General features: G+C 60.9%; 44 protein-coding genes and 1 tRNA gene. 19 read left to right on the forward strand and 26 right to left on the reverse strand.

Annotated features, from left to right (window positions below; all coding sequences use genetic code 11):
* Positions 1-355 precede the first annotated feature (355 nt).
* Genes QZ268_RS11375 through QZ268_RS11395 form a run of 5 tightly spaced genes read right to left on the reverse strand, consistent with a single transcriptional unit; the run spans position 356 to position 6,212 of the window.
* Positions 356-1,642 (reverse strand): amidohydrolase family protein, encoded by a 1,287-nt coding sequence (locus tag QZ268_RS11375; RefSeq protein ID WP_295452572.1) that lies wholly within the window; start codon positions 1,640-1,642, stop codon positions 356-358.
* The gene (locus QZ268_RS11380; protein ID WP_295452474.1) at positions 1,642-2,586 is read right to left on the reverse strand and encodes an ABC transporter permease; all 945 of its coding nucleotides are present in this window, start codon (positions 2,584-2,586) and stop codon (positions 1,642-1,644) included. Before QZ268_RS11380 ends, QZ268_RS11375 begins: the two co-directional genes overlap by 1 nt.
* 1 nt (position 2,587) lies before the next feature.
* On the reverse strand, positions 2,588-3,637 hold the full coding sequence (locus QZ268_RS11385) for an ABC transporter permease (RefSeq protein ID WP_295452477.1): 1,050 nt from the start codon (positions 3,635-3,637) through the stop codon (positions 2,588-2,590).
* Positions 3,627-5,171 carry an ABC transporter ATP-binding protein gene (locus QZ268_RS11390; RefSeq protein ID WP_295452479.1) on the reverse strand — a complete coding sequence of 515 codons (1,545 nt, stop codon included), beginning with the start codon at positions 5,169-5,171 and terminating at the stop codon, positions 3,627-3,629. The genes QZ268_RS11385 and QZ268_RS11390 overlap by 11 nt, the downstream gene beginning before the upstream one ends.
* Positions 5,172-5,186: 15 nt before the next feature.
* Positions 5,187-6,212 carry a BMP family protein gene (locus QZ268_RS11395; RefSeq protein WP_295452482.1) on the reverse strand — a complete coding sequence of 342 codons (1,026 nt, stop codon included), beginning with the start codon at positions 6,210-6,212 and terminating at the stop codon, positions 5,187-5,189.
* Positions 6,213-6,721: 509 nt separating this feature from the next.
* Between QZ268_RS11395 and QZ268_RS11400 the strand changes: the two genes are divergently transcribed.
* Together QZ268_RS11400 and QZ268_RS11405 are read left to right on the forward strand one after the other, a co-directional pair.
* Positions 6,722-8,008 carry an HlyD family efflux transporter periplasmic adaptor subunit gene (locus QZ268_RS11400; protein ID WP_295452484.1) on the forward strand — a complete coding sequence of 429 codons (1,287 nt, stop codon included), beginning with the start codon at positions 6,722-6,724 and terminating at the stop codon, positions 8,006-8,008.
* 1 nt (position 8,009) lies between these two features.
* The gene (locus QZ268_RS11405; RefSeq protein ID WP_295452486.1) at positions 8,010-11,114 is read left to right on the forward strand and encodes an efflux RND transporter permease subunit; all 3,105 of its coding nucleotides are present in this window, start codon (positions 8,010-8,012) and stop codon (positions 11,112-11,114) included.
* A gap of 62 nt (positions 11,115-11,176) precedes the next feature.
* Here the strand turns inward: QZ268_RS11405 and QZ268_RS11410 are convergent, their stop codons facing one another.
* The 3 genes from QZ268_RS11410 to QZ268_RS11420 all read right to left on the reverse strand — a co-directional run bounded on the left by QZ268_RS11410 (position 11,177) and on the right by QZ268_RS11420 (position 14,565).
* Positions 11,177-11,644 (reverse strand): nuclear transport factor 2 family protein, encoded by a 468-nt coding sequence (locus QZ268_RS11410; RefSeq protein ID WP_295452488.1) that lies wholly within the window; start codon positions 11,642-11,644, stop codon positions 11,177-11,179.
* A 41-nt stretch (positions 11,645-11,685) separates the two neighbouring features.
* Positions 11,686-13,818 carry a pyridoxamine 5'-phosphate oxidase family protein gene (locus QZ268_RS11415; protein WP_295452491.1) on the reverse strand — a complete coding sequence of 711 codons (2,133 nt, stop codon included), beginning with the start codon at positions 13,816-13,818 and terminating at the stop codon, positions 11,686-11,688.
* 120 nt (positions 13,819-13,938) lie between these two features.
* The gene (locus QZ268_RS11420) at positions 13,939-14,565 is read right to left on the reverse strand and encodes a glutathione S-transferase (protein ID WP_295452493.1); all 627 of its coding nucleotides are present in this window, start codon (positions 14,563-14,565) and stop codon (positions 13,939-13,941) included.
* 192 nt (positions 14,566-14,757) lie between these two features.
* Here QZ268_RS11420 and QZ268_RS11425 point away from each other — a divergent pair, with 192 nt between their 5' ends.
* The gene (locus tag QZ268_RS11425; protein ID WP_295452495.1) at positions 14,758-15,666 is read left to right on the forward strand and encodes a LysR family transcriptional regulator; all 909 of its coding nucleotides are present in this window, start codon (positions 14,758-14,760) and stop codon (positions 15,664-15,666) included.
* Positions 15,667-15,683: 17 nt separating this feature from the next.
* Here the strand turns inward: QZ268_RS11425 and nagA are convergent, their stop codons facing one another.
* The 6 genes from nagA to paaZ form a co-directional block, all read right to left on the reverse strand.
* Positions 15,684-16,847, reverse strand: a complete 1,164-nt coding sequence (nagA, locus tag QZ268_RS11430) for an N-acetylglucosamine-6-phosphate deacetylase (RefSeq protein WP_295452497.1) — start codon at positions 16,845-16,847, stop codon at positions 15,684-15,686.
* Positions 16,844-17,752 carry a BadF/BadG/BcrA/BcrD ATPase family protein gene (locus QZ268_RS11435; protein WP_295452499.1) on the reverse strand — a complete coding sequence of 303 codons (909 nt, stop codon included), beginning with the start codon at positions 17,750-17,752 and terminating at the stop codon, positions 16,844-16,846. Before QZ268_RS11435 ends, nagA begins: the two co-directional genes overlap by 4 nt.
* 161 nt (positions 17,753-17,913) lie before the next feature.
* Positions 17,914-17,990: transfer RNA gene (locus QZ268_RS11440), tRNA-Met, on the reverse strand.
* Between the two features lie 124 nt (positions 17,991-18,114).
* Positions 18,115-19,080 carry an alpha/beta hydrolase gene (locus tag QZ268_RS11445; RefSeq protein ID WP_295452501.1) on the reverse strand — a complete coding sequence of 322 codons (966 nt, stop codon included), beginning with the start codon at positions 19,078-19,080 and terminating at the stop codon, positions 18,115-18,117.
* Positions 19,081-19,125: 45 nt separating this feature from the next.
* Positions 19,126-19,929 carry a PaaX family transcriptional regulator C-terminal domain-containing protein gene (locus QZ268_RS11450; protein WP_295452503.1) on the reverse strand — a complete coding sequence of 268 codons (804 nt, stop codon included), beginning with the start codon at positions 19,927-19,929 and terminating at the stop codon, positions 19,126-19,128.
* Between the two features lie 70 nt (positions 19,930-19,999).
* Positions 20,000-22,030 (reverse strand): phenylacetic acid degradation bifunctional protein PaaZ, encoded by a 2,031-nt coding sequence (gene paaZ / locus QZ268_RS11455; RefSeq protein ID WP_295452505.1) that lies wholly within the window; start codon positions 22,028-22,030, stop codon positions 20,000-20,002.
* A gap of 186 nt (positions 22,031-22,216) precedes the next feature.
* Here paaZ and paaG point away from each other — a divergent pair, with 186 nt between their 5' ends.
* The 4 genes from paaG to QZ268_RS11475 are packed head-to-tail and all read left to right on the forward strand — an operon-like array spanning position 22,217 to position 25,384.
* Positions 22,217-23,002: a 2-(1,2-epoxy-1,2-dihydrophenyl)acetyl-CoA isomerase PaaG gene (paaG, locus tag QZ268_RS11460; RefSeq protein ID WP_295452507.1), complete on the forward strand. Its 786-nt coding sequence runs from the start codon at positions 22,217-22,219 to the stop codon at positions 23,000-23,002.
* A 14-nt stretch (positions 23,003-23,016) separates the two neighbouring features.
* Positions 23,017-23,442, forward strand: a complete 426-nt coding sequence (paaI, locus tag QZ268_RS11465; protein WP_295452575.1) for a hydroxyphenylacetyl-CoA thioesterase PaaI — start codon at positions 23,017-23,019, stop codon at positions 23,440-23,442.
* A gap of 14 nt (positions 23,443-23,456) precedes the next feature.
* The gene (gene paaK, locus QZ268_RS11470; RefSeq protein ID WP_295452509.1) at positions 23,457-24,767 is read left to right on the forward strand and encodes a phenylacetate--CoA ligase PaaK; all 1,311 of its coding nucleotides are present in this window, start codon (positions 23,457-23,459) and stop codon (positions 24,765-24,767) included.
* 20 nt (positions 24,768-24,787) lie between these two features.
* Positions 24,788-25,384, forward strand: coding sequence for a TetR/AcrR family transcriptional regulator (locus QZ268_RS11475; RefSeq protein ID WP_295452511.1), 597 nt, complete (start codon positions 24,788-24,790; stop codon positions 25,382-25,384).
* A gap of 84 nt (positions 25,385-25,468) precedes the next feature.
* Here QZ268_RS11475 and QZ268_RS11480 read toward each other — a convergent pair whose 3' ends face one another.
* Together QZ268_RS11480 and trpS are read right to left on the reverse strand one after the other, a co-directional pair.
* On the reverse strand, positions 25,469-25,885 hold the full coding sequence (locus QZ268_RS11480) for a VOC family protein (RefSeq protein ID WP_295452513.1): 417 nt from the start codon (positions 25,883-25,885) through the stop codon (positions 25,469-25,471).
* Between the two features lie 264 nt (positions 25,886-26,149).
* The gene (gene trpS / locus QZ268_RS11485; protein ID WP_295452515.1) at positions 26,150-27,178 is read right to left on the reverse strand and encodes a tryptophan--tRNA ligase; all 1,029 of its coding nucleotides are present in this window, start codon (positions 27,176-27,178) and stop codon (positions 26,150-26,152) included.
* A gap of 173 nt (positions 27,179-27,351) precedes the next feature.
* Between trpS and QZ268_RS11490 the strand changes: the two genes are divergently transcribed.
* A complete protein-coding gene (locus QZ268_RS11490; RefSeq protein WP_295452517.1) occupies positions 27,352-28,038 on the forward strand; it encodes a rhomboid family intramembrane serine protease in 687 nt (228 codons plus the stop codon).
* 145 nt (positions 28,039-28,183) lie between these two features.
* On the opposite strand, the gene murJ is transcribed toward QZ268_RS11490, so the two are convergent.
* The 3 genes from murJ to QZ268_RS11505 are packed head-to-tail and all read right to left on the reverse strand — an operon-like array spanning position 28,184 to position 33,736.
* The gene (gene murJ / locus QZ268_RS11495; protein WP_295452519.1) at positions 28,184-29,773 is read right to left on the reverse strand and encodes a murein biosynthesis integral membrane protein MurJ; all 1,590 of its coding nucleotides are present in this window, start codon (positions 29,771-29,773) and stop codon (positions 28,184-28,186) included.
* Positions 29,770-32,604, reverse strand: coding sequence for a [protein-PII] uridylyltransferase (locus QZ268_RS11500; protein ID WP_295452521.1), 2,835 nt, complete (start codon positions 32,602-32,604; stop codon positions 29,770-29,772). Before QZ268_RS11500 ends, murJ begins: the two co-directional genes overlap by 4 nt.
* Positions 32,564-33,736, reverse strand: a complete 1,173-nt coding sequence (locus QZ268_RS11505) for a penicillin-binding protein activator (protein ID WP_295452524.1) — start codon at positions 33,734-33,736, stop codon at positions 32,564-32,566. Before QZ268_RS11505 ends, QZ268_RS11500 begins: the two co-directional genes overlap by 41 nt.
* A gap of 86 nt (positions 33,737-33,822) precedes the next feature.
* On the opposite strand from QZ268_RS11505, the gene rsmI reads away from it, so the two are divergent.
* The 4 genes from rsmI (at position 33,823) to QZ268_RS11525 (ending at position 36,996) form a co-directional block, all read left to right on the forward strand.
* Positions 33,823-34,680, forward strand: a complete 858-nt coding sequence (gene rsmI, locus QZ268_RS11510) for a 16S rRNA (cytidine(1402)-2'-O)-methyltransferase (protein WP_295452526.1) — start codon at positions 33,823-33,825, stop codon at positions 34,678-34,680.
* 1 nt (position 34,681) lies between these two features.
* Positions 34,682-35,056, forward strand: a complete 375-nt coding sequence (locus QZ268_RS11515) for a YraN family protein (protein WP_295452529.1) — start codon at positions 34,682-34,684, stop codon at positions 35,054-35,056.
* Positions 35,057-35,140: 84 nt separating this feature from the next.
* On the forward strand, positions 35,141-36,076 hold the full coding sequence (gene gshB / locus QZ268_RS11520; protein ID WP_295452531.1) for a glutathione synthase: 936 nt from the start codon (positions 35,141-35,143) through the stop codon (positions 36,074-36,076).
* A complete protein-coding gene (locus QZ268_RS11525; protein WP_295452534.1) occupies positions 36,076-36,996 on the forward strand; it encodes an alpha/beta hydrolase in 921 nt (306 codons plus the stop codon). The genes gshB and QZ268_RS11525 overlap by 1 nt, the downstream gene beginning before the upstream one ends.
* Here QZ268_RS11525 and QZ268_RS11530 read toward each other — a convergent pair.
* From QZ268_RS11530 to cobU, 4 genes are all read right to left on the reverse strand, one after another.
* A complete protein-coding gene (locus QZ268_RS11530) occupies positions 36,985-38,493 on the reverse strand; it encodes a YifB family Mg chelatase-like AAA ATPase (protein ID WP_295452536.1) in 1,509 nt (502 codons plus the stop codon). The genes QZ268_RS11525 and QZ268_RS11530 overlap by 12 nt on opposite strands.
* 187 nt (positions 38,494-38,680) lie before the next feature.
* A complete protein-coding gene (locus QZ268_RS11535) occupies positions 38,681-39,364 on the reverse strand; it encodes a glutathione S-transferase (RefSeq protein ID WP_295452539.1) in 684 nt (227 codons plus the stop codon).
* Positions 39,365-39,447: 83 nt separating this feature from the next.
* Positions 39,448-40,029, reverse strand: coding sequence for a histidine phosphatase family protein (locus tag QZ268_RS11540; protein ID WP_295452541.1), 582 nt, complete (start codon positions 40,027-40,029; stop codon positions 39,448-39,450).
* Positions 40,026-40,544, reverse strand: a complete 519-nt coding sequence (cobU, locus tag QZ268_RS11545) for a bifunctional adenosylcobinamide kinase/adenosylcobinamide-phosphate guanylyltransferase (RefSeq protein WP_295452544.1) — start codon at positions 40,542-40,544, stop codon at positions 40,026-40,028. The genes QZ268_RS11540 and cobU overlap by 4 nt, the downstream gene beginning before the upstream one ends.
* Before the next feature lie 286 nt (positions 40,545-40,830).
* On the opposite strand from cobU, the gene QZ268_RS11550 reads away from it, so the two are divergent.
* From QZ268_RS11550 to QZ268_RS11580, 7 genes are all read left to right on the forward strand, one after another.
* Positions 40,831-41,709 (forward strand): RNA polymerase factor sigma-32, encoded by an 879-nt coding sequence (locus QZ268_RS11550; protein ID WP_295452547.1) that lies wholly within the window; start codon positions 40,831-40,833, stop codon positions 41,707-41,709.
* 137 nt (positions 41,710-41,846) lie between these two features.
* Positions 41,847-42,737: a ChaN family lipoprotein gene (locus QZ268_RS11555; RefSeq protein WP_295452549.1), complete on the forward strand. Its 891-nt coding sequence runs from the start codon at positions 41,847-41,849 to the stop codon at positions 42,735-42,737.
* 124 nt (positions 42,738-42,861) lie between these two features.
* Positions 42,862-44,076, forward strand: a complete 1,215-nt coding sequence (gene coaBC, locus QZ268_RS11560) for a bifunctional phosphopantothenoylcysteine decarboxylase/phosphopantothenate--cysteine ligase CoaBC (RefSeq protein WP_295452552.1) — start codon at positions 42,862-42,864, stop codon at positions 44,074-44,076.
* An 84-nt stretch (positions 44,077-44,160) separates the two neighbouring features.
* Positions 44,161-44,616 carry a dUTP diphosphatase gene (gene dut, locus QZ268_RS11565; RefSeq protein ID WP_295452554.1) on the forward strand — a complete coding sequence of 152 codons (456 nt, stop codon included), beginning with the start codon at positions 44,161-44,163 and terminating at the stop codon, positions 44,614-44,616.
* Positions 44,616-45,659 carry a HesA/MoeB/ThiF family protein gene (locus QZ268_RS11570; protein ID WP_295452556.1) on the forward strand — a complete coding sequence of 348 codons (1,044 nt, stop codon included), beginning with the start codon at positions 44,616-44,618 and terminating at the stop codon, positions 45,657-45,659. Before dut ends, QZ268_RS11570 begins: the two co-directional genes overlap by 1 nt.
* 19 nt (positions 45,660-45,678) lie before the next feature.
* Positions 45,679-46,029, forward strand: coding sequence for a hypothetical protein (locus QZ268_RS11575; RefSeq protein ID WP_295452558.1), 351 nt, complete (start codon positions 45,679-45,681; stop codon positions 46,027-46,029).
* Positions 46,030-46,151: 122 nt separating this feature from the next.
* A complete protein-coding gene (locus QZ268_RS11580) occupies positions 46,152-48,167 on the forward strand; it encodes a M3 family metallopeptidase (RefSeq protein ID WP_295452561.1) in 2,016 nt (671 codons plus the stop codon).
* A gap of 136 nt (positions 48,168-48,303) precedes the next feature.
* On the opposite strand, the gene QZ268_RS11585 is transcribed toward QZ268_RS11580, so the two are convergent.
* From QZ268_RS11585 to rodA, 3 genes are all read right to left on the reverse strand, one after another.
* Positions 48,304-49,230, reverse strand: coding sequence for a glyoxylate/hydroxypyruvate reductase A (locus QZ268_RS11585; RefSeq protein WP_295452563.1), 927 nt, complete (start codon positions 49,228-49,230; stop codon positions 48,304-48,306).
* Positions 49,227-49,637 carry a VOC family protein gene (locus QZ268_RS11590; RefSeq protein ID WP_295452566.1) on the reverse strand — a complete coding sequence of 137 codons (411 nt, stop codon included), beginning with the start codon at positions 49,635-49,637 and terminating at the stop codon, positions 49,227-49,229. Before QZ268_RS11590 ends, QZ268_RS11585 begins: the two co-directional genes overlap by 4 nt.
* A 152-nt stretch (positions 49,638-49,789) precedes the next feature.
* Positions 49,790-50,695: rod shape-determining protein RodA (rodA, locus tag QZ268_RS11595; protein WP_295452568.1), on the reverse strand; the 906-nt coding region annotated here is incomplete at its 5' end.

The raw sequence follows: 50,695 nt of genomic DNA on the forward strand, positions 1-50,695 counted from the left end.
CCACCGCCTCAACGAAACGCCGCGCAAGTGCCTTGGCTACCGGACGCCCGCTGAGGTCTTTGAAAGCAACCTGATGGAAATTCAGAACCGGTTGGAGTAAAACGAGATATCAAGAACTGCACTTCACCGTGAGTTCACACCCAGATGCCGGGGGGCGGAAGAATACAGGGTTTGGCATTCTTTGAGATCCGCAAAAGCGGGCGCCGCCAAACAGAAATATGCGCACAGGCAAACAAACAGTTTTTTCATTTGATGGCTCGCTTGAAATTTTTTCTCCTAGACAATCAAGGATTGATTTTTGCGATTGGCTTGTAAAGTAAAAAGCTTTGAAGAGGCCAAGACCGAAGGGCGCGGTTTAAGCTGGGCTGACTACGCCATGACGCCGTCTGATCTTGTCGGGACGGCCGGGTAAAGACAGCTCTGCATCGCCACGGGGAGAGCGGGCGATTACCTTGCCCTTTGCCACCACGGCCAGACGGGCAGGGCGCAAACGGACGGCCTCGGTGGGATTGGCCGCGTCCAGCACCACCAAAGAGGCCTGCGCGCCAGGCTTGAGCCCGTAGTCCTGGGCACCAACGATCTGGGCGTTGGTTTCGGTCACCATGGTGAAACAGCGTGCCATTTCATCCGGGTGGGTCATCTGCGCCACATGCAGCCCCATAAAGGCAACATCCAGCATGTCGCCGGTGCCCAGAGAGTACCAGGGATCGCGCACGCAGTCCTGCCCCCAGCCAACCGGGATGCCAAGCGCCTGCATTTCCTTCACTCGTGTCAATCCACGCCGTTTGGGGTAGCTGTCATGGCGGCCCTGCAACACGATGTTGATCAGCGGGTTGGGGATGGCCGAGATCCCGGCCTCGGCGATCAGTGGCAGCAGTTTGGAGACATAGTAATTGTCCATCGAATGCATCGAGGTCAGATGCGATCCGGCAACCCGTCCCTGCAGCCCCAGGCGCTGGGCCTCATAGGCGAGGGTCTCGATATGGCGCGAATGCGGATCGTCGCTCTCGTCGCAGTGCAAATCCACCATCAGGCCACGGTCTGTCGCGATCTCGCAGAGATCGCGCACCGAAGCGGCACCGTCGGCCATGGTGCGCTCAAAATGCGGAATGCCACCAACAACCTCGACACCCATATCCAGCGCCCGCAGCAGGTTCTCGCGCCCTGTCGGGCTGCGATACAGCCCATCCTGGGGGAAGGCGACAAGTTGCAGGTCGATGTAATCTTTGACCTTTTCGCGCACCTCCAGCATGGCGGTGACGGTGTTGAGGTGATCCGGTGTGGTGTCCACATGGCTGCGGATGGTTAACAGGCCGAGGCTGGCAGCCCAGTCACAATAGGTCAGGGCGCGGTCGACCATCTCGTCAACCGATGTCTGATCGCGCAGCTCTCCCCACAGCGAGATGCCTTCCAGCAGGGTGCCAGAGGCATTCACCCGCGGCAGCCCGTAAGACAGTGTGGCATCCAGATGGAAATGTGGATCGACAAAAGGCGGCGCCACCAGATCGCCAGTCGCGTCGATCACCTCATGCGCCTGCGCCTCGATCTTTGGCTCGATTGCGGCAATGCGGGTGCCTGTGATGGCAATATCGCGCTGGGTGCCGTCGGGCAGGGTGCCACCCTTGATCAGCAGGTCAAGCATCATCTCTCTCCCTTGTTGAACGGCACCATCAGCGCCGCTGGGATCTCGGCGCGGCGGGACATCACCACCAGGGCCAGAATGGATAGGAAATAGGGCAACATCAGAAAGACCTGATAGGGCACCACGGCACCAATGCCGGTCTGTTGCAGGCGGATTTGCAGGGCGTCAAAGGCGGCAAACAGAATGGCGCCCATTACCGCTTTGCCAGGTTTCCAGGCGCCAAAGACCACCAGCGCAATGCAGATCCAGCCGCGGCCATTCACCATGTCGAAAAAGAAGCTGTCAAAGGCCGAGAGCGTCAAAAACGCCCCCCCCACAGCCATGAAGCCAGAGCCAACAATCACCGCTCCCATGCGGATTGCAGTGACGGACAGGCCCTGTGCTGCCACCGCCGAGGGGTTCTCTCCGGCAGCCCGCACTGCCAGTCCCAGGGGGGTGCGGTACAGCACCAGCGCCGTCAGCGCCGCAAGGATAAATCCGGCATAGGTCAGCGGCGTTTGCGAAAACAGCGCAGGCCCCACCAGCGGCAGGTCTGACAGCAGCGGGATTTCGTAGGGTTGAAAGGCGGTGATCTTGGGCGGCGAGGATACCTCGGGCAGCACCACACGGTAGGTGTAAAAGGTGAGCGAGGTGGCCAGCAGTGTCAGGCCAATGCCCACCACATGTTGCGAGAGGCCAAAGGGCACGCTGAGGATGGAATGCACCAGTCCCAGCATCATGCCCGTAAGCATCGCCACTGCCACGCCGCCCCACAGCGGCAGCCCCGCCCAGACCGCAATCCAGCCGGCAAAGGCGCCGGCCACCATGATGCCCTCAATACCAAGGTTCAGCACCCCGGCGCGCTCACAGATCAGCTCGCCCAGGGTGGCAAAGATCAGCGGCGAGGCAATGCGGATGGCAGCGGCCCAGAAACTGGCGGAAAGCAGAATATCGAACAGATCCATATCAGTCCCTCCGCACACGGAATTTGGTCAGCAGGATTGCCAGCACCATGAACAACAGCGCCGAGGCCAGCATGATATCGGCAATATAGCTGGGTACGCCGACGGCGCGGCTCATACTGTCGGCGCCGACGAAAATGGCCGCGACAAACAGCGCCGCAACCACCACACCCAGGGGATGCAGCAGCGCCAACATGGCAACCACGATGCCGGTGTAGCCAAAGCCGGGCGACAGATCGAGCGTCAGCGCGCCTTTGAGCCCGGAGACCTCGGAGAAGCCGGCAAGCCCGGCGAGGCCGCCAGACAGCAGTGCGGTTTTTAGGATGACGCGGGTGACGGGAATGCCGGCAAAGCCTGCGGCCTCGGCGTTTTGGCCCACCGCGCGCATCTCGTAACCCAGTGTGGTGCGGGTGTTGATCACCCAGACCAGCAAGGCGGCGGCCAGCGCCAGGGCAAAGCCCCAGTGCAGCCGCAAGCCGTCGACGATACGCGGCAGCCGGGCCTCTGATGTCAGGCGCGCGGATTTGGGCCAGCCCATGCCCATGGGATCCTTCAGCGGACCCTCAAGCAGGTAGGAGACAAACAGCAGGAAGATGAAGTTGAACAACAGGGTTGTCACCACCTCATCGACACCCAGTCGGGTTTTCAGCAAGGCAGGCCCCAGCAACAACAAGGCGCCAGCCAGCATGGCGGCCAGGGCGCAGAGCGGCAGCATCAGATAGCTGGGCAAACCCAGCGCGCCGGTGCCTAAGATTACGGTCAGCACCGCCCCGGCATAAAGCTGCGCCTCGGCACCGATGTTCCACAGTTTGGCGCGAAAGGCGACGGCAATGGCCAGCCCGGTAAAGATCAGCGGCGTGGCGCTGTTGAGCGTTTCCAGCAGGGCAAATTTGGAACCAAAGGCGCCGTTCAGGATCAGGCCAAAGACCGCAAAGGGGTTACCCCCGGCAATCAGCGCCAACAGGGCCGCTACCAGAAATGTCGCAGCCATGGCCAGCGCGGGCGGCACAATGCGGCGCACCGGGCTGGGGGAGGCAATAGGTTCAAGCCGCATCGGGGGCCTCCGCATCAAACCCATGGCCAGCCATCCAGGCGCCCAGCTCTTCGGGGCGCATGCTGCCACGGGCAAAGCTCGGGCTGAGCCGCCCTTCAGAAATTACATGGATCACGTCGGAAAGCTGCATGATTTCATCCAGATCCTCGGAGATGAGCAAAACAGCCGCGCCGCGATCGCGGGCCTTGGCCAGTTCGCCGTGCACATAGTTCACCGCACCGATATCCAGGCCGCGAACGGGCTGGTTGGCCAGAATGATCTGGGGGGATTCTTCCAGCACGCGCCCCAGGATCAGCTTTTGCATATTGCCGCCTGACAGCAGGCGAATGCGAATGTCGGGGCCGGGGCAGCGCACATCATAGGTTTTGATCAGATCCTTGGTAAAGGCGCGGGCGGCGGCCCAGTTCATCCAGCCCCGGCGGCTGAACCGGCTGGCATAGGTTTCCAGGATGGCGTTCTCGGTGAGGTCAAAATCGGCGATTGTGCCAGTTTTGTGCCGGTCTTCGGGAATGCGGGCAATGCCTTTGGCGATGGCGCTTCGGGGGGACCAGTTTTTCACCGGCTCCCCCGCCAGCTGCATCTCGCCCCGCGTTGGGCTAATCAAGCCAGAGAGCAGATCAGACAGTGCTGCCTGCCCATTGCCGGAAACACCGGCAAGCCCGGTGATCTGCCCCGCCGCCAGGGTGAGGTTAAGCGATTTCAGCCCCGGTGCTGCGCCGTGATCCGGGGTGCAGACCTGGCGGAGCGCAAGCAAAGGCGCGCCGGGGGGCGCGGTTTCGATACTGGGGGCGGTGACCTCGGCCCCGACCATCAGCGCTGCCAGCTCTTCGCGACTGCTGTCATCGGTGGCGCGTTCTGCCACCAACCTGCCATGGCGCAGCACCACAACACGGTGAGAGATCGCCATGACCTCGTGCAGTTTGTGGCTGATGAAGATCACCGATAGGCCGGTGGAGATTGCCTCGCGCAGGGTGGCAAACAGCGCCTCGGCCTCTTGCGGGGTCAGCACGGCGGTGGGTTCATCCAGGATCAGGATTTTGGCATCCCGGTACAGCGCCTTGAGGATCTCGACCCGCTGGCGTTCGCCCACCGTCAGGCGACCCACCTTGGCCTCTGGGTCGACTTTGAGATGGAATTGCTGCGACAGGGCGCGAATGCGGGATTTTACCTGTCGGGGTTTCAGCGACAGCCCGGACAGATGATCAACGCCCAGAACGATATTTTCCCAGACCGTCAGATTGTCAGCCAGGGTGAAATGCTGATGCACCATGCCAACGCCGGCATCCAATGCCGCGCGCGGCGCACCTGGGGGCAGCGGCTGGCCGAACAGCTCAACCGATCCGGCATCAGCGGTATATTGACCAAATAGAATATTCATCAGCGTGGTCTTGCCCGCGCCGTTTTCGCCAAGCAAAGCAATGACTTCGCCGCGATGCAAATCAAAGCTCACCTCCTCATTGGCCGTGACCGGACCAAAGCGTTTGGTGATGCCTTGAAGGCGCAGGACAACCTGCGCCTCGTTTTCTGTGCTCATGCGATCAGGCCCAGCTCAAGAAGACTTGGGCTCTTCGTCGTTGATGGCAACAGTATAGGAGCCATCCTTGATCGCCGCAGTACGGGTGGCGATGAGATCAAGGGCAGCCTGCGGGATCTTGCCCTCAAAGGTGCCATAGGGCGCCAGGGAACAGCCGCCTTTGGCCATAAAGGAATAGATGCCGTAGTCTTTGGCAGTAAAGCTGCCCGCCTGCACGGCGGCAATGGCCGCATCCAGGGTGGGTTCAAAATGCCAGATCGCCGAGGCCACAACCGTGTCCGGATAGTCAGACTGGGTGTCGATCACATTGCCGATGGCCAAGAGACCTTTTTCCTTGGCTGCATCCGACACGCCAAAGCGTTCAGCATACAGCACATCGGCGCCATTTTCTGCCATGGCAAAGGCGGTTTCCTTGGCCTTGGGAGGATCAAACCAGGAGCCAATAAAGGAGACCTGGAACTTCATCTCCGGGTTCATTTCCTTTGCGCCGGCCATGAACGCATGCATCAGGCGGTTCACTTCCGGGATCGGAAAGCCCCCAACCATGCCGATATTGCCGGATTTCGACATCGCCCCGGCGATGATACCCGACAGGTAGGCGGCATCCTGAATATAGTTATCAAACACCGACAGATTGGGCACGGCGGCGTCTTCTTTGAAAGAAGACCCCATCAGGAAGGCCACATCCGGGTAGTCAGCCATGACTTCACGGGCCTCGGCCTCGACGCCAAAAATCTCACCGATGATCATCGTGTAGCCGCTTTCGGCATATTCACGCATCACCCGGGCGTAGTCGGAGTTGGAGGTGTTTTCGGAATAGCTGTAGCTGATGTCACCGCGATCCTGCGCTGCCAGCGCGGCCACATGGATGCGGCTGACCCATTGCTGTTCAACCGGGACGGTGTAGATGCCGGCCACTTTGATGGGCTCGGCTGCCATCAGTTTTGCAGGGGACAAAGCGGCACCGGCTGTGAGGGCGAGCGCTGCGCTGCTGGCGAGAAAACGACGGCGCGACGGTGCGGCCAAAGTGGATTTGGTCATAAAACTTCCCCTGTGTTGAAAAGGTCGATCCTTTGCAGATCTTGTCCAAAGGGTAAAAATTTCACGGCGCTCTGGCAAGGGTGCATTCGCAGATTAGCTAGCATCTTGGGAAGGTTGGTCAAATTTTGCACATCTCGGAACGGAGTTTGGTGTTTTTGCGTTTAGAAAATGAGTTTCTGGCCGATAGCACTGGTCAAATAGCACTGGACACACGGGCCGGGATCAGCGGGTGGCGCGCACCAAAGTAAAACAGGATTGACAGCCGGGGCGGGTTTTAGCCGAGTTTGGTTTATCGGTAGGATTTGTCACGGGAAACGGCCAAACTGGGAACGACGGAAACATCCCGGTTCTCCGTTTATTTTTTGGTGCCCGTATTGGGGCCAGCCCAGAACCAGCCCAGAACCAGTCCAGCGCCTGTCCAGAGCCTGTCAAAAAGGTAGCCCGTTATGAACCTCCGTCCTCTTCTCGTCGTGCCGCCCCTTGCGGTTGGAATTTTGGGGTTTGCTTGGATGACCGCGCGCCCGGAGCCGCAGGTGAGCGCGCTGCCCGAGGCTGAATTGGCGGTGCGCGTTCAGCCGGTGGTGCGCCGAGAGATCATCGCCAGCGCCGAGGGGTTTGGCCGGGTTGAGGCCGAACACAGCTGGGCAGCCATTTCCGAGGTGCAGGGCCGTGTTCTGGAGGTCTCTGCGGGATTGAACACTGGCAGTATCGTCGAAGAGGGCACCGTACTGGTCGAGATCGACCAAACCGACAATGAACTGTCGCGACAAAAGACTCTGGCCAATATCGCCGCCGTCGATGCCGACCTGGCGGAACTTGCCCGCGAGGAAGACAACGCGCAGCGGCTGCTTTTGGTCGAGCAACGGATCCTCAAGGTGGCTCAGGCTGAACTGGCGCGGGTGACATCTTTGCTGGATCGCGGCGCAGGGACACAAGCCACTGTGGATACAGCAGAAAAATCCTATCTGGCGCAGCAGACCTCGGTGACCAATCTGACCAATACGCTGTCGCTTTTCCCCGCGCGGCGCGATGCGCTGCACGCGACACTGGCGGTGCGTCAGGCCGAATTGGCCGAGGCGGAGCGGGCGCTGGACAAATCTGTCATCACGGCGCCATTCCGGGGGCGTGTGGCCAGCAAAAGTATCGAAGTTGGACAATTCGTCAGGACGGGGGATACGCTTTTGTCCCTGGACAGCACGGCCGCCGCTGAGGTGACAGCAGAGGTCCAGCCCAGCAGTTTTGGCCCTGTAGTCCTTGCTGGGGCTCAGAACGCGTTTCTGCAAAACAGCAGTTTTGATACCAGCCAATTCACCCAAGCCCTTCGCCGTGCGGGGGTGAGTGCTCATGTGGAGCTTTCGACGCCGGAGCAGTTTGCGCCCTGGGAGGCCGAAATTGTGCGCCTGCGGGGTACCATGGATGCAGAGACCGGCACCATGGGCATTGTCGTCAGAGTTGCAGATCCATTGGTGGCGCAACAGGGGCTGCGCCGCCCGCCCCTGCATACCGGCAGTTTTGTCCGTGTGGTTTTCTCCAGCGCGCCGAGGCCAGACAGTATCGTGGTGCCCCGCAGCGCCCTGCATGTGAGTGACAAGGGGACGCCCTTTGTCTACCTGGCCAACACAGAAGAGCGACTGGCCATCCGTGAGGTGGTGCCCGGGCAGGTCATTGGTGGCGAGGTGATCATCCGCTCTGGTTTGACCGGAGGGGAGACCCTGGTGCTGGGCCTGCCCAGCCCGCCTGTTCCGGGCATGAAGCTGGCCTTGGTGCCGGTTTCTGCTGTTGCGGAAGGCCAGTGATATGATCTCTTATTTTGTGCGCCACCCGGTTGCCTCTAATCTGATCATGGCGCTGTTCTGCCTTCTGGGGCTTGGTGTTCTCAGCAGTCTGGAGCGCGAGACCTTCCCCGAGTTCACCGCCTCCACCGTGGCGGCCCGGGTGGTCTATGCCGGCGCCTCGGCGCGGGATGTAGATGAGGAAATCTGCACCCCGCTGGAAGCGGCGCTCACCGGCACCTCTGGAATGACCGAACTCACCTGTCTTTCTGTTGACGGTCTGGCAACTGCCACCGCCGAGCTGGAGGAGGGCGGCGATCTGACGTTGTTTTTCAATGATGTTTTTTCAGCGGTCTCCAGCATCAATGATTTCCCCCTGAATGCTGAAACACCCACGGTGGAAATTCAGGCGCGCAGCGATCTGGTGGCGCTGGTGGCGGTCTCTGGGGTGTCTGGTAAACAGGGGTTGATCGAATATACCGATCAGCTGGCGGACCGTCTGCGCGCTGTGCCCGGTGTCGCCGAGATTTCGGTTTCGGGCATTACCGACCGTGAGCTGCAAGTGGTGTTTGATCAGGGCGCGCTGCACCGGTTTGGCCTGTCACCGCGCAATATCGTTGATGCGATCCAGGCCCGCAGCCTGAGCCAGCCGTTGGGCAGTGCAGATCTGGACGAAAACAGCCTGGTGCTGCGCTACGCCGACACCCGCCGTTCGGTTGCCGATCTCGAAGATCTCATTGTCTTGCAAAACCAGTCGGGCAGTTTTGTCCGGGTCAGCGATCTGGCCGAGGTGCGGATGATGGATGCCGACGAAAACATCGCTTCCTTTATTGATGGCGATCAGGCCGCGATCATTTCGGTGTCCAAAGCCAAGAACACCGACAGTATCCGGGTGTTTGAGGCGGTGGACAAAATCCTTAGCGCCGAGCGGGCGGCCTATCCCGATCCGTTTCAGATCACCGTCACCAACAACATGACAGAGCTGGTTGAGGAACGCCTGAACCTGATTTCGGAGAATATTGCCGTTGGTCTGGTTCTGGTGTTTTTTACCATGTGGCTGTTCTTTTCCCTGAACGAGGCCCTGTGGATTTCCGCGGCACTGCCGGTGTCCTTTCTGGGCACGTTGTTTGTGATGAGCCTGTTGGGCATCACCATCAACATGATCACTCTGGTGGCACTGCTGATGGCGGTTGGGCTGATCATGGACGATTCCATTGTGATTGCGGAAAACATCGACAAATGGCGGACCCGTGTCGGCCCCACCGAGGCCGCCTCCCGTGGGGCGCTGGAGGTTCTGCCTGGGGTGTTGTCGTCGTTTCTGACAACCGCCTGCGTCTTTGGCCCCTTGCTGTTTGTTACCGGCGACATGGGGCAGATCTTGCGGTTCATTCCGCTGGTGCTGCTGATCACCCTGGCAATTTCACTGTTTGAAGGGTTCTTCATTCTGCCGCATCATCTCAGCCATGGGAGACTGGCGCGGACAAGTGTTCACAAGACCCGTTTGGCGGAACGTGGCCTGGACTGGATCAAAGAGCGCTGCGTCTTGCCAATTGCAACCTGGCTGGTGACTTGGCGCTATCTGACCTTGGGGTCGGTCTTTGCTGTCTTGATCCTGTCGATCAGCCTGATTGCCTCCGGTGCGGTCAAGATGATCGGCTTTCCCTCCACCGAAAGCGACACCCTGACGATCCGCTTTTCGCTGACCTCCGGGATCAATCGTGAGCGCTCTGTCGAGACCGTGGAACAATTGCTGGCGGGGCTGCGTCAGGTGGATGCGGAATTTACCCCCCAAACCAAGGGGGGGCTGCCTCTGGTTGAGCGGGTTTTGGTGCGTTATGCGGTCAATAGTGAGGTCTATGACAATGGCTCCAACACCGCCACGATCACCGTGGATCTGCTCACCAGCTCTGAACGCAATGTGAGTGCCGATACGGTGCTGGAGGCCTGGAGATCGGCGGCGGGGCCGATACCGGATCTTGTCCAATCATCGTTTTCTCAGGCTGAAATGGGTCCGGGAGGCTTTGACCTGGATGTGGAACTTACCGGCTATGATCTGGAAGAGCTGGAGGCGGCCTCTGCTGAGCTGCGCAATACCCTGTTGGCGCGTTCTGACGTGGTGGAAGCGTTTCAGGATTTCTATGGTGGCCGACAGGAGGTGCAGCTGGCGCTGAATGAATATGGCTATCTGATTGGGCTGACACCCCAGGCGATGTCGGATCAGCTGCGCAGCGCCTTTCAGGGCACCGAGACGGATAGCTTTCGCTCCAGTCAGTCAGATATGACGGTGCGGGTGAAACTGGATGACACGGTGGCCAATCTGGTCGAGCTGGAACGCTTTCCGATCCTGGTGGGCGATGGCAAGCTGGTGGCGCTGTCAACCGTGGCTGAGATGACCCTGTCGCAGGGCTATCCGACAATCACCCGCAAGAATGGCAAGGCGCTGGCGCGTATTCGCGGCAAGATCGACAACGCCACTGTGACCTCGGCGCAGATCTCGGCGGTGATCACCAACGAGTTGGGCCCGGCGCTGCAAAAGAGCTTTCCCGGTGTTGAGATCGGCATCTCGGGGGCCAGTGCCGAACAGGCCAAGTCGCAATCCTCGATGATGAAACTGCTGTTATTGGGCCTTGTGGGGGTCTTTATGGTTCTGGCTTTCCAGTTCCGGTCCTATTCGCTGCCGGTTGTGGTGATGCTGTCTATTCCCTTTGCGCTGGTTGGCACCATCCTGGGCCATTGGGGGCTGGGGATGGATATCTCAATGCCCAGTTGGATCGGATTTGCCTCGCTTGCCGGGATTGTCGTCAACAATGCGATCCTGTTCCTGACGTTCTTCCAGTCGCACCTTGATGGGGATGACTATGTTGCCGCCTCGCTGGATGCGGTGCGGGCGCGCTTTCGGCCAATTCTGCTGTCGACCTCTACCACCATCGCTGGTCTGGTCCCGATCCTGTTTGAGACCAGTCCGCAGGTGCAGACCCTGGTGCCGGTCGTGGTCTCGGTGGCCTTTGGCCTGTTGGCCTCGATGGTTTTGGTTCTGTTGGTGCTGCCCGCGCTGATTGCGGTCTATTTTGACGTGGTTGATGTGCGCAAATGGGTGGATCAATTCCAGCGCAGTGAGAATGTGTTCTAACCGGCAGGTCCCACCACGCATAGGCAGGCGGCACCCCGCATGGAGGTGCCGCCTTTGATCCGTTACAGTCCCAGATCCGACAGGCCGGGATGATCATCGGGGCGACGCCCCAGCGGCCAGTGAAACTTGCGATCGCTCTCTTTGATGGGCAGGTCATTGATGCAGGCAAAGCGGTTCTGCATCAGGCCGTTTTCGGCGAACTCCCAGTTTTCATTACCGTAAGAGCGATACCAGTTGCCGCTGTCATCATGCCATTCATAGGCATAGCGCACCGCGATGCGGTTTTCGGTAAAGGCCCAAAGCTCCTTGATCAGGCGATAGTCCAACTCGCGGATCCATTTTGCCTCGAGAAAGGCCTGGGCCTCGGCGCGGCTGCTGACAAAGGTGGCGCGGTTGCGCCATTTGGTGTCCGGGGTATAGGCCAGGGCCACCTTGGCCGCATCGCGGCTGTTCCAGCCATCTTCGGCCAGGCGTACTTTTTCAATGGCGCTGTCGCGGGTGAAGGGCGGCAGAGGCGGGCGGGTTTCCATGGTAAGCTTCCTTTTTGTCAAATCAGAAGGGGAGGGGGAGGTTAAAGATCGAGTTCCAAGGCTGCGCTGCCTTTGGCAGGGCGGGCGCAACACAGCAGGGCTTCGCCGGGGGGAATCTCGGCTTGTGGTGGGGAGCGGTAGCTGACGCTGCCTTGGGTAACTTTGGTGGCGCAGCTGCCGCAGGAGCCTGACCGGCAGCTAAAATCGGGCGTCAGCCCCTGGGCCTCTGCCAGCTCCAGCAAAGACCCGTCTTTGGCGTGCCACTGTGTTGCCCCCGCAAGACTGGCAAAGCGCACTTCGGCGGTCTCGGCTTCGTCCTCGGCGCAGGGATCCGCCAGCTGATCCGCTGGCTGGGCGCCGGCCGAGACATCGGGGGCGCGGCGCAGCGCGGCGGGGCCAAAGCTTTCGGCAAAGATCCGGGCATCGCTGACCCCAAGGCGGCGCAGGCTGTCATAGATCCCCTGCATGAAGGGCGGCGGGCCACAGAGGAAGAAATCATAGTCATCCAGCGCCAGCACCTGCCGCAGGGTGTCGTCAGTGATCCGACCGGTGCCGTTATAGTCCAGGCCGGGTTCTTCGCCCTCGGCAGCCGTGCCTAAAAGAGACAGGTAGCGGATCTGCCCCTCTGTCGCTTGCTGCAGGGCGCGGAACTCATCTGCAAAGGCGCGCTGGGCGCTGTCTCGGCTGGCATGTAGCACAGTCAGCGGGCGCAGGTGCCGGGTCCGCAGACCTTCGCGCATTACATGGTTGGCCATTGCGACCATCGGCGTGATGCCAACGCCCCCGGCCAAAAGCACCGCCGGCCGCCTTTCGGCAGGATCAATATAAAAGGCACCACGGGGTGCTTTGATCTCCAGGATGTCGCCGGGCATGATCTGGTCATGCAGTAGGTGCGACATCGCACCCTGTTCTTCGCGTTTGACCGAAATCCGGTAGTGGCGCTCACCAGGGGCAGAGGAGACGGTGTAGCTCCGGCTCAGGATCTGGCCTGCGGCTTGTTCCTGTGTCGGGGTCTTGGATCTGGCGCGCAGTGTCAGAGACTGGCCAGCCTCAAACGGCAACAGCGGCGCGCTATCGGCAGGTTCCAGATAAAAAGACCGAATGACCGAGCTTTCTTGCTGCACCCGAGCGACCCGGACCCGGCGCCAGGCATTGCGACCCTCTTCCTGTCTGGACCGTGCGGCGCGGTCTGCCCAGGTGTCGGCCATCAGCGAATGCGGTGAAAAGGCGCCCAGTTTGGCGCGAAACGGCAGCGCATCCTGCAGCCAAAGCCCATGATCCAGGGTAAAGCGCCAACCACGATCGGCACCGTGAAAGCCGCGTATTTCCGGTGCCTCCTTTGACAGCAGCTCAGTGGTGCCAGTGAGCATCAAAAGGTCGCCGGTGGCAAAATCGGGAAACACCAGCCCGGCCTTGGGGTTCAGCAGGAAATTGCCAAAGGTGTTGAAGTGGTTGTTGCCGGGGAAATCGGGAATGATCAGGCTATTGCCATCAACCTGCACAAACCCCGGCCGCCCGCCACGATGGGAGACATCGACGCCCTCGACGGTGGGGTTGTCACGGGACTCTACCGCGCTGGCGACAAAGAACACATCCGCTGCCTCGATCATCCGACGCGCCTTTGCGCCCAGCTCTGTGAAACGCGGCGAAGCCTGTGCCGGGGAGCTGTCCGCAGCAGGGCGAAGAAAGGTGATGTCGCGGTGTTGGATATACTGCGGGCAATTGCCAAAGGATTGGTCAACTCGCAGCTGGAGCTGGCTTTCCCCTAAGGAGGAGACGCGTCCGTTCATCCTGTTGCGACGGCGGCTGTGCATCTCAATTCCCAGCACGGCCATTGGCGTTTCAGCCTGCAGGGCACGCCGTACCGGATCCGCCTGTGCGGCGTTCAAAGTGATGTTCAGGTGGCGGTTGTCCGGGCTTTGGGCAAACCCGGGGGTGCCTGGAAACAGGCTGGCCCAGGGCCAGCCTTTGGCATCCACAGCGCCCACTACCACAAAGGGCAGTTGGGCAAAAAAGGCCCGGTGTTGCTCTGGCATATAGGGGCGGATCACCTTGCGGCCAAATTGTTCCAGCATGTCGCGGCTGCCGTTGGCGCGTTGCAGCTGCTGTTCGCCGGCATGGAAGGGGGAGGCGGCCTGGGGGTCGTCAATCTGGGCGGGGATGGCGGGGGGCATGGCGGACCTCTTCACGGGATGCAGTTTGAACAAATAGGCGGGGGCTGGGGAGGCGCCATTGATGGCGGTCTGTCCGGGGCGGGCGATCCGCCCCGGTGGTTGGTTTTGAACGCTAAGCGATCAGGCCGCAGCGGAAAGACCAACAGGCGTGACGGGCATTGGCTTAAAGCCTTTCAGGCCTTCAATGTTGCTCAGCAGGCGGCGCACATTGGGGTAGGCGGCCAGCGAAACATCGCCTTCGGGGGCATGGGCCACATAGGAATAGATCGCCACATCCGCGATGGTGGGCGCAGTACCAACCAGAAAGTCCCGCCCGTCCAGGTGGGCTTCCAGTTTGGCCAAAAGGCGCTCGGCGACGGTTTTGCAGAAGTCCGCATCCAGGGGGGCGTTAAAGACATTGATCAGACGCGCGGCTGCGGGGCCAAACGCCACCTCGCCGGCTGCCAGGCTGAGGAATTTCTGCACCTCGGCTTCGGCAACCGCATCGCTGGGCAGATAGGACGGCGCGTATTTGCGCGCTAGATAGACCAGGATAGCGTTGGAATCACTGATCACGGTATCGCCGTCTTCAAGGACTGGAACCTGACCGGCAGGGTTCAGCGCCAGAAAGGCCTCTCCTTTGTGTTCCCCATTAGCCAGATCGACGGTGATGACCTCATGGGCGATACCCGCCAGGCTGGCAAAGAGTTCAACCCGGTGGCCATGACCGGAGAGGGGGAAGCTGTGGATGCGCAGAGTATTGGACATAGGATGTTCCTCATGGGGTTACCGCGTGAGCGGCGGGAGTGGTGAGCGACTGGGTAAGAGCCGCCGTTTCGATGAGGAAGAGATACATTCAGAACGACTGGGTGATAATATGTCATTCTGTAGAGTAAGTATGTACGTATTGGCGATAATGAGATACCTTGTGCGGGCGAAAGAGAAGCCGAGGGTCAGGCGATGGACACATTGGATTGCATGCGGACTTTTGTTGCGGTTGCGGCGCAACATTCCTTTACTGCCGGGGCGCGCCAGATCGGCATCAGCACCAAACTGGCCAGCAAATATGTGGCCCGGCTGGAAGAGCGCCTTGGCGCACAGCTGTTTAACCGCACCACCCGTTCCGTCACCCTGACCGACACCGGTCAGGCCTATCTGGAGCGCTGCCTGCCGGTATTGGATCAGATCGACGAGATGGAAGGGGTCATTCAGGAGCGCCAATCCGAATTGGCCGGTCCCATCCGGCTCACCGCGCCCACGGGGTTTGGCAGCCGCGAGCTGGTGCAGGCGGTGACGCCGTTTCAGCAGAGCCACCCCAAGGTGCAGATCGAAATGCTGCTGTCGGATTATCACGCGCCCATTGTCGAAGAAGGCATTGATCTGGCCATCCGCTTTGGCAGGCTACAGGATTCGACCCTGGTGGCGCGTAAGCTCTGCGACATGCGGCTGGTGGTGGTGGCAGCGCCGGACTATCTGGCACGTCACGGCGAGCCGGGGCACCCCAAGGCCCTGGCGACCCATAACTGCCTGTTGCTGCAATCCGCAGCGCAGCCGGAGCGCTGGCGGTTCAACGTGGCTGGAAAGGTGACCTCTGTCCTGGTGAGCGGCAGCTTTCGGGCCAACTCGCCGCGTGCGGTGGCCCATATGGCGGCGGGTGGCCAGGGCATTGGTCGCTGTCCCTATTACACGGTGAAACCCTTTGTTGAAACGGGCCGGTTGCAGCTGCTGTTTGCAGACCGCGAAGACGCGCCGCTGCCGCTCTATGTGGTCTATCCGCCAAGCCGTCACCTGACAGCGCGTATTCGGGCCTTGATCGAACATCTGGCCAAATGGTTCCAGTCAACCGAACAGAACCTCTGGGGGCCGTGACCGCGCTGTCTGCTTTGCTAGCGGCAGATATCGCAGATGGGCTGTGCTGTACTAAGGTCGCTTTGAATACGGATAAAGTCATGTTCCGCAAGGCCAAGCACCGTGCAGTCCTGAGCCCATTGGCCGATCACCTGTCGCGGCGTGGTTACGGCGGCGGTCAGGGCGTCTTGTAGCGCAATATCGCAGTGGCTGACGAGGATGCGCAGCGCTGTGGTGAGGTCAAGATCTGCGCCCGCCAGGGTGCCATCCGCCAGGGTAAGCCGCCCGTTCTGGCGCAGGATCTGGCGGCCCTCCAGCTGAAACGAGGTCAGGTCACTGCCGGCCGGGGCCATGGCGTCACTGACCAGGTAAATTTTGCCCTCAAGGCTGGCATTGCCCATCTTGGCAGCCCAGGCGGTGCGCAGCGCGGCGGGATGTACATGAATGCCATCGGCAATCAGCCCGGCAAATAGCTGCGGATTGTTGAGCGCCGCGCCGGGCACCCCGGGGGCGCGGTGGCCAAGGGGGCTCATGGCGTTGAACAGATGGGTGACACAGGTGACTCCGGCCTCGGCATAGTCCATCGCCTGTTCATAAGGCGCGTCGGTGTGCCCCAGGGACAGGATGACCCCGGCCTGCCGCAGTGCCTTGATCTGATCCAGGTTGACGCTTTCTGGCGCCAGCGTAACCATAAGGACCGGCAGGGCCTCAGCCGCGGCCAGCAGCATGTCCAGATCCGCCGAGGTCATCGCCCGGATCAAAGCCGCATCATGGGCGCCTTTACGGCTTTGGGCCAGATGTGGGCCCTCCAGATGCAACCCGGCAATGCCGGGCACCCCGGCGCTGATGGCCTGCTGGGTGGCGGCGATGACCTGAGCGGTTTTCTGTGGTGTATCGGTGATCAGCGTTGGCAGGATTTGCACCGCGCCAAGCCGTCGGTGCGCCCTGGCAATGCGGTCCAGCCCGGCGCAGTTGGGCTGTGCATTCAACATGATGCCATCGCCGCCATTGACCTGCAGATCCAGATAACCGGGGCTGAGGATATCGCCAGCAAGGTCCACATAGGTCTCATCCGCTGCGAGGGGGCGGTGCGGCATCAGGCTGACCAGCCGACCAGCTTCAAACCGAGCGCTTATGCCCTGTTGCAGGCTGTGGCCATCAAAGATCGGGCCGCCTCCGTAAACTGTGCTTGGTCGGCTCATTGGGGCGTCCTGACGGTGGTGTCCGCCACACTGTGATCTTTGGCAGCGAACTCCCGTGCCAGCGCCAACGCCCCGGTCAACGGATCACCCTGCGGCGGTTGCAGCGCGTCTTGCATTTCTGGCGGCAGATAGGCCTGGTACTGCGGCGCCAACCCACCCGTGAGGCAGAGCGCATGGCCGGGTGCCCAGCCGATCCGTGGCAGGGTGTCGGCAATATAGCGGGCGCCTTGGTGCATCAGATCAGTGGCCAGGGCATCCCCCTGGTTGGCATGGTAAGTGACATCGCGGGCCAGCACGCCCAATTCCATCGGGCTGGCCTGGGCGGCAAAGGCGACGATTTCGGCAGAGCCCGAAAACCGGGCGAGAAGCTGGGTGGTCAAGGTGGAGGCGGGCGCGAGACCGTCGACCATATCCAAGGTGCGCGCCAGGGCCAGACGCCCCAGCCACTGCGCAGAAGCCTGATCGCCCAGCTGCTGTCCCCAGCCGCCAATGATACGGCGCGCGCCCTTGATTTGGCTGGCCAGAAAGGACCCGGTGCCACAATGGGCAATCGCCCCTTCGCCATCGCCAATCGCCCCACGCAAAGCAGCGGGTCTGTCGTCTGTGATGCGGGTTAGGGTCAAGGGCAGGTGGTGCTGCAGCCGCTGGGCAATGTCAGCACTGACAACCCCGGCCAGCCCAACATAGGCGGGGAGCGCGGCCAGCTGCGCCAGCGTCAGGTCAGTGGCGGCACAAAGGCGCTCCAGCCCCAGATGGATCTGCGCCAGGGCCCCGTCAAAATCGCTGGAAACATTTGCAGGCCCGCTGTCGACCCGGATGACCTCACCGGCGCGCTCCAGTGCGATCCGGCAACGGGTTCCGCCGCCATCTATGGCCAGTATTGCGGTGAGTGGGCTCTGTTTCATACACACAGGTATAGGGGGGGGACCAAATGGGAGCCAGCCCCAGTTTTTGACGCCAGACTGTGGATGCCAGTTGAACAAAGTGGAGTAGCCCTGAGCCAGAACAGCAGGCGCATCACATTGATTTTCGGGGGTGAAACTGTGGGAGGCTTACAGAGGGAAAGTGGTGGCGTGGGGGAGACTTGAACTCCCGACCTATCGATTATGAGTCGATCGCTCTAACCAACTGAGCTACCGCGCCATCTTCTGTGAGGGGCGATTTACGGAATGGCGCCTCTGGGGTCAAGGCGCAAATGCAGAGGAAACCGGCTTTCGGGTATGTTTTTTTGCCCGGGTCGCCAGTTTTCTTGGTTTTCAACCCGTTGTCAGGCGCTGGGCAGGGCCTGCACCGTGGCGCGAATGAAGTCATTACACAGCGCCGGGGCGGTAATTGGCAACATATGCCCAAGGTCTGGGGCGATTTGGCAGCTCAAACCAAAGGTTTCCATTGTTTTGCCCTGGGACTGAGGGCCGAGAATGGCGTCCTCGGCCCCAAAGAGAATCGCCCCCGGTGTGCTGAGCTCTTTTGCGTAGCGGGCGGCCTGGTCCTCAATCGCCAGGTAGAGAAAGGACGCATCCGCTGAGGCGGCGACAAAGCTTTCGGGGCGCAGCCCCAGGGCGCCGCCGGCCTTGATCAGGAAATCATCCGGGCAGGCTTCGGGCGCAAAGATCTGTTGCAGAACCGGTTCTGCGGTACGTTGTGCGGTAGGCACAGCCACAGTCTGGGCCATCAGGTGGCGCATGAGGTTGGAATGCACAATCAGCCCCTTAAAGGCCTCAGCCCCCTGTTTTGAAGGATGGGTCAGCGGTGCCAGCAGGGCCAGACCGCGAATTTTCTCTGGGGCCTGCAGCGCCATTGCCAGCGAGACGGCGCCGCCCAGGGAATGCCCCACCAGAACCGGCTGGTGGACCTGGAGCTTGTCCAGAACGTCCAACAGGGTCTTTGCCTGTTCCGGTAGACGCGCCATCGCATCGCTGGTGCGGGTGGAATAGCCACATCCGGGCCGGTCAACTGCGATGACCCGGTAATCCTGGGCCAGGGCGTCGGCCAGGGCATAGGTGAAATGCTGCAATTGGCCGCTTAACCCATGGATAAGCACCAGGGGCTGGGCATCGCGCGGGCCTATGTCGATATAGTGGATTTTTCCCTGCAGGGTGTTGCAGAACTGGCCGATGGGCGGCACCAATTGCCGGGCCTCGCGCGCGAGTTTGCGGGTTTTGAGATGCGACGCCCCCATCAGGGCCGCTGGGGCAGCGAGGGCGATCAGGGCAAGACTGCTAAGGGCGGACATGGGCATACTCCGGGATAAGGGCGGGGATCACTAGGCAGGGGATCGCTAAGCTGGTGGGCGCTGGTCCAGCGCCTGAAGCTGTGGGCGTGGTAATTTGTCCAGCAGGGCAAAGACCCGGGCGCGGCAGGTTTCTCCGGCCCAGGCGTCGGGGGGGAACCCTGTGGGCAGCACCGGGTGGCGCAGGGCAATTCTGCGCCAGTGGTGCACGATTAGGGTGCGCAGGGTGGCAATCTGCTCTGGTGACAAGTCGGCTGCGGGGGGCGGGATTTTGGCCAGCGCGTCAAGCAGGGACTGGCAGGCTTCGATCAGATCCTGCGGGAACAGCCGGGCCTGCAGCCAGCCGGGCACCGAAAACGCGGAGACCTGTGCCACAAAGAGATCGTCAAGCCCGTCGGGCGCGGGTCCGTAGCCAAGCGCAGTGCGGCGGTTGACCTGGGTGTATTGCGGCAGCAGCAGGGTTTCTTCCAGCGCGTTCTGGCCGCTGCTGTCCTCTGCGATCAGCAGATGCCAGGTCTGTGGCGGTTGCGGGGCGCGGGCGTAGATGCGTGGGGTCACGGCAGCGGATTGATTGCGGCCGAACTCGGTCAGATAATGCACCGAGGCGCGCCCCGAACGGGTGCTTTCGATCCAGCCGTCCTTACGCAGACGGTGCAACGCCACCCGGATTGCTTCGGGTTTGATCCCCATCGGAGTGATGATCTGGGTGAGGGTGGCGCCACTGATCTGATCGCCGGGTTTCTGCGCCAGATCGCCAAACAACGAGACGATGATCGACCAGACCCGCAGGTTTTGCAGGTCGGTAAGCTGGGCGATGCTCGCCTGGTAATTCTGAGAAAGTGTTGCTGTCATGGCAACAAGATAGGCATTCCGGGCCAGTTAGACCAGCCCGGAGCGGTACGGCTTTGGCTGTTTCGGCGCCTTAGAAGGCGTTCATGGTCAGCAGTTCATATTCCGCAACTTTTTCATCGTCTTGATTGGTCAGGGTCACATGCCAGCGGACCTCACCATATTCATCGTTGCGGGGGGTCTTTTTCTTGACGCTGAGGCGAACCTTGATGCTGTCGCCCGCCGAAACCGGCTTCATAAAGCGCAGGTTGTCCAGGCCGGTATTGGCCAGCACAGGTCCTTCATTGGGTTCGACAAACAGACCCGCAGCAAAGGAGAGCAGCAGATAGCCATGGGCGACGCGGCCGGGGAAGAAGGGGTTCCGCTTGGCGGCGGCGTCATCCATATGAGCATAGAAGGTATCGCCGGTGAATTTGGCAAAATGTTCGATATCTTCCAGCGTCACCTGGCGTGACGGGCTGTGGAGGGTCTCGCCAATTGCCAGTTCGCCAAATTTGCGGGTGAAGGGATGCGCAGGAGCTGCCACTTCGCTGCCGCCGGGGACCCATTGTTCGCCAATGGCGGCGAGAATGTCGGGGCTGCCTTGAATGGCGGTGCGCTGCATGTAGTGTTTCACCCCGCGAATACCGCCGAGCTCTTCTCCGCCGCCCGCGCGACCGGGACCACCATGCACCATATGCGGCAGCGGCGAACCATGGCCGGTGCTTTCTTTCATCGAGGCGCGGTTGTTGAAATAGATCCGCCCGTGATAGGCGCCCGATCCCAGGGCAACTTCGCGGGCCACCTCTGGGTCATTGGTGATGCAGGAAGCCACCAGCGAGCCCTCTCCCCGGTTGGCCAGGGTCACGGCATGGTGCAGATCCCGGTAGCCCATGACGGTGGATACCGGGCCAAAGGCTTCGGTGTCATGCACGCGGCTTGCGGCGTCAGGGTTTTCACAGTGAAATAGCATTGGCGGCACAAAGGCACCTTTGTCCGCATCGACACCAGTCACGGTAAAATCATCCGGGTTGCCGTAAACGCGGGTGGCCTCAGTGGCCAGAATCGCCGCCTTTTCCAAAACATCGCGTTTTTGGCTGTTGGAAACCAGCGCGCCCATGCGGGTGCTTTCCAGGCGGGGGTCCCCAATGGTGGTTTTGGCCAGTCGCGCCGACAGGGCCTCAATCACCGCCTCAGACTGCGATTCCGGCGTGATGATGCGGCGCACGGCGGTACATTTCTGCCCCGCCTTGGTGGTCATTTCGCGGCTGACTTCTTTGATGAAGAGATCAAATTCCGGCGTGCCGGGGATGGCATCGGGCCCCAGAATGGAGGCGTTCAGGCTGTCTTGCTCCGCCACAAAGCGGATCGAGTTTTCCAAAATGACCGGGTTTTGACGCAGCTTCAGCGCGGTCTGGGCAGAGCCGGTAAAGCTGACCACATCCTGCATGGTCAGATGGTCGAGCATATCGCCGAGACTACCAGACACCAGCTGCAACGCACCGGCGGGCAGGATGCCACTGTCGAGCATCAGCCGCACCGCCAGTTCTGTGACATAGCAGGTGGCCGTCGCGGGTTTCACGATGGCGGGCACCCCGGCCAGCAGGCTGGGGGCGAGCTTTTCCAACATGCCCCAGACCGGGAAGTTGAAGGCGTTGATATGCACCGCAACACCCTGCAAAGGCGTGCAGATATGCTGGCCCAGGAAGGTGCCGTTGCGCGACAGTTGCTCGACTTCGCCATCCAGGTAGACCTTGGCGTCGGGCATTTCGCGGCGCCCCTTGGAGGCAAAGACAAACATGGTGCCGATGCCGCCATCAATGTCGATCATGTGATCGGACTGGGTGGCGCCAGTTTCAAAGCTCAAGTCATAAAGCGCCTGTTTGTGCTGCCCCAGATGCGTCGCCAGCGCTTTGATCATACGGGCGCGGTCATGGAAAGTCAGCGCGCGCAGGGCCGGGCCACCGGTGTCGCGGGCATAGGCCAGCATGGCCTGCACATCCAGCGCGTCATTGCCGGCCTGCGCCAGCGGCGCGCCGGTTACGGCGCTGGCGATGTTGCGGGCACCGGCGCCGGGGGCGATCCATTCACCGGCGGCAAAACTTGATACGTCTAGAAGGCTCATGCTCTGTCCTTTTCTTTCCTGATGGGGCGCTGTCGGCGCGGGGCCGGACAACGGGCTGAGGCGGGGCCTCGTATTTGCTTTGAATGATATATTGACCGTCCGGTCGGTTTATGCAAGAAATTTGTCAAAGGGATTTCACGGCTCGCTGGTTCTGACTGGCGCAGGAGCTGTATGAGGGAGAGAGAAATGTCCGAGTCTATTCTGGTTGCGGATCATGGCGCTTGGGTGGAGATCACCCTGAACAGGCCCGATCGGCTCAACAGTTTCAACGATGAGATGCACTATGCCCTGCGCACCGCAATCGAGGCCGCACGTGATGGTGGCGCGCGGGCGATTCTGCTGACGGGCGCCGGACGCGGATTTTGCGCCGGGCAGGATCTGGGGGATCGCGACCCCAGCAAGATGGATGGCCCGCCGGATCTGGGCAACACGGTGCGGACCTTTTACGCGCCGCTGGTGCGACTGATCCGGTCGCTGCACTTTCCGGTTATCTGCGCCGTCAATGGTGTCGCTGCCGGAGCGGGCGCCAATATCGCGCTGGCCTGTGACATGGTCTTTGCGGCTGAAAGCGCCAAGTTCATTCAGTCTTTCTCCAAGGTGGGGCTGATCCCTGACACCGGCGGCAGCTGGCATCTGCCGCGCCTGCTGGGAGAGGCCCGCGCCAAGGGCCTGGCCTTTACCGCCCAGCCCTTGTTCGCCAAACAGGCCGAAGACTGGGGGCTGATCTGGAAGGCGCTGCCGGACGGCGATCTGATGGAAACGGCGCGTGCCATGGCCGCGCAGCTGGGCAATGGCCCAACCCTGGGACTGGGGCTTAGCAAGCACTGCATTCAGGATGCCGCCGTTGCCACATTGGACGCGCATCTGGAGCAAGAGGCCGACGCGATGAAGACCTGCGGCGAAAGCGCAGATTATGCCGAGGGCGTTTCTTCCTTCCTGGAAAAACGTGCGCCGAAGTTTCAGGGGAAGTGACCATGACCGCCACCATGACCCCGAAAGAACGGGCTGAGAAATCGGCGGCCTCCATGTGGGCCAGCGACAATGCCTCAAAATGGGCGGGGATGGAAATCACCGCAATTGATGAGGGCAGCGCCACCCTGGAGCTGACGGTGGAACCGCATCATTGCAACGGCCATGGCATTTGCCATGGCGGCGTGACCTTCATGCTGGCCGACAGCGCCTTCGCCTTTGCCTGCAACAGCCGCAACCAATCTACGGTGGCGCAGAGCAATTCCATCACCTTTACCGCCCCCGGCAAACTGGGAGAGCGGCTGATTGCCCGCGCCACAGAGGTCTCTTTGACCGGGCGCAGCGGCATTTATGACGTGACAGTAGAGACCCAAACCGGCCAGATGATCGCTGCCTTTCGCGGGCTTTCCCGTGCGATCAAGGGTCAGTTGTTTGAAGAATAGGTGAGGAGAACACCATGAAAGACCTGTCCCCCAACAAGGCCGACCTCGATGCCATCGAGATTGCCTCGATCGACGAAATTCGTGCCCTGCAACTGGAACGCCTGAAGTGGTCCCTGCGTCACGCCTATGACAATGTGCCCATGTATAAAGAGCGCTTTGATGCGGCTGGCGTCCACCCGGATGACCTGCAACAGCTGTCGGATCTGTCGAAGTTCCCCTTCACCTATAAAAACGACCTGCGCGACAACTACCCTTTTGGCCTGTTTGCCGTCCCGCGCGAACAGATCATCCGCCTGCATGCCTCCTCTGGGACCACGGGCAAGCCCACGGTCGTGGGCTATACCGCCAATGACATCTCCAACTGGGCCGATCTGGTGGCGCGGTCCCTGCGTGCCGCGGGTCTGCGCAAGGGCAATATGGTGCATAATGCCTATGGTTATGGGCTGTTCACGGGTGGCCTTGGCGCCCATTACGGGATTGAACGCCTGGGCGCGACTGTGGTGCCTATGTCTGGTGGCCAGACCGAAAAGCAGGTGGGGTTGATCACTGATTTCCAGCCTGATGGCATCATGGTGACGCCTTCTTATATGCTCAATATCCTTGAGCAGTTTCACAAGGTTGGCCTGGACCCGCGTGACAGCTCGTTGCAGGTCGGCATTTTTGGCGCCGAGCCCTGGACGGATGCCATGCGCCGCGAGGTCGAAACCGCCTTTGATATGCATGCGGTTGATATCTATGGGTTGTCCGAGATCATGGGACCGGGGGTGGCCAGCGAATGCGTCGAGACCAAGGATGGCCCGGTGATCTGGGAGGACCATTTCCTGCCCGAGATCATTGACCCCAAGACCGGCGAAGTGCTGCCCGATGGCGAAATGGGCGAGCTGGTCTTTACCACCCTCACCAAGGAAGGCCTGCCGATGGTGCGCTACCGCACCCGCGATCTGACCCGGCTGTTGCCCGGCACCGCGCGCAGCATGCGGCGGATGGAAAAGATCACTGGTCGCAGTGACGATATGATCATCCTGCGCGGGGTCAATGTCTTCCCCAGCCAGATCGAAGAGCAGCTGATGGCCACGGGTGGTCTGGCGCCGCATTATCAGATCGAGCTGTACAAATCCGGTCGCATGGATGCGATGCGGGTCTTTGTCGAGGCGAACCCGGACGCCACCGATGAGCTGAGCAAAACCGCTGCGGCGCGGATGTTGACCAAACGGATCAAGGATATGGTTGGCGTCTCCACCGAGATCATCGTTGGCGAGCCCGGCGAGGTCGAGCGCAGCCAGGGCAAGGCCAAGCGTGTCATCGACAACCGCGACGCCGATTAATCAGAGAGTGAGTTGAGCCCATGGCCCGCACCATTGCAAAAGATCACGATGAAAAGCGTGCCCAGATTCTGAAATCTGCCGCCAAGGTCTTTGCCGAGGCGGGCTATGATCGCGCTTCGATGACCCAACTGGCGCGGCAATGCGGGATCTCCAAGGCCAATATCTATCACTATTACGACAGTAAGGAGGCCGTGTTGTTCGGCCTTCTTGATACCTACCTCTGCGAGCTGCGCGACCGGGTCTGTGGTGTGGATTTGAACGGGGTCTCCCCCGATGATCGCCTGCGCCGGGTCGTGGCAGAGATCCTGTTGGCCTATCAGGGGGCTGACGACGAACACAAAGTCCAGTCGGGCGCAATGGGCGCGCTGCCGGAAGAGCAGCAAAAATTGCTGCGTGCCTATCAGCGCGAGATGGTGCAGTTCCTCAGCGACACCCTAAAGGCAGTGGCTCCAGAGGTGTTTGAAGAAAACGACGAGAAACTGCGCTCTGCCACCATGTCGGTTTTTGGCATGTTGAACTGGTACTACATGTGGAATTCCGGCGCGGGCTCAGCCGCGCGCGAGGACTATGCGGAGCTGGTGGCAACCCTGACCCTGAACGGGGTGCGGGGGCTATAAGAGCGGCGCCCCTGTGGCCACGTGTTGGCCCCACCACGTGTGTTGGCGGGGGCACAAAACGCTTGGGCTGTGTGTTGACCGGCGCTATTCGTCGCGCCCTGGCTCGTTTGGGTCGCTGGAGAACAGAGCGATTTTATTGCCCTGAGGGTCCCGCAGATAGCACACATAAAAATGCGCGCCATATGCGTCACGAAACCCTGGCTGACCGGCATCAAAGCCCCCTGCCGTCAGCGCGGCCGCGTATAGGTCACGCACCTGGCTTTGACTGCGCGCCTCAAAGGCGGTCATGGCACCGTTGCCAGCCGAGGCCGGACGCCCGTCAAAGGTTGGTTTGACGTAAAAATCCGGCAGCGCAGCAGCTTGGTCGGGTGGTGCAGGCAGCGCGTAGCTGAGCCCCTCAGGACCTTCTGTCAGACTGTAGCCAAGGGCGGGCAGGATCGCGGCGTAAAACCGTTTGGCGCGGGCGATGTCATCTGCCCCGACGGTGACATAGGCAATCATGCTTGGTGGTCCTTATCGGTGGGGTCGCCAATGTATCGAAACCACTGTAGCGATGGAAAGTCACCATAGAAACCTGTCTCTGGGCGCGCCCAGTTTGCTGCACTGATTGCCTTACTGATTGCCGCACTGAAAGTCATACTGGCAGTCGCTGCAGGGGGCGCAGTCGTCCGGCCTGGACGCCCTTTGGTCAATAAATTGGGCATAAAAAAACCCGCCCTGATTTCTCGGGGCGGGGGCAATGTTGGAAATGGATCGGCTGGGTTTTTAGGCTTCAACCGGTGGGATCAAGCCGACGATGTCATAGGTCTGGCGCAGGATCGGCGCGGTGATGGCGCGGGCGCGCTCAGAGCCGCGGGTGAGGATCTTGTCGATCTCATCGGGGTGTTGCATCAGCCGGGCCATCTCGGTGGAGATCGGTGCCAGTTTGGCCACCGCCAGATCCACCAGCATGGGTTTGAATTCCGAAAACTGTTTGCCGCCGACATCCGCCAGCACCTGATCGACGCTCTGTTCGTTCAGGGCTGCATAGATATTGACCAGATTGCGGGCCTCGGGGCGTTCTTCCAGGCCCTTGGCCTCGGAGGGCAGCGCATCCGGGTCGGTCTTGGCCTTGCGGATCTTTTTGGCAATCGCCTCGGCATCGTCTGTCATGTTGATACGGCTGGCATCCGAGGCGTCGGATTTCGACATCTTTTTGGAGCCATCGCGCAGGGACATCACGCGGGTGGCGGCGCCTTCGATCACCGGTTCGGTGAGCGGGAAAAAATCGACGCCATAGTCGTGATTGAATTTGGTTGCGATGTCGCGTGTCAGTTCAAGGTGCTGTTTCTGATCCTCACCAACCGGCACATGGGTGGCGTGGTAGATCAGGATGTCGGCTGCCATCAGCGAGGGGTAGGCGAGCAGGCCAAGGGAGGCGTTTTGCGCGTTCTTGCCTGCTTTGTCCTTGAACTGGGTCATCCGCTGCATCCAGCCCATCCGGGCGACACAGTTGAAGATCCAGGCCAGTTGCGCGTGTTCAGGCACCTGGCTTTGGTTGATCAGGATGGATTTTTCAGGGTCGATACCTGCAGCAATGAACCCGGCGCAGAGCTCTCGGGTGGCTTGGCGCAGGTTGCTGGGATCTTGCCAGACGGTGATCGCGTGCAGGTCAACCATGCAGTAGATGCTTTCCACATCGCGGTCCTGCCAATCGACAAAGCGCTTTAGGGCGCCAAGGTAGTTGCCCAGGTGCAGGTTGCCGGAAGGCTGAATGCCGGAAAAGACGCGCGGCGTAAATGTCGTATCGCTCATGGGGCGAAACTCCCGTCTGGAATTATGATCCCTAGTCGCTTACCCATGGGCCAAGGCAGCGTCAACCGGGCAGCGCCCATGGGCGTGCTGTGCAGGGGCTGTATCTGCCACAAATGAACCGTGACAGGCCAACGTGACAGGCCAACGTAACAGGCCAAGGAGTACGACAAGCTATGAGTGACGATCCAAATATCTCTCCCGTCAACCCATTGCCGCCGGCAGTGGTGGCGCTGGTTCTGGTGATTATGGGGATCGAGGCGGCGTTTTCGCTGGGGATGCGGGGCATCATTGGTGGGCCTGAGGCCATTGGCTGGCGACTGGAGGCCTTTCAGTCTTATGCGTTTTCCTCAGAAATCTTCTGGTGGATGGTCGAGACCGGGCAATGGCCGGCCGAGCATCTGATCCGGTTCTTGTCTTATACCTTTGTGCATGGCGCCTTTACCCATGCGCTGTTTGTCTGTGTCTTTGTGCTGGCGATGGGCAAGATGGTGGGTGAGGTCATGGGCGATCTGGTGATGGTCATCATCTTTATGGCCTCGGCCGTGGGCGGTGCGGTTGGATATGCGGTGCTGATCAATGGCGAGGTGCCGTTGATCGGGGGCTTTCCGGCGGTTTATGGCTTGATCGGGGCCTTTACCTATATCCTGTGGCGGCAATTGTCCCTTGTGGGCGCGCAGCAAAGCCGTGCCTTTTCGCTGATTGCCTTTTTGATGGGGATCCAGCTGCTGTTTGGCCTGCTGTTTGGCGGCCAAAAGGACTGGGTTGCCGATCTGTGTGGCTTTGCCACCGGATTTGGATTGTCGTTCTTTCTGGCCCCTGGCGGCTGGGCGCGTATCCGCAGCAATATCCGTCGCGACTAGCAACCAAAGGGGGGGGCTCCCGCCCGTCTCGCAGCATCAAGATACTGCATCCCGTTGGGCCGGGCGCCGCGCTGACGCGCGGCGCTGTTGCGCAGATGGCTGGCGAGGGGGCGGGCCTGCGAGCGGGGCCGCAGGTCGTGTGGCCTTAACCCTTGCCGCGACGCAGGCTGGATTTGAAATCTGACAGCCGGAAGGCACCGATACTGGCACCAATCGCAAAATAGCCGCAGATGCCGATCAGGACCAATAACGCCAGCGCCGGATAACGGATGCCGGCGCTGAACAGCCAGGGCTCCAGTGCCAGGGCAGCGCCCCAGAGCAGCCCTCCCATCAGCAGGGCCGCCACCAGAATCCGCCAGACCCGCTGTTTAAACCTTGCATCAAACCGCGCACTTTGCCCCATATCTTTGGTGCCGCGCGCCAGTTGCCAGACCATGGCCCAGCCTGCCACCGTGGTGCCGATGGCGGCCCCGATAAAGCCAAGCAGCGCCGCGCCTGCAATGGCCACCAGGGCGTTGACCACCATCGCGTTCAGCGCAAAGCGGAACGGGGTTCGGGTGTCTTCGCGGGCAAAATAGAGCGGCTGCAGCACCTTTTGCAGCACAAAGGCAGGCAAGCCTAACCCGTAGATGGCGACGGCAAGGGCGGTGGCCTGGCTATCCGTGAAGGCAAAGGCGCCGCGCTCAAACAGGACCGAGACAAGCGGCAGGGGAATGGCCACCAGCGCGATGGCAGAGGGAATGGTCAGCGCCAGGGAGATCTCACCAGCGCGGCTGAAGGCGTGTTGCGCGCCTGCCGCATCCTCAGCGGCCAATCGGCGGGACAGATCTGGCAGCAGGACGATACCCACTGCAATGCCCACCACACCCAAGGGCAGCTGATACAGCCGGTCCGCATAGCTGAGCCAGGCAATCGCCCCGTCAAAGAAGCTGGCGACTTGACGCCCGACCAATAGGTTGATCTGCACCACCCCCCCGGCCAACATTGCAGGTGCGGCGATCACTGCCAGACGTTTCAGATCCGGGGTGAGCTGTGGCCGACGCGGGGTCAGGCGATAGCCCGCCCGACTGGCAGCGACCCAGACCAGGGCCATCTGCGCGACCCCGGCTAAAAGCGTGGCCCAGACCAGTAACGTCCCCTGGGAAAATCCAGGCAAATCAGGGCGGCTGGCTGGAAGGTAGGCATCCAGCAGACCGCTTTCGCCAAGTAACAACGCGCCAACCAGGATGATATTGAGCAAGACCGGAGCCGCTGCCGCAGCAGCAAAACGCCCCGAGGCATTGAGCACCCCCGAGAGCAGCGCCGCCAGCGAGATAAACAGAATATAGGCAAAGGTGATGCGGCCAAAATCAACCGTCAGATCAAAACGCGCATCATTGCGAAAGCCGCTGGCCATGGCCAGAACCAGCCAGGGCATTACCAGCTGTGCCACCAGGGTAAAGACGATCAGAACCGTCGCTAGGCCGGTCAGCGCATCGCGGGCAAAGCCGACGGGATCGTCGTTCTTTTGCAGCTTTTTGGAAAACAGCGGCACAAAGGCGGTGTTGAACGCGCCCTCGGCAAAGAAGCGGCGGAACATGTTGGGCAGGCTAAAGGCCACCAAAAAGGCCTCGGCCACCGGGCCGGTGCCCAGGAAACTGGCAATCATGATATCGCGGGCAAAGCCCAGGATCCGGCTGGCCAGGGTCCAAAAGCCAACCGTCATAAAGCCCGACAGCAATTTTACCGGCTTCATGATCGCGCCCGTTTAGACCCTTCGGAGATCGCCTCGCGCAGTTTGCGTTCCAGGAAATCCTGTTTTGATTTTGTGTGGTATTTCAAGCCAAACATATCCTTGACGTAGAAGGTATCCACCACCTGTTCACCATAGGTCGCGATCACCGCATTGGCGATATAGACATTGGCTCCGGCCAGTGTGCGGGTCAGATCATACAGCAGCCCGGTGCGGTCGCGGGTGTCGACCTCGATGATGGTGTAGATCTCGGATCCCTCATTATCAAAGGTGATATGGGTGGGGACCTTAAAGGCCTTTTCGCGCTTCTTGAACTTGGCGCGGGACTCCAGCGCCTCACCGGTCATCACCTCTCCATTGAGGGTCTTCAGGATCATCTGGGTCAGTCGCGGCAGCCGCGATGCCTCAAACGGATGCTCATCCGCATCCTGGATCCAGAAGGCATCGGTCACATATCCGTCCTTGGTGGTGTAGCTGCGGGCATCGACCACATTGGCCCCGACCAAAGCCAGGGCGCCGGACAACCGGGCAAAAATCCCGGGATGGTCGGCCATGACAAAACAGGCACGGGTGGCGTCGCGATCATCGTCCGGATGCAGGCGAATACCCACCTCACTGGCATCGTTTTTTGCCTCAAGCTCTTTCAGCATTTCAGCAAAATCCACATGGGCGGTGACATGAAGCCCCTGCCAATAGGGGTCATAGTGGCGCCCGGTTTCGCGTTTGAGATCGGTCTTGGACCAGTCGGACAGGGCGGCGCGCAGGGCCTTTTTGCCGGCGGCACCACGGTGTTCGCGGTTGAGCGCCTCCATGCCATTTTCCAGCGCCTCGCGGGTCTGGTTGTAGAGCGCACGCAGCAACGCAGCTTTCCAGTTGTTCCAGGTGTCCGGGCCAACACCGCGAATGTCGCAGACCGTCAGCAGCAACAGCAGATCCAGCCGCTTGACCGATTGCACCGCCTTGGCAAAGCCCCGCACGGTGCGCGGGTCGGCAATATCGCGTTTCTGCGCCATATCCGACATCAAGAGGTGATTGCGCACCAGCCACTCCACCGTTTCGCTGTCCACCTTGTTGAGACCGAGACGCGGGGCCACCTTGCGGGCGATCTGCGCCCCCAAAATGGAATGATCCAGCTCACGTCCCTTACCGATGTCATGCAGCAGCATGGCAACCAACAGGACCTTGCGGTTGATCCCCTTGTGGATCACTTCCGACGACAGGGGCAGCTCTTCTTCCAGTTCGCCCTTCTCGATGGCGGTGAGGTTAGAGATCACCTGAATGGTGTGCTCATCCACGGTGTAGGAGTGATACATGTTGAACTGCATCATCGCCACGATGGGTTCAAATTCGGGGATAAAGGCGGAGAGCACGCCAAGCTCGTTCATCCGGCGCAGGGCGCGTTCCGGGTTGCCATGTTTCAATAGCAGATCAAGGAAGATCCACCGGGCTTCCTTGTTGTTGCGCATATCGTCGTCGATCAGATCCAGATTGGCGGTGACCAGCCGCATGGCATCCGGGTGGATCAACATGCCGGTGCGCAGCGCCTCTTCAAAGATCCTCAACAGGTTCAACTTATTGTTGAGAAAGGCCTCTGGGTCATTCACATCCAGCCGGTTGTGAATGACTTTATAATCCGATTTCACTTTGGGGCGGCGGCGGAAGATCCGCTCCAGCAGGGGCGCGTCTTTTTGCTGGCTGGCCTCAAGCTTGGTCAGCAGGATCCGGGTGATATCGCCCACAGTTGTGGCATGGCGGAAATACTCCTGCATGAAGATTTCAACGCCGCGCCGACCGGCGCGATCCTTGTAGCCCATGCGGCTTGCGACCTCGACCTGCAAATCAAAGTTGAGCTGCTCAGTCGGGCGCTTGGTGGCCAGATGCAGATGCGAACGCACCGCCCACAGGAAGTTGGCCGCAGTGGAAAACGTGTCGAGCTCTTCCGGGGAGAACAGGCCCAGGGGGACCAGATCAGCGACGTCCTGCACCTGATAGACATATTTGGCGATCCAGTAGAGCGATTGCAGATCACGCAGACCGCCTTTGCCCTCTTTGACGTTGGGCTCAACCATATAGCGCTGGCCCTGTTTGGAATGACGATCGTCGCGCTCGGTCAGTTTTGCTTCGATGAAATCATGGGCGTCGCGGGAAAACAGCTCGCTGCGCAGACGGGTTTCCAGCTCATCTGCCAGATCTCCGTCGCCGGTTAGGAATCTCTGCTCCAGCATGGCGGTGCGGATGGTGTAATCTTCCGTCCCAAGCCGGATGCAGTCCTTTATCGTCCGGCTGGAGTGTCCCACCTTGAGCCGCAGATCCCAGAGGATATAGAGCATCGATTCAATGAGGCTCTCAGCCCAGGCGGTGATCTTGTAAGGGGTAAGGAACATGAGATCGACGTCGGAAAACGGTGCCATCTCGCCGCGGCCATAGCCCCCCACCGCGATGAGGGCGATCCGTTCACCCGATGTCGGGGTGCCCACGGGATGCAGATAAGTGGTGGCCACATGGAAGGCCGTCAGCACCAGCCCATCGGTCAGATAGCTGTAGGATTTTGTCAGGGCGCGGGCAGAAAAAGGGGCCTCGGCAAAGGCCGCTGCAATGATGGCGCGGCCCTGCTGATTGGCCTCACGCAGCAGGGCAACGGCTTCGCCGCGCAGGGCGTCTGGCGCAACCTCTTTGGCAAGGGTTGCAAGCTGGGCCTGGACCTCAGCGAAGTCAAAAATAGCGGTAGCATCACAAATCAGCCCAGAGCCAAAGGGAGCTATGGGCTGATCTTGATGGGCCGTCCGGGCAGGATCAGGATCCTGCGCCGGGGAAGCTGCTGGGGGCTGCGTCAATGATGACTACCTTCTGTTCTTGAATCGTTGCAATGGCCAGGCCGCGGTCATTGGTGCCATCAGGGCGCAGACGGAAGATACCGCCGGTGCCGTGGAACCCTGCACCCTGTGTCAGCGCTGCAGCTGTCAGAGCATCCGCTTTGCCAGCGCCGACCAGCGCGCCAATTGCGGCGATCCCATCATAAGCCAGCCCACCAATGGAATGGGGCGCATTGCCATAGGTCGCCTCGTAGCGATCGCGGAAGCCACGGGCCTTGCCGGGATCCGGCATGGCGAACCAGCTGCCCTGAACCCCCGGCAGCGCCAGTGTCTGGGCGGGAACATCCCAGCGGGTCAGGCCAATATATTGCACGTCGGTGGGTTTGACCCCGGCTTCGGGCAGCAACTGTGTCAGCAGTGGCAGGGCGCCGGCCGTGGTGGCGGTCAGGAACAGCGCATCCACGCCGCCGCTGCCTGTCGCAGAGCGGATTTGTGGAATGGCGTTGATGACGCCTTTTTGTGACAGCTCGTAGCCAATGCTGCCGGAAACATTCACACCGGACTGGGCCGCAGCGTTGCGGATCGCAGCTTGTCCTGCCAGCCCCGAGGCGTTGTTGCCGCCTGCAATCAGGATATTGTTTTTGCCCTGGGACTTGGCATAGGCGGTCAGGCGGCGGGCGGTGTTGTCATAGGTTGGCCCCAGAATGAAGACGTTGCCGCCCGCGATCGAGGTGGTGTTGGAAAAGGCCAGAACATTGACGCCCTTGCGGGCGGCGGCGATGCCAGCAGCATTGGCGGCTTCGGCATAAACCGGGCCCAGAATGATCCGGGCGCCACCATTCACCGCCTCTGTGGCGGCGGCGGCGGCACGGGTCGGATCGCCGGCCGTGTCATAGATGCGCAGGTCAATCTGCACGCCCTGCAGATCCGCGATCGCCAGACGGGCAGCGTTTTCCAGACTTTGCGCCAGCACCGAGTCGCCAGACTGGGCGGAGCCGCGCGGCACCAGCAGCGCGACAGGAACGGGTTTAGACGTATTGATTGTGGGTCCGCCGCCGATCGCAATCGGATCGCAGGCGGCCAGTGCAAATGTGGAAATCGCGGCGATTGCAGACAAAGTTGCCTTGCGGGCCCGCTTGAAAACAGCAAACATAATAGACTTGTAACTCCCCTTGTCCGGCGCTTGTGCACCGTGTTGGTTCCAGGGGGATAATAAACGACCAAAAAGGCGGGTCCAGCGTGAATCATCAGATCGTCAATTTGTTGCCGGGACTGTATTTTGTGGCAACACCTCTGGGCACGGCGCGCGACATCACGCTGCGGGCGCTGGATGTGCTGGCCTCGGCAGATCTGATCGCCGCCGAAGACACCCGGTCACTGCGCCGTCTGATGGAAATCCACGGCGTGCCGCTGGGTGAGCGCCATGTCATTGCCTACCATGACCATAGCGGAGTGGGTGCACGCGGCAAATTGCTGGCCGCATTGGCGGCCGGAAAATCGGTTGCCTATGCCTCCGAAGCGGGCATGCCACTGATCGCCGATCCTGGATATGGCCTGTCCAAAGCCGCCGCGGAGGCGGGACATCTGGTGACGTCTGCGCCCGGAGCCACAGCTGTGACCACGGCGCTGGCGCTGGCGGGTCTGCCGACAGATGCGTTCTTTTTTGCGGGCTTTTTACCCAATGCCAGCGGGGCCCGGCGCAAACGGCTGGAAGAGGTCGCGGCGATTCCCGGCACTCTGGCCTTTTACGAATCCCCCAAACGGATCGCCGCCTCGGTTGCGGATATGGCGGATGTGCTGGGCAATCGCCCGGCGGCCCTGTGCCGCGAGCTGACCAAGAAATTCGAAGAGGTGCGGCGCCTGCCCTTGGCCGATTTGGCCACCAGCCTGGAGGAAAAGCCGGTGAAGGGCGAAATTGTCGTGCTGGTGGATCGGGCCTCGCAGGTGGTCGTAAGCGACGGTGATATCGAAAGCGATCTGCGGGCCGCTCTGGTCGATAACTCGGTTAAAGATGCCGCCGCCATAGTCTCGGAGGCCCATGAAATGCCGCGTCGCAAGGTCTACCAGTTGGCGCTGAAACTGGCGAAAGAGAGCTAAGATGCCCAAGCCGCCTGCCTCTACCGGATTGCGCGCGCATCTTGCGGGGGCTGCGGCAGAGGACCAGGCGGCGCGCGCCTATGAGGCGCTGGGTTATGCGCTGGTTGAACAGCGCTGGCGCGGGGCCGCCGGAGAGATCGACCTGATCCTGCGCAGGGGCGCGCTGCTGGTCTTTGCCGAGGTCAAGACCGGCCCCAGTTATGCGGCGGCACTTGCGCGGATCACGCCCCGGCAAATGCGCCGGGTGCAGGCCTCAGCCGCCTTGTTTCTGGATCAGCAACCGGAGGGCGCCTTGAGCGAGGCGCGCATTGATGTGGTGCTGGTCTTTGGCACAGGCGAGGTCGAGATCCTGGAAAACGCCTATGGTCAGGGCTGATCCTGGTCGCAGCAATTTGAACAAGGCATATTGAACCTCGCCCCCGGCTGCGCCATCTATGGCGAAAGCAAAAGGGAACCTGCCATGAAAATTGCCTTCCAGATGGACCCGATTATGGGTGTGGACATCAACGCTGACAGCAGCTTTCGCCTGGCGGAAGAGGCCCAGGCGCGGGGCCATGAGCTGTTTTTCTACCTGCCCGATCAACTGGCCTATCAGGAGGGCAAGATCACCGCACGCGGCCAGGACATGACCGTGCAGCGGGTGGCTGGGACGCCCGCTATCCTGGGAGAGATGCGCGAAGTTGATCTGGCCGATTTTGACGTGATCTGGCTGCGTCAGGATCCGCCTTTTGACATGCATTACATCACTTTGACCCATCTTCTGGACCGGCTGAAAGACGACTGCCTGGTGGTGAATGATCCCTTCTGGGTGCGTAACTATCCGGAAAAACTGCTGGTTCTGGACTTCCCCGACCTGACCCCGCCCACGGCCATTGCCCGCGATCTGGACACCATCAAGGCCTTCAAGGCCAAGCATGGCGATGTGATCTTGAAACCGCTTTATGGCAACGGCGGCGCCGGGGTGTTCCGGTTGGATGCCAATGACCGCAACCTGACCTCATTGCATGAGCTGTTCACCGGCTTTAGCCGCGAGCCACTGATCGTGCAGAAGTTCCTGCCCGATGTCAGCAACGGCGACAAACGGGTGATCCTAGTGGACGGCGAACCTGTCGGGGCGATCAACCGGGTGCCTGCGGCGGGCGAAACCCGCTCGAACATGCATGTGGGGGGGCGCCCTGAAAAGGTCGGCCTGACCGAGCGCGATCTGGAAATTTGCGCCGCAATCGGGCCGCTGTTGAAAGAAAAGGGCCAGATTTTTGTCGGTATCGACGTGATTGGCGACTACCTGACCGAAATCAACGTGACCTCCCCCACCGGCATCCAGGAGTTGGAGCGCTTTGACGGGGTGAATATCGCTGAAAAGATCTGGCAGGCCATTGAGGCCAAAATCAGCTGATGAGCTGGCAGCGCCGGGCCATCAATACATGGATGCGCTATGGGGTGAAGCCGGTGCTGGAGCGGGCTGGACACCCCGATATGGCGCGGCGCAGCTTTGAGTGCCTGGCACCTGTGCTCAGCCCGGCACTGCCGCTGACCCGGTTTCAGCGTCGCCCGGGGCCGGTGCCGCTTTATTTGCTTTCGCAGGGCAAGTGCCAGCCGGGGCGGGTTATTCTGTTTCTGCATGGCGGTGCCTATCTGGCCGGCAGTGCGCGCAGCTATCAGGGGATGTTGTCGCGCCTGTCCCGTGCCTCTGCGACAGAGATCCTGGTCCCGGACTATCGTCTGCTGCAGCAAGCGCCGTTCCCCGCCGCCTTTGACGACGCGCTGGCCTGTTGGCACCATCTGCGCCGCAGCGGATTTGCTGCCCGTGATATCCTATTGGCCGGTGATAGTGCTGGGGGCGGCCTGGCACTGTCCCTGTTTGCGCATCTTCTGTCGGAGCAGGAGCCAAAGCAGGAGCGCCCTGCCGGGCTGGTGGCGTTTTCACCCTGGTGCGATCTAACCCTGAGCGGTGCCAGCGTTCAGGGCAACCGCCACCGGGATGCCATCATACCCACGGCACGGATGCAGGAGGCGGTTGATCTTTACCTGGGCGGTGCCGAACCGACAGATGCGCGGGCCTCACCATTGTTTGCCGATTTTCCAAACCCGCCGCCGGTGCTGATCCAGGTTGGCGATGGCGAAGTGCTGCGATCCGATGCGGATCGCATGGCGGCGCGGCTGCTGGCAGCAGGCGGTGAGGTGCATTTGAAGGTCTGGCAGGATGTGCCCCATGTCTGGCAGTTTTTGGCAGGCATCCTGCCCGAGGGCCAGGCGGCGCTTGAAGAGGCCGCAGTTTTTGTGCGTACAGTCTTTGCCGCAACCTCAGCTGACTAATGGCAGGCGAAAGCTCAGGGCCTCGGCCAGATGTGGGCGTTCAACCTGATCACAGCAGGCAAGGTCGGCTATGGTGCGGGCAACGCGCATCACCCGGTGATAGCCACGCGCCGAGAGGCCGAATTGTTCAGCGGCGCGCTGCAACAGCTGGCGGCTAGTGTCGGTCAATGCGGTGGCCTGCTCCAGCACCGCGCCTTCGGCATCCGCATTCAGCCAGACCTCGGGCAGGTCGCGATAGCGCGCCGTCTGGATTTCACGGGCGATGGCCACCCGCTGCGCCGCTTCGGGGGAGCCCTCATCCGCGGCGGGCAGATCCAGATCTGTATAGGCCACGGGCGGCACTTCGATACGCAGGTCAAACCGGTCCAGCATCGGGCCGGAAATGCGCCCCAGATAATCCTCGCCACAGCCCGGCGCCCGGGCGCAGGCGCGGGCGGCATCGGCCAGATAGCCGCATTTGCAGGGGTTGGCCGCCGCTACCAGCATAAACCGGCTGGGGTAGCGGATATGGGCATTGGCCCGGGCAATCATCACCTCGCCGGCCTCCAGCGGCTGGCGCAGGGTTTCCAGCACCGCGCGGTTGAATTCAGGCAATTCATCCAGAAACAACACGCCGTTGTGGGCCAGGCTGATCTCACCGGGTTGCGCCCGCCTGCCGCCACCAACGATGGCTGCCATCGAGGCGGTGTGATGGGGTTCGCGAAAGGGGCGGCTGCGATTGATGCCGCCTTCGTCGATGAGGCCACAGAGGGAGTGGATCATCGCGGTTTCCAGCGCCTCAGCCGGGGTGAGCGGCGGCAGGATCGAGGGCAGCCGGGCCGCCAGCATGGATTTTCCGGAGCCGGGTGGGCCGACAAGCAGCAGATGATGGCGTCCGGCGGCGGCGATTTCCAGGGCGCGCTTGGCCTGTTCCTGCCCCTTGATGTCGCGCAGATCGCGCCGAATGGGATCGCTGCGCATCTCTCCGGGGCGGGCCGGGGCGAGCGGCATCTCGCCGGTAAAATGGCGCACCACTTCGGTCAGGCTGGCCGCGCCTATGACCAGCGCATCACCGGCCCAGGCGGCCTCCGCCGCCGAGACTTTGGGGCAGAGCAGATGCCGGTCGGTGGCAGCGGCCCCCATTGCGGCGGGCAGGGCACCGGTGACAGGCATCAGCATGCCATCCAGGGACAGCTCGCCCAAAGCGACGGTTTGCGCCACCGCGTCCGGCGGGATGAGACCAATGGCAGCGAGCAGGGCCAGAGCGATGGGAAGATCAAAATGGCTGCCTTCCTTGGGCAGATCCGCAGGCGACAGGTTGACCGTTATCCGCTTGGCCGGCAGGGCAATCGACATGGAGGCAAAGGCGGCGCGCACCCGTTCACGGGCTTCTGATACCGCTTTATCCGGCAGGCCGACGATGGCAAAGGCAGGCAGGCCAGCCACCAGGGAGCATTGCACCTCGACGGGGCGTGCATCTATGCCGTGAAAGGCAACTGTGTTTGCACGGCTGATCATGCCACTCCATTCCCTTGAACAAACAAGGAAAAATCATAGCCTCCGTGGTATCGGAGTCTGCACGTCTGGTGGGAAACATGGCGCTTTTTGTGCTGATTTCCCGCAAGCCTTACGCTGTTGGCTGCTTTGGACCGCAACCAGGTCGAGGGCCTGCGGGAAAAAAAAGGGGGCAGGCGATTGGGCCAGGCTAGCCGATGGGCCAGGCCGCCCGCTCCAGATCCAGAAGGTAGGGTTCGGGATCGTAGGTGACCTCCCGTGCGAGGCTCTGCCATTTCAGAACCGCCGGATCTGACAGCAGCAGCTCGCAGTAGGCGCGGGTTGCGGCAGAGACCGGCAGGTCATAGCCAATGATCCGCGCGGCCACTGGGGTGTAGAAGACCTCTGCCAGCGAGTAGCTGCCAAAGAGATAGCCATCCGGCGCACCAGAGATTTTGCGGGCATGGGCAAAAAGCGCCTCAATCCGTGCAAGATCTGCCAGCACCGCATTGGAGGGGGTGAACCCCTGCCAGACATGGGACAGCTGCATCGGACAATCGCCGCGCAGGGCTGAAAACCCGGCGACCATTTCGCTCACCAACCAGCGCGCTGTGGCGCGTTGATCTGCAGCCCTGGGCCAAAGCCCGGCCGTTGGGAAATGTTCAGCCAGAGTTTCCCCCATGGCCAGGCTCTCGCCAATCACCAGCCCCTGATCGGTTTCCAGCGCCGGGACCAGGCGGGCAGGGGCCAGATGGGCCATATCCTGCGCCATGGTGCCCGTGTAGAGCCCCACCAGATGGATGTTATGCGGGATTGCAAATTTTTCGAGCATGAGCCAGCCGCGCAACGACCAACTGGAATACATGCGATCACCAATATAAAGTTCATAAGCCATGGCAGCAGCTTAGCAACGCAAGGTGTATTCTCAAATCGAATATTTGTGAGGGAATACATCACAAATTTTGATGAATTTTGACCTTAGATAAGCTGGTTGAGCGCACCGCTGCGCCAGCCCTCTGGTCCATAGAACAGCTCACTAACCGACAGGTTGTCAATACGCTGCGAGAAAGCCGCCTCTGCGCTGAGGCCTGCTGCCCGCTGAATCTGCGTCAGGATCTGGCCAAAATGGCCGACCACCACCAGATCACGCCCGGCATGGGTGGCGAGCAGGCTGTCAATGGCATCGTTGACCCGGGCACAGACTTCATTCCAGCTTTCCCCTCCGGGAGGGGTGGTGTCGCCGGGGGTCTCCCAATAAGCCCGAATGCGGCTGGGGTCTTCGGCGTCGATCTCTTTCCAGCTGCGCAGCTCCCAGTCGCCAAAATGGATTTCGCGCAGCGCCGGCATATGGGGCAGGCGCTGGCGGTTGCCTTGCACTGCCGTTGCGGTTTCAACCGCGCGGATCAGATCTGAGGACACCACCAGAGCCTCGGGTGGTAATGCCGCCTCCAATCGCGACAGGGCAGCAGTATCCGAAAGATCTGCGGGCAGATCAGACCAGCCAACCATGGTTTTGGCATGAGTGGGACCATGGCGGACAAGAAACAGGCGCGATGTCATAGCTGACCTTTCAAAACCAGTGGCAGCCCAGCGGTGACCTGCACCACCGTATCGGCGCGCGCCGCCAGCGCAATGTTGAGCCGCCCCTGAGCCTCGCGGAACTGACGCGCCAGGGCATTTTCCGGCACAATGCCAAGACCAACCTCATTGGAGACAATCACCAGCTCTGCCGGGCAGGCCTCGATGGCCTCCAGCAGCTCTGACTGGGCCGTTGCCAGATCGTGCTCAGCCAACAGGTGGTTGGTCAGCCACATGGTGGCGCAGTCCAGCAGGCAGATGTGATCCTGGGGCAGCTGATGCAACAGCTTGGCGGCCTCCAGAGGTTCCTCATAGGTGGTCCAATCTCTGCCGCGTTGCCGTAAATGGGCCGCGACCTTGGCTTGCATCTCATCATCAAACACTTGTGATGTAGCAAGGTAAGACTTTGGCTTAGTTGATTTAAAACACAAATCCTCGGCGAATTTCGACTTTCCCGACGCGGCGCCGCCCAGAATGAATGTGACAGGTGCAGACAAGTTCTTTACCCTTGGACAGGAACGGTTTCGCTTTTGTGCGTACCTGCTGGAGGCGCCCAAAACAAGGGGCAGACAGCATCCGTGCCGCTGCGCTGGCCTGCCAGTTTGCGCGATAGCCACTCTGCACGGCGGGCAGGGGTCTGACGACAGACCTGAGACGCAGATTTTCGAGGCAGTACCGTGGCATTGCGCTGCGCAGATACCGATCCTAGGCCATGTCTGAGGCCAAGGCAGTGCCGCGCCTTAATCTGCCGCTTTTCAAGACGATCTGAGCCCGGAGGGAACAATGACGCTTGACCATATCACCGTAAACCCATTGCCCAAAAAGGCGATGAAAGCAGAGCTGCTGGATGCAGAAACAGAGAAACGGCTGGCGCATGCCTGGCGTGATGACGGCGACGTTGAGGCGCTGCATCGGCTGATCAATGCCTATATGCGGCTGGCTATTTCGATGGCGGTGAAATTTAAACGCTACGGCGCGCCGATGAATGACCTGATACAGGAGGCCGGCCTGGGCCTGATGAAGGCCGCGGATAAGTTCGACCCGGATCGTGGCGTGCGGTTTTCGACCTATGCGGTCTGGTGGATCAAGGCCTCGGTGCAGGACTATGTGATGCGCAACTGGTCGTTGGTGCGCACGGGGTCCACTTCGTCGCAGAAATCGCTGTTCTTCAACCTGCGCCGGGTGCAGGCCCAGCTCGAACGACAGGCCGACACGCAGGGGGTGCGGCTGGACAAACATCAGTTGCATCAGCAAATTGCCTCTGAAATCGGGGTGCCTATCCGGGATGTTGAAATGATGGATGGCCGTTTGTCGGGCAATGATTTTTCGCTCAATGCGGTGCAGTCGAGCGAGCCTGACGGGCGCGAATGGATCGAGATCCTCGAGGATGACGGCGCCCAGGCCGCAGAGCTGGTCGAGAGGCGCCATGATCGTCGCAAGTTGCGCGGCTGGTTGGTGCAGGCGATGCAGAGCTTGACCGGCCGCGAGCGGCGGATCGTGATGGCGCGTAAACTACGCAGCCCGCCGCGCACGCTCGAGGACCTTGGGCGCGAGCTGAGCCTGTCCAAAGAGCGGGTGCGTCAGCTGGAGGCGGCGGCCTTTGTCAAAATGAGAAAAACGCTTGATCGTCGCTCAGGGGAAGTGCAAAACCTGCTTTTATGAACAGGCATGGTTGTTTTGTCGGATACATCCGAGCTCGCATGGCCGCCTTGGTCGGTGCCGTTGGGACAGGCCGGACTGTAAGTGTCCGGACTGTAATTAGGCGGGATGTGGTATTACGGGCCGCGATCAGAAAACCTGTGCGGATCAGCGCTGCAGCGGTTCTGACAATTGGTCTCGCCACAGGTCTCACGACCGGTATTGGTCTGACATCAGCTGCTCGGGCTAAGGCGACGGCGCCTGGGCTTCAGGCGCAGAGATTGGCGCAGACGGTGGTTCAGACGGTGGCGCAGGTCGCTGATGTTCTGGCCGGGGCGGATGTCATCATTCTGGGCGAGGTGCATGACAACAAAAGGCATCATCAGGTGCAGGCCGAAGTGGTCGCAGCACTACAGCCCAGAGCCGTAGTCTGGGAGATGATCACTCAGGAACAGGCCGAGGCGCTGACACCGCAGATCCTGCAAAACCCAGCAGAGACTGCCTGGGTGTTGGAGTGGGAGGCTTCAGGCTGGCCTGATTTTACCCTCTATGCACCGGTGTTCAAGCGGGCGGCGCGGGCGATGCAGTTCGGCGCCTTGGTGCCGCGCGCGCAATCCAAGGAGGCCCTGCAGCTTGGGGTCGCCAACCATTTTGGCGCGCAGGCGCAGCAGTTTGGGCTGGATCAGCCATTGCCCGTCGCAGAGCAGGCTACGCGGGAAGCGGAGCAGATGGCAAATCATTGCAATGCCTTGCCGGACCATGTCCTGCCGATGCTGGTGGATGTGCAGCGGCTGCGGGACGCCAGTCTTGCTGCCGCGGCAAAACGGGCGCTGGAGCAGACCGGCGGCCCGGTGGTGGTGATCACCGGCAATGGTCATGCGCGGCTGGACCGGGGCCTCGCGGTCTATCTGCAACGCGCGCTTCCTGATGTGGTGATCCGGGCCTTGGGGCAGATGGAAGAGGGGGCAATCCAGGGGCAATTTGATGTGGTGTTGTCGGCGCCGACGGTGCAGCGTCCCGATCCCTGCCTGGGTTTTGCCAAATCCGATTAAGACACCTGTCGTGCCGCTGAATGTGGGCCGCCGCCGCGCGGCAAAAGCGTTTCACTCTTTGTCCCGCAACGGCTAGGGTTGCCGCGGGCTTGTGACCAAGTCCGGTTAACAAAGGGCAGTTGAGATGCTGGCAGGAAAGAAAATTCTTCTGATCATTGGCGGCGGCATCGCGGCCTATAAATCACTGGAGCTGATCCGGCGCCTGCAGGATCAGGGTGCCAGCGTTACACCGGTTTTGACCCGCGCAGGTGAAGAATTTGTCACGCCCTTGTCGGTCTCCGCCCTGGCCGGGACAGCGGTGCATCGGGATCTATTTGACCTGACGGCTGAGGCCGAAATGGGCCATATCCAGCTGTCGCGCAGCGCGGATCTGGTGGTGGTCGCTCCTGCGACTGCGGATTTGATGGCAAAAATGGCCCAGGGTCTGGCCAATGATCTGGCCTCCACCCTGCTGTTGGCGACGGACACTCAGGTTCTGCTGGCGCCTGCGATGAATGTGCGCATGTGGGAGCATGCGGCAACCCAGCGCAATATCAAAACCCTGCGCGGCGACGGGGTGCAGTTTATCGGCCCCAATGAGGGCGGCATGGCCTGTGGTGAGTTTGGCCCAGGCCGGCTGGCGGAACCGGATGAAATCGTGGCTGCCATCACGGCGCAGCTGGGGGCGAATGCACCGCAGGGCAGCCTGGCCGGGCGTCGCATCCTGGTGACCTCTGGCCCGACCCATGAGCCCATTGATCCGGTGCGCTATATCGCCAATCGTTCCTCCGGGGCGCAGGGGACAGCGCTGGCCCGTGCTCTGCGCGATCAAGGCGCGGAAGTGGTGTTTATCACGGGCCCTGCAGAGATCCGCCCCCCCGAGGGGGTGGAGGTCGTGGCGGTGCAAAGCGCGCTTGAGATGGAGGCCGCAGTGCAGGCGGCCTTGCCGGTGGATGCCGGGGTCTTTGCGGCGGCTGTTGCCGATTGGCGCGTCGCCAGCGCCTCGGACCGCAAGCTGAAGAAATCAAAGGATGGCCTGCCGGTGCTGGAGTTCGCCGAGAACCCGGATATCCTAAAAACGGTGTCGCGGATGGCGCAGGGGCGGCCACCGCTGGTGGTTGGCTTTGCTGCCGAGACCAATGATGTGGTGGAAAACGCCACCGCCAAGCGCCTGCGCAAGGGCTGTGACTGGATTGTCGCCAATGACGTCTCGCCCGCTACGGGTATCATGGGCGGGGATGAGAACGCGGTGATCCTGATTTCCGATCAGGGCGCCGAGGAATGGCCGCGCATGGGCAAGGCAGAGGTTGCCACCCGGCTGGCCGCCCGTATTGCCACAACGCTCAACAGCAAAAGCTGACGCCCGTGAACATTAAGCCCAGCAGTCCGTGCCGCGTTGCATGGCCCCTTTTGTTGTTACAGAACCCAAATCAATGAGGCCCCTATGGTTGAGATCAAAATAGCCCATGATGCAGGCGCAGATCAGAGCCTGTCCCTGCCCGCCTATGAAACTGCCGGAGCAGCCGGGGCGGACCTGCGGGCCAATCTGCCGGATCGCGCCAGCCTGACTCTGGCGCCGGGGGCGCGTGCTTTGGTCCCCACAGGGCTGCGGTTGGAGATCCCTCAGGGCTATGAGGTGCAGATCCGCCCGCGATCAGGGTTGGCGCTGAAACATGGGATTACCCTGCCAAACAGCCCCGGCACCATCGACAGCGACTATCGCGGCCCGCTGGGGGTGATCGTGATGAACGCCGGAGAGGCAGATTTTACCATCGCCCACGGGGATCGCATCGCGCAGATGGTGCTGGCTCCGGTGTTGCAGGCGCAGTTCACCCTGGTTGGCACCCTGTCCGAGTCTGAACGCGGCAGCGGTGGCTTTGGCTCCACCGGGAGAGGCTGATGCTGCGCATTCTGGCTCTGGCTGCGTTTATCTGGTGGGGTGGCGCCTATCTGGGCTGGAGCCGCGCCATGCGGGCCTGTCTGCTCTCGGTGTTGTTTGCCGCTGTGCTGCTGCTGCAGTTAACCCTCCCCGAGGGCCATAATTTGCGCACGGTAACAGGGGGATCAGCAAAACCCTGGCTGATCCTTGGCGGTTTTGGCCTCTTGGCGGCGGGTTATGGCTGGATTATCTCTCAGCTCAAGACCCGCGCCCATGCAGAAGGCAGCCCCATGTCACAGCCTCCCTCCCTGTTTTCCGACACTGAGCTGAACCGCTATGCCCGCCATATCGTGCTGCGTGAGCTGGGCGGACCGGGGCAAAAGACGCTGAAACAGGCCAGGGTGCTGGTGATCGGTGCCGGCGGGCTTGGGGCACCTGCCTTACAATATCTGGCTGCGGCCGGGGTTGGCACCATCGGGGTGATCGACGATGACGAGGTGGAAAACGCCAACCTGCAGCGGCAGGTGATCCACCGGGATCAGGATATCGGCATGCCCAAGGTTTTCTCTGCCGAGGCGGCGATGCGGGCGCAAAACCCCTATGTGGAGGTGCGCCCCTTTCATCGCAGGCTGACCGCGGATATCGCCGCGGATCTGTTTGCCGATTTTGATCTGATCCTGGATGGAACCGATAATTTTGAGACCCGCTATCTGGTGAACGAAACCGCGGTGAAACTCGGCAAGCCGCTCATTTCCGGTGCATTGTCGCAGTGGGAAGGCCAGCTGAGCCTGTTTCACCCCAAATCAGGCGGCCCCTGCTATCAATGTATCTTCCCCGAAGCCCCGGCCGAAGGGCTGGCGCCCTCCTGTGCGCAGGCCGGGGTGATCGGCCCGCTGCCGGGGGTTGTTGGCGCAATGATGGCGGTGGAGGCGATCAAGGCGTTGACCGGCGCGGGCGCTACTTTGCAGGGTGAAATGTTAATCTATGATGGGCTTTATGGCGAAAGCCGCAAGATCCGCCTGTCGCCCCGCCAGGATTGTCCGGTGTGCGGCAGCGATAGATAAGACGAAAGCATCCCTGCATTTGAACGAAGCCTTTTTCATTACCGCCCTCTGCGGTGCCCTATTTGGCGGCACGCCTGAAGCCGTGCATGATTTCACCTATCCCGACGGCGCCGCCTCAATCCGGATAGATTGCGAGAACGACCGCCGGGTGGTTGAGTTCGGCCTGGATAAGCGCAGCAGCCTGGACAGTATTCAGCAGGCCCTGTTTGCCGCCGAGGTGACCGGCAAGGAGGCGGTGGTGGTGCTGATCGACACCGATGGGCGCATTGGCCGGTTTGAATGGCGCATCGCGCGCGCAGCCAATATTGCGGGGGTGCCGATCCGCATTCTGTCGGCCACTCTGGTCGACAGTCCTGAGGTGGGCGGCTAAATTTACCCTGTTCATGTGCATTCATGTGGCTGGCCCGGCTCATTTGATTTTGCAGACCGCTTGGGACCCTGATTGCAGCCGCCCAAGTTTGCCGCTAGCGTCGCGACCAAAGGAGTTTTGACATGTCCAACCCCCTCTTGGCCCCCTGGGACACCGCTTTTGAAATTGCCCCCTTTGATCAGATTACCGACGCGGATTTTGCGCCCGCGTTGGATCAGGCTTTGGCGCAGCAACAGGCCTGGATCAAGGAAATCGCAGAGAACCCAGAGCCGGCCACATTTGCCAATGTGATCGAGGCTTTGGAGACGCCGGTGCAGGCGCTGGAGCAGGTTTTGTCGGTTTTTTACACCGTGGCGGGCGCAGACAGCAATCCAGAGCGGCAGGCGCTGCAGCGGCAGTTCTCTCCTAAACTGGCCGCGCATTTTTCATCCATTACGGCAAACAAGGCGCTGTATGCGCGCATCAAGCAGGTTTGGGATCAACGCGACAGTCTGGATCTCAGCGCTGAGCAGCAGCGGGTTTTGATGCTCACCCATCGTGGCTTTTTACGCGGTGGCGCGGCGCTGGAAGGGGCGGCTGACACCCGCATGCAGGAGATCAAGGGACGGCTGGCCACCCTGGGCACCGAGTTCACTCAGAACCTTTTGGCGGATGAGCGCGACTGGTACATGGAACTGGGCGAAGAGGACCTTGAAGGTTTGCCGGATTTTGTGGTGGATGCCGCACGTGCCGCCGGACAGGAGAAAGAGGCCGCTGGCCCCGTTGTGACCCTGTCGCGCTCGATCATTACGCCATTTCTGCAGTTTTCACCCCGCCGAGATCTGCGGCAAAAGGCCTTTGCAGCCTTCACAGCGCGCGGCGCCAACGGGGGAGAGACGGATAACCGCGCCATCGCCGCCGAGATCCTTTCCTTGCGTGCCGAACGGGCGGCGCTACTGGGCTATGACAGCTTTGCTGACTACAAGCTGGAAACCGAAATGGCCAAAACCCCGGACGCGGTGCGGGGCCTGTTGATGGATGTTTGGCAGCCTGCCGTGGCGCGGGCAAATGCGGATGCGGAAATTCTGGCGCAGATGATGCATGAGGATGGTATCAACGGCGAGTTGGAGCCCTGGGACTGGCGTTACTACGCCGAGAAGCGCCGCAAGGTGGAGCATGATTTGGATGAGGCGGAACTAAAGCCCTATCTGCAACTGGACCGGATGATCGAGGCCAGCTTTGCCTGCGCCAACCGGTTGTTTGGGCTGGAGTTCACCCCGCTGGATGTGCCGCTTTATCATGCGGATTGCCGCGCCTGGGAGGTCACCCGCGATGGCAAACACCTGGCGGTGTTTATTGGCGACTATTTTGCCCGTGGCTCCAAACGCTCTGGGGCCTGGTGTTCTGCCATGCGCGCCCAGGCTCATTTCCCCAAAGCAACCAGCCCGATCGTGATCAATGTCTGCAACTTTGCCAAGGCTGATCCGGCGCTGTTGTCCTGGGATGACGCCCGCACCCTGTTCCATGAATTTGGCCATGCGCTGCATCAGATGTTGTCGAATGTGCGCTACGAGAGCATTTCCGGAACCTCGGTGGCCCGTGATTTTGTCGAGCTGCCCAGCCAGCTTTATGAACATTGGCTGGAAGTGCCCGAGGTCTTGCGTGAATTTGCCACCCATGCCGAGACCGGCGAAGCCATGCCACCTGAGTTGCTGAACAAGGTTCTGGGGGCCTCGACCTACGATATGGGATTCCAGACGGTTGAATATGTTGCCTCGGCTCTGGTTGATCTGGCCTTTCATGAAGGCGCGGCGCCTGAGGATGTGATGGCAAAACAAGCGGAGGTTCTGGCAGAAATTGGCATGCCCCCTGCGATCAAAATGCGCCATGCGACCCCCCAGTTTGCCCATGTCTTTTCTGGCGATGGCTATTCTTCGGGGTATTACAGCTACATGTGGTCCGAGGTCATGGATGCAGATGCCTTTGCTGCCTTTGAAGAGGCTGGCGGTGCCTTTGATCCCGAGCGCGCCCAGGCGCTGGAGACCCATATCCTCTCTACTGGTGGATCGGTGGATCCGGTGGATTTGTACACCGCGTTTCGCGGGCGTCTGCCTGGGGTGGAGGCCTTGCTGAAAGGGCGCGGGCTGGTCGAAGCCTAAGGGCAGGAGCGAGCCGGGTCAGGGGGGCGCTGCCCCCGGTCTGCGACCTCCCCCGAGGTATTTTCTGTAAGATGAATTGGGGGAGGGAGTTGCCTTGTAGCCCGTGTTGGTAGCGGGTGTTTGCCGCTTGGGTGGATCAGTAGCCGAGCTGGCGATTGACCTGGTTGAGAAAGGGGAGGCTGCTTTCGCCGCGCTGGATGTTTTTGGCAATCATCTGTGCGGCTGTCAGCGGCCGCGTTTCTGCGGCGATATGGGGCGTGACCGTGATGCGTGGGTGAGGCCAGAAGGGGTGGTCCATTGGGAGGGGCTCCTGACGGAAGACATCCAGGGTGGCATGGGCGATCTGTCCACTGTCCAGGGCTGCCAGCAGGGCTGCGTCGTCGATCAAGGGGCCGCGGCCGGGATTGATGATGCGTGCGCCTTTGGGCAGCATGGCAAGGGTTTCTGCATTGAGCGTGTTTTCTGTTGCAGCGGTTTCTGGCAGCAGCAGTATGAGGATCTGCGCCTGTTGCAGGGCGTTTTGAAAGCCTTCGGTGCCATGTTCACAGGTGATCCCGGCGATAGATTTGACCGAGCGTGACCAGCCGGTGACTGGAAAGCCGAGCTGGGCCAGGGTCGTGGCACAGGCGGTTCCGAGGGCGCCGAGACCAAGCAGGGTGATCGGGCGCTCCTGGGCCAGGGGCGGTACCACCGGGTCCCAGCGGTCCTGGGTATTGAGGCTGCGATCTAGATCCAGGTGGTAGCGCAGCACATGGCCTGTGACCCATTCCACCATTCCGGCGGTCAGGCCGGGGTCAACCATGCGGCACAGCGGCTGGGTAAGGGTTGTGTTGCCGGTGATTTTCTCCACCCCGGCCCAGAGGCTGAGCACAGCCTTGCAGGCGGTATAGCTGGTAAAATCCTGCAGGTCAGAATTGGGCGCATAGATCACATAGTCCACCTCTGCTGCCGGGTGATCCTGGCGTAGATCCACCTGCAGCCCGGCCTGGGAAAAGGCAGCTTTCAGCGGGGCCTGGTAGCTTTCCCAGCGTTCGGGGCGGGCGGCAAACTGAACCTTGATCATGTGGCAAATACTCCGGTCATGTCCTTGAAGCCCTTGATTTCAATTGGATTGCCGGCAGGGTCATGGAAAAACATGGTGCTTTGCTCGCCGGGCTCGCCAGCAAACCGTGTCACTGGCGCCAGGGTGAAGTCAAGCCGAGCTGCGGTCAGCTGGTCCGCCAGGGCCTGCCAGTCCTTCTGCGGCAGGATCACCCCAAGGTGGGGCATGGGAACCATGTGGTCACCGACCTTGCCGGTCTTGCTGGTGGCAAAAACCGGACCGAGATGCAGGGAGATCTGGTGACCAAAGAAGTTGAAATCGACCCAGGTGTCGGTGCTGCGTCCCTCGACACATCCCAACAGGCCGCCATAAAAGGCGCGGGCCTTGTCCAGATCATCTACGTGGTAGGCGAGGTGAAAGATGCTCATGTTGCGGGCTCCTGATTGGGCGCTTTTGGTTCGGGCCGATGGGTGATGCAGTCGACACCTGGGGGTTACAATTTGCTGCCGGGGGGCAGTTTCTGCAGGATGGAGTAGGCGCTGAACTGTGTGCAGCAGATCCTGTAGGGCGGCGGGGTGGATTAGCGCGGGCGGTGAATATTGGCGCTTTGCACCAGACCAAAGGCCGCCAGCAGCACCAGCATCGCCGAGCCGCCATAAGAGACCAGCGGCAGCGGCACCCCGACGACAGGCGCGAGCCCCATCACCATTCCCGTGTTGATCAACACATATAACGTGAAGGTAGCGACAACGCCGACAGCCATCATTCGCGCGAAATGAAGTTTCGCCTGCATGGCTATGGAAAGGCCCACAAAAATCACCGCGAGATAAACCAGCAACAGACCAATCGCGCCGACAAATCCGAACTCTTCACCAAACACAGTGAAGATGAAGTCAGTCTGCATTTCCGGCAGAAATTTCAGCTGCGCCTGCGTGCCTTCCATAAAGCCTTTCCCTGTAAGGCCGCCTGACCCGATTCCGGTTTTCGATTGCAACAGGTGATAGCCCTGCCCCAGGGGGTCACGCTCAGGATCAAGGAACGTCGTGATCCGCCTGAGCTGGTATTCTTTTAAAATATCGAAACGATACGCGGCGTAACCCGCAGCGACGCCGCCCAAAATGCCGAGAAAGCCGATCCGCCAGGAAAGTCCGGCGACAAAAATCATGATCGCGCCGGTGGCCGCAAGCAGAAGCGCTGTACCGAGATCGGGCTGGATAAAAATCAGCCCGACAGGCGCGCCAACCATCAGCGCCGGCGGAATGAGATAGAGGATATGCGAGACCTGCTCGGCCCGAAGGCTGTGATAATAACGCGCCAACCCCAATACGAGACCGATCTTCATCGCCTCTGACGGCTGGAACTGCATCCCGCCGAATTCGATCCAGCGCCGCGCGCCCATATTCACTTCGCCAATGAACGGCACAAGCGCGAGCGCCAACAGCGCTGCAAAGTAAGTAGGATAAGCCAGCGCCATCCAGTACCGGAT

The sequence above is a fragment of the uncultured Pseudophaeobacter sp. genome, assembly GCA_905479575.1.
Taxonomy (GTDB): domain Bacteria; phylum Pseudomonadota; class Alphaproteobacteria; order Rhodobacterales; family Rhodobacteraceae; genus Pseudophaeobacter.

Bases quoted from the DNA above. Each gene is read 5' to 3' on its own strand.
- QZ268_RS11420 (WP_295452493.1), bottom strand. From the start codon at position 14,565: ATGTCCAATACTCTGCGCATCCACAGCTTCCCCCTCTCCGGTCATGGC.
- coaBC (WP_295452552.1), top strand. From the start codon at position 42,862: ATGCTGGCAGGAAAGAAAATTCTTCTGATCATTGGCGGCGGCATCGCG.
- QZ268_RS11475 (WP_295452511.1), top strand. From the start codon at position 24,788: ATGGCCCGCACCATTGCAAAAGATCACGATGAAAAGCGTGCCCAGATT.
- QZ268_RS11530 (WP_295452536.1), bottom strand. From the start codon at position 38,493: ATGATCAGCCGTGCAAACACAGTTGCCTTTCACGGCATAGATGCACGC.
- QZ268_RS11490 (WP_295452517.1), top strand. From the start codon at position 27,352: ATGAGTGACGATCCAAATATCTCTCCCGTCAACCCATTGCCGCCGGCA.
- QZ268_RS11435 (WP_295452499.1), bottom strand. From the start codon at position 17,752: ATGAAACAGAGCCCACTCACCGCAATACTGGCCATAGATGGCGGCGGA.
- gshB (WP_295452531.1), top strand. From the start codon at position 35,141: ATGAAAATTGCCTTCCAGATGGACCCGATTATGGGTGTGGACATCAAC.
- QZ268_RS11445 (WP_295452501.1), bottom strand. From the start codon at position 19,080: ATGTCCGCCCTTAGCAGTCTTGCCCTGATCGCCCTCGCTGCCCCAGCG.
- trpS (WP_295452515.1), bottom strand. From the start codon at position 27,178: ATGAGCGATACGACATTTACGCCGCGCGTCTTTTCCGGCATTCAGCCT.
- QZ268_RS11515 (WP_295452529.1), top strand. From the start codon at position 34,682: ATGCCCAAGCCGCCTGCCTCTACCGGATTGCGCGCGCATCTTGCGGGG.
- murJ (WP_295452519.1), bottom strand. From the start codon at position 29,773: ATGAAGCCGGTAAAATTGCTGTCGGGCTTTATGACGGTTGGCTTTTGG.
- QZ268_RS11410 (WP_295452488.1), bottom strand. From the start codon at position 11,644: ATGGAAACCCGCCCGCCTCTGCCGCCCTTCACCCGCGACAGCGCCATT.
- QZ268_RS11585 (WP_295452563.1), bottom strand. From the start codon at position 49,230: ATGATCAAGGTTCAGTTTGCCGCCCGCCCCGAACGCTGGGAAAGCTAC.
- QZ268_RS11535 (WP_295452539.1), bottom strand. From the start codon at position 39,364: ATGGCTTATGAACTTTATATTGGTGATCGCATGTATTCCAGTTGGTCG.
- paaI (WP_295452575.1), top strand. From the start codon at position 23,017: ATGACCCCGAAAGAACGGGCTGAGAAATCGGCGGCCTCCATGTGGGCC.
- paaZ (WP_295452505.1), bottom strand. From the start codon at position 22,030: ATGAGCCTTCTAGACGTATCAAGTTTTGCCGCCGGTGAATGGATCGCC.
- QZ268_RS11385 (WP_295452477.1), bottom strand. From the start codon at position 3,637: ATGCGGCTTGAACCTATTGCCTCCCCCAGCCCGGTGCGCCGCATTGTG.
- QZ268_RS11405 (WP_295452486.1), top strand. From the start codon at position 8,010: ATGATCTCTTATTTTGTGCGCCACCCGGTTGCCTCTAATCTGATCATG.
- QZ268_RS11590 (WP_295452566.1), bottom strand. From the start codon at position 49,637: ATGAGCATCTTTCACCTCGCCTACCACGTAGATGATCTGGACAAGGCC.
- QZ268_RS11525 (WP_295452534.1), top strand. From the start codon at position 36,076: ATGAGCTGGCAGCGCCGGGCCATCAATACATGGATGCGCTATGGGGTG.
- QZ268_RS11550 (WP_295452547.1), top strand. From the start codon at position 40,831: ATGACGCTTGACCATATCACCGTAAACCCATTGCCCAAAAAGGCGATG.
- QZ268_RS11450 (WP_295452503.1), bottom strand. From the start codon at position 19,929: ATGACAGCAACACTTTCTCAGAATTACCAGGCGAGCATCGCCCAGCTT.
- QZ268_RS11390 (WP_295452479.1), bottom strand. From the start codon at position 5,171: ATGAGCACAGAAAACGAGGCGCAGGTTGTCCTGCGCCTTCAAGGCATC.
- paaK (WP_295452509.1), top strand. From the start codon at position 23,457: ATGAAAGACCTGTCCCCCAACAAGGCCGACCTCGATGCCATCGAGATT.
- QZ268_RS11380 (WP_295452474.1), bottom strand. From the start codon at position 2,586: ATGGATCTGTTCGATATTCTGCTTTCCGCCAGTTTCTGGGCCGCTGCC.
- QZ268_RS11425 (WP_295452495.1), top strand. From the start codon at position 14,758: ATGGACACATTGGATTGCATGCGGACTTTTGTTGCGGTTGCGGCGCAA.
- dut (WP_295452554.1), top strand. From the start codon at position 44,161: ATGGTTGAGATCAAAATAGCCCATGATGCAGGCGCAGATCAGAGCCTG.
- QZ268_RS11375 (WP_295452572.1), bottom strand. From the start codon at position 1,642: ATGCTTGACCTGCTGATCAAGGGTGGCACCCTGCCCGACGGCACCCAG.
- nagA (WP_295452497.1), bottom strand. From the start codon at position 16,847: ATGAGCCGACCAAGCACAGTTTACGGAGGCGGCCCGATCTTTGATGGC.
- QZ268_RS11540 (WP_295452541.1), bottom strand. From the start codon at position 40,029: ATGACATCGCGCCTGTTTCTTGTCCGCCATGGTCCCACTCATGCCAAA.
- QZ268_RS11505 (WP_295452524.1), bottom strand. From the start codon at position 33,736: ATGTTTGCTGTTTTCAAGCGGGCCCGCAAGGCAACTTTGTCTGCAATC.
- paaG (WP_295452507.1), top strand. From the start codon at position 22,217: ATGTCCGAGTCTATTCTGGTTGCGGATCATGGCGCTTGGGTGGAGATC.
- QZ268_RS11570 (WP_295452556.1), top strand. From the start codon at position 44,616: ATGCTGCGCATTCTGGCTCTGGCTGCGTTTATCTGGTGGGGTGGCGCC.
- QZ268_RS11400 (WP_295452484.1), top strand. From the start codon at position 6,722: ATGACCGCGCGCCCGGAGCCGCAGGTGAGCGCGCTGCCCGAGGCTGAA.
- QZ268_RS11415 (WP_295452491.1), bottom strand. From the start codon at position 13,818: ATGCCCCCCGCCATCCCCGCCCAGATTGACGACCCCCAGGCCGCCTCC.
- QZ268_RS11395 (WP_295452482.1), bottom strand. From the start codon at position 6,212: ATGACCAAATCCACTTTGGCCGCACCGTCGCGCCGTCGTTTTCTCGCC.
- QZ268_RS11480 (WP_295452513.1), bottom strand. From the start codon at position 25,885: ATGATTGCCTATGTCACCGTCGGGGCAGATGACATCGCCCGCGCCAAA.
- QZ268_RS11580 (WP_295452561.1), top strand. From the start codon at position 46,152: ATGTCCAACCCCCTCTTGGCCCCCTGGGACACCGCTTTTGAAATTGCC.